The sequence below is a fragment of the Vreelandella vilamensis genome (assembly GCF_031451755.1).
Lineage (GTDB): Bacteria > Pseudomonadota > Gammaproteobacteria > Pseudomonadales > Halomonadaceae > Vreelandella > Vreelandella vilamensis.
In genome coordinates this window covers 1-55910 of sequence record NZ_JARWAN010000024.1, presented here as the reverse complement: position 1 = coordinate 55910, position 55910 = coordinate 1, and the positions used below count along the sequence as shown (strand labels likewise).

The following is a 55910-nucleotide window of genomic DNA, read 5'->3' as shown; positions in this document are numbered from 1 at the left end:
CGCTTTGAACCCTCCGACGATTCATTCACAGAAGTGAATCGCGGATTCCAATCACTCTCACGCACTTTGTGACCAAAGCGTGGACAGCGTTACCGGGGTTCTCGGCGTGCCGGTCGACTTCGGCGAACCGGCACGGGCGGTCGGCTTGCGCTGACGGCCCTGATAATACACATGGCCGCGTGCGGCGATGTTGTAGGCGGCATTAAGATCGGCGTGGTAGCGCTTGCCGCTTTGGAAAGTACATTGACTATAGTTGGCCGCGTCACGTTTTACTGGTCCCGAGCCATCGAAGGCTTGGCGTGACGTACCGCGTGCGTATACTAGTGCACTGCGCAGGCCCACTTCGGCCGCCTTGCTTTCGATCCGCCGCACCAGCATGCGATGAAACCAGCGGTGAAACCGCGCCTTCATCGGCGTGCGCTTTTTGCCTGCTTTGGGGCGCCAGCCTTTCAGGTCTTCCGCCACAATGGCGTGGCAGTGGTGATCTACCGCCAAGTCCACCAGGTGCCGACTGAGTTGGTGGGCCTGATGATCCGCCAGATGGGTCAGGCGTTGGTGATCGCGAGCACAAAAGCCCGGTGGTAACCGGCTGCCGTGGCGGGCCTGCTTCCGTGCCGCTTGGCGGATGCGGTTCATTAGCCGATACTCCCGGTCTTTATCCGTGCGCGAGATAAACCCGCGTGCGTGGACAGTGCCTTGAGCATCGACTACCGCCCAGGTGGCCGCCGTGTTAATGCCAACATCCACGGCTAACACCCGATCCGGTACGTCTTTGGCTGGCTTGGGCGGGTGGTACTGCTCGGGCAGTGAGAGCTTCCACTGCCGTCCGTTGAAGGTTAATAGAGGCGATTTAGCGACCCCTTTCCCCCGAAACCGGCATTTTCCTTTCAGCCGAAATCCCATCCAAATCCAGTCGTTGCGATGGCGCACCTTGACCCACGCATACGTGGCATCGTCGTTGAGCTTAATGCACTGGTTTTTGTAAAGGCTGGGGAAGGTTTGGGTGCTGGCCGTTAGCCGAGGTGGCTTGGCGTGCGGGTGCTTACGCTCACCCCGTTGCCAAGCGTCGTAACGGGTGACAAAGGAGCGTACTTGGCCCACCGCGTCCATGATGGCCACGCGGCGAAGGTACGACGGGAATTTGTAGTAGCGTCGGGGAAAATAATCGTAGCGTACAACAGGTCGATCTTTCGTTGGGTGCATCAAGCCTTCGACGACACTAATGACCTCGTTCTCCTGATAAATGCCCACGGCAGGCCAGTGGGCATAGGCCACTGTCATCAGATCGCGCACGAATCGCCGGTACAGCGCCAGCGTTTCCGCCAACGCCGCCTGTTGTTCGGCGCTTGTCACCTGAAGTGTCAGGGTGTCAGAACGAATAAAAGCCATCACTTAACTATATATTCATCCATAAAAAACAACAAGCAAGGCGATGGCCTTGCCCCGCCTTAACTGACGATTCATTCACAGAATTGAGTCGCAGAATGCGGCGGAACTGTGTTCAAACGGTCGACATGTTACCTTGACCGTCAATGAAGACACGAAACGATGCCATGTGACAGAAGGAGTCTTCTTGAAAACCGAGATTGCTCAATGGCCGTCGCATGGCCATACGCCCTGCCTGGAAAACGTGACCGCGGAGGTGGAATACCCTGCCCTGCGGGATATCGCTTGGCTGCTCCACACTCCCGATATCCTAGTGCTGCCCGGGATTTCCGGCCGACCCAGCTTAAAAGCGCTTGGGTGGGAATACGCGCATGCACTTGCCCACTGGCTAGCACGCCAGCGTCAGGCCGTTGAGACGTTTTCTTGGCATGCACTGCGGCATTCCCGGATGGGGCATTACCATGAGCGGCTATGGCACTACGTGCTCGACCATGCCCCCGATACGCGTCTGCTGGCGACTAACGTGCGTATTTTCCAGCGGCGCAATACACTGGGCGAGCTGGATATTCTCTACCGCACCCGCGTTGACCCCGCGCCCATTCACTTGGAAGTGGCGATCAAGTTCTACCTGGGGCTGCCCGATGGGCCGGGTGAAGAGGCGAGTTTAAGCCGCTGGATCGGGCCGGGCGGGTTAGATAGCTTGGCGCTCAAATGCCAGCACATTGCCCGCCACCAACTGCCCATCGCGCACACACCGCCTGCACAGCAAACGCTGGCGCACTGGCTCGCACCGCGTGACAGCGGCGAAGCACTGCCGCCTATTCGCTCGCAGCTCGCGCTGCCCGGCGTCCTTTTTTACCCTTGGCACGCGAGGCTTTCGCCCCCTAAGGGGGCAACGGCGGCGCATCGGCGTGGCCTTTGGTGCTACGTACATGACTGGCCGGCACTGGCTGTTGGTTTTCCACGCGATACGCTTGCCACGTGGTTGGAAAAGCCGCACTGGCTCGCGCCGCCGCCCTTAGCCAACTTTCAGCCGTTAGATGGCGTCATCACGCCGATTCTCGACCGCGTGATTGCCTACAACGCGCCGCAGCAGGCGATGCTTTACCACCCCCACCTCGGCCAAACCCAGCGCGTTTTCATCGTGCCCAGCGGTTGGCCGCGCCAGATTCCCTTGCCGCCGCGTTAGCGTTAACCAACCGCCTGGTCACACGGCTCATTACACAATGATTGGTTGCGCAATGACCGATGACACAATAACCGATCACACAATGACGAGGTTATCGCGATGGATTAGCTCGGGGGCTTCCATGTAGCCCAGGATGGCTTCGATTTGATGGCTCGGCTGGCCTGCGAGCTGGCGCGCCTCTTCGGCGCCGTAGTTCACCAGCCCCTTCGCTACCAATAAGCCTTGTTCGTCCACGCAGGTAACCATATCGCCACGACGAAAGCCGCCCTGCACCTCACGCACGCCCACCGCCAAAAGGCTTGAGCCTTTATCGCGCAGCACCTTCACCGCCCCGGCATCGAGAATCAGCGTACCGCGCACCTGCAGCTGCCCGGCCAGCCAGCGCTTACGCGCGGCGATGGGCGCCTGTTCAGGCCGCAAGAGTGTGCCCAACCGCTCGCCTGCCATTAGCCGGGTGAGCACCTCGGGTTGGCGGCCGCTGGCGATCACCGTCACCGCCCCGGAGCGCGCAGCTAACTGCGCCGCGCGGACTTTAGTGCTCATGCCGCCACGGCCTAGCGCCCCGCCGCTACCCGCCACTGCGGCCAAGCGCGGGTCATCGGCACGCCCTTCCGCGATCAATTGCGCGCTGGGGTTATGGCGTGGGTCAGCGTCAAACAGCCCTTCCTGGTCGGTCAGCAGAAACAGCGCATCGGCTTCGAGCAGATTGGCCACCAGTGCGCCGAGGGTATCGTTATCGCCAAAGCGAATCTCGTCGGTGACCACGGTATCGTTTTCATTGATCACCGGCACCACGCGCATTTCTACCAACGTACGCAACGCCGAGAGTGCGTTGAGGTAGCGCTTGCGATTGGAAAGGTCATCGTGGGTCAGCAGCACTTGCGCGGTGAGCATGCCGTGGCGAGCAAAATGCAGCTCGTAACACTGGGTCAACCCGTTCTGGCCCACCGCCGCGGCGGCTTGCAGTTCGTGCACAGCGCTCGGGCGAACTTGCCACCCCAAGCGCACCATGCCAGCCGCTACCGCCCCGGAGGAAACCAGCACGACCTCAATACCGCGCTGATGGAGCGCGGCGATCTGATCGACCCAGCGGCCAATGGCGGCGTCATCCAGCCCACGGCCATCGTTGGTTAACAGCGCGCTACCAATTTTCACCACCACACGCCGCGCACCGCTCAGCGTCTCGCGACCGAGTGCCTGCTCGCTCACATTACCTCTCCATCCATCGCTAACGCCGTCATTAAGGGGCGTACTCCACTTCGACGTCGTAATCATCGTCGTCAAAGTCGTCGTCATCTTCATCGCGGGGCTTACGTTTGCGCCCTAGCCGCGCCTCGGTACGCGCCACCGACTCGTCTTCCATGCGTCGGCGCATCTCTTGCTCGTGGGCGTGCGCCTCTTCGTCTTCGTTCTCCAGGCGCTGCTGCTCGGTCAACCAGCGATGGGCTGCCTGCACCAGGGCGTCGGTGCCCTCGTTGCTGATCGCCGAAATACGAAACACCGGGCCTTCCCAGTTCAGCGCGTCGATGATCCTTTGAGCGCGAGCCTCTCGCTCCTCTTCCGGCAGCAGATCGAACTTATTCAGCACCAGCCAGCGCGGGCGCTCGGCAAGCGCGGGCGAAAACTCCCCCAGCTCGTGGACGATAGCTTTGGCCGCTGCCACCGGGTCGGATTCGTCGAAGGGCGCCACATCGACCACGTGAAGCAACAGGCGCGTGCGGGTCAAATGCTTCAAAAAGCGCAGACCCAACCCGGCACCATCGGAGGCGCCTTCGATCAACCCCGGCACATCGGCCATCACGAAGTGCTCGTGCAGGCCGAGTTTCACCACACCGAGGTTGGGCACCAAGGTAGTGAACGGGTAGTTGGCGACCTTAGGCTTGGCCGCCGAGACCGAGCGGATCAGCGTCGACTTGCCCGCATTCGGCATCCCGAGCAGGCCGACATCGGCCATCACCTTCATTTCCAGGCGCAAGTTGCGGCGATCGCCCTCGGTGCCCGGCGTAGTGCGCCGCGGCGCTCGGTTGGTCGACGATTTAAAATGAATATTGCCTAAACCGCGACGACCGCCATCTGCCACGAGCACGACCTGACCAATCTCGGTGACATCGGCGATCACTTCGAGCGTGTCCTCGTCGATCACCGTGGTGCCGACCGGGACTTTCACGTGCAGGTCTTCACCTGCTTTGCCGCTCATCTGGCGTCCCATGCCCCCCTGGCCATTTTCGGCCTTATAGAAGCGCTGGTACTTGAAATCAATCAGCGTATTGAGCGCATCGTCACCAATCAGGTAAACGCTGCCACCGTGCCCGCCGTCGCCGCCATCCGGGCCGCCTTTGGGCACATACTTTTCGCGGCGAAAGCTCAGACAACCGTTGCCGCCTTTGCCGGCTTCAACGATGATGGAAGCTTCATCGACAAACTGCATGGAATCTTCTCCTGGCCGCTTCCGCCGCCAATAACTACAAAACGTCCATGGAGCGCGTTAAAACGGTGTACGCCAAAACACGCCCTACAGACAAAAAAGCCCCGCCATAGCGGGGCTTTTCTTTATTCGCCGCGAGTCTGCTTAGGCAGAAACGATGCTGACGAACTTACGGTTTTTCGGGCCTTTGGTTTCAAACTTCACCAACCCTTCGTCAAGCGCGAAGAGGGTGTGATCTTTACCAATGCCAACGCCAGTGCCCGCGTGAAACTTGGTGCCGCGCTGACGCACGATAATGTTGCCCGGGGTGGCCGCCTGGCCGCCGAACAGTTTCACACCAAGGCGTTTGGATTCGCTGTCGCGACCGTTACGCGTGGAGCCGGCTGCCTTTTTATGTGCCATTGCAAAATCCTCCTACTGGGGAATAAACCGCTTAAGCGGAAATTCCGGTAATTTTGACTTCGGTGAACCACTGACGGTGGCCCTGACGCTTCATGCTGTGCTTACGACGACGGAACTTGATGATGGTCACTTTATCACCACGACCGTGATCGACGATTTCCGCCGATACTTTAGCGCCCTCGACAAGCGGTGCGCCAACGGTGACGTCATCGTCGTTACCGACTAACAGCACTTCATCAAACTCAATCGTTTCGCCGGTAGCGACTTCGATTTTCTCAAGCTTGAGCGTCTGACCTTCTTCAACGCGGTACTGCTTACCACCGCTTTTGATTACTGCGAACATGTCTCTCTCCAGGACGGATCACTGTTGCCATACCACCGCGTTCACGGCAATGACGGCGCTCATCGGCTTGGCTCTTGGTCGACCTGCGGCGAGTGGCGCCCCTTTCGGCAGCCATCTGACAGGGAGCATGATGAGCGGGTCGCGGATTATAGCGAGTTTGTGGCATTACCACAACTATTGCCACACTTGCGCTGCCGTGCCTTGACGCCCAACAGGCGGCCCCATAGCATGACATCAACTTTATCAGGCGGCCTTGCCGTCTCCACCTGCCGCGATGAACGGATTAATGACTGCAAACGCCTCTTCACCCCCACCTGCCAGCACCTCACCTTTACCGCTGCATACCGTGGTGGCGGATGACTTTAACGCCGTTAACCGCACTATTGTCGAGCAACTCGACTCTAGAGTGCCACTGGTAGCCACCATCAGCCAGTACATCATCGAAAGCGGCGGCAAGCGCCTACGCCCGCTTCTTGTGCTCCTTGCCGCGCGCGCGCTCAACTATGACGGTGACAAGCACATCACCTTGGCGACCCTGATCGAGTTCATGCACACCTCAACACTATTACATGATGACGTGGTGGATGAGTCACACCTGCGGCGCGGCAAAAAAACCGCCAACGACAGCTGGGGGAATGCACCGTCTGTATTAGTGGGCGATTTTCTTTACTCGCGCTCCTTTCAAATGATGGTAAATGTGGGCTCTATGCGCATCATGGCGATTCTTTCGGCCGCCACCTGCGTCATTGCCGAAGGCGAAGTGCAACAACTGACCAATATCGGCAACCCGGATATCTCTGAGGCGGACTATTTTGACACCATCCAAGGCAAAACCGCGATGCTGTTTGAGGCGTCTTCCCACAGCGGCGCCGTGCTGGCCGAGGCTTCACCCGAACAGGAGCGCGCCCTGCAATATTACGGGCGCTATCTGGGCCTCGCCTTCCAACTGATTGATGATCTTCTCGACTACCAAGGCGACGCTAACGCCATGGGCAAAAACGTGGGGGATGATCTGACCGAAGGCAAACCCACGCTGCCGCTAATTCACGCCATGGAGAAAGGCACCCCCGAACAGGCCAAGCTGATTCGCCAAGCCATTCGCAAAGGTGGGTTAGAGCAACTGGATGCGGTAATGGAGATCGTTAACGCCACCGGCGCCTTAACCTATACCCGCGCGCGCGCCGAAGAAATGGCCGATAAAGCCCTCGCTCAACTCGACGTTTTGCCAGCAAGCCCCTACCGGGACACCATGGCCAAACTCGCCCGCCTCGCGGTGGAGCGAAATACCTGACACATAGGCAAACCACAGCTAGAATTTTGCCAATAGTTCTTGAAAAGCATTCAACGGGTGCGTATCATCCGCACTCGTTGAATGGTAAAGCCTTCAACTCTCGGAATATAGCTCAGCTTGGTAGAGCGCTGCCTTCGGGAGGCAGAGGTCGTAGGTTCGAATCCTGCTATTCCGACCAAAGAATTCAATAAAAACGGCCACTTAGCTAATACAGCAAGTGGCCGTTTTTTCATTTCAAGACTTTTAGGTAGCAAATAGGTAGCAGTCGTCAGAAAGTCGCTTGCGAGGTTTCAGCCGGAAGGTAAGCGCTCGTCGCCTTACTTGGCGGCTGATCGCTTCTCAAGTAACGCGTTGATCTCCGCGTCTAGTTCTTCCATGGTCATGTGTGAAAATGGGCTTTCTTCCTGAGATGTTTCGCTATCTAGCCCAAAAGCCTGCCTTTCTAGCCGAATGCACTTACCTAGTGAATCTACCCCTGAATTAAGCGTTCGCGCGAAGTCAGCGACGTTGTCTGCCGTCACGTCTATGCTTTCCAGAGTGGTAGCGAGTTTGTTACCGAGGCTTTTCCAGCGGCCGATTGCCTGCCTATGTCCAGTGATAACACGGACGTTGGTATCAGCGGCAGATTCAACCAGTGCCTGGTCATCGTCTGGAAGATGCGTACCATTTTGCGTACTTTCGCTGCGTACTAGTTTGGCGTGGGTGGCGGTTTTAACGTGCTGGCTCAAGTCGCGTTGCCAGCCTTCAGTGCGAGCACGTTTTCGAATCGCGCCTTCGGTAACAGCGTGCTTGGTGGCGAGTGCCCGAACGCTGTGCTGACCGGTGCGGTAATCTGCGTTAATAGTTTCCCAGTCGTACTTGCTCATATGGCGATCCTCACGGATGGCTAAAACCCTATAATACCTTTGTTCTGTTCAGTTATCAGTTACAAGACGGCGCTATCCGGCGTTATGCGCTCTTGTGACGTTACTTCTGACCACTGTATTTCAACAACCTTAGCAACTAGCAAGCACAATACTTTTGAAATTAGAGTGCTAAAGAACACGAAATAGATCCACCAAAAGCAAGGCGAGTCTTCTCAACTTGGCAAAACAAAAGATGGTGGGTCACCACGGAAAATCCCAACGAGTCCGAAATCATAATGCGATTTAGAACTAAAGCATGTTTCAAATGTGATAGCTCAAAAGATGTTCTCTACCGGTGTCGGTACGGGAAACTAACTGATTGGGTATTTCTTTGCAGTAAGTGTCTGGTTGAAGTCAAAACGGTTTATGAGAGTTCTTATCAATATGGTGGGACCTGGAAGAGTAAGAAGAAGTAAATTTAGTCCAACGATCCTATGGAAGGTGTCTGAATCTGCGATGGCGACGCCAATACTTTCCCTGTCACCGCCAACGCGCATTTTTTAAACACTGGGTTAGGATCACAGTACCCATTGGTCAAGCCTTTGGAGAAAATGAAAGTTCAGGGCTGTGCCTCCTGTAGCGCTCCCACCCACGCTTCTAACGTTTGTTCTTCCAGCATTTCCTTAGCTTCCGGGTCCTGCGTTGGCTTGATTGTCGGGTACGACTGAATCATCCAACTAATTTCGTCCACCATCGGCATTGCCTCGGCCATTTCCTGTGGCGTTGTTAGCCCCTGGCTGGCGATTGCGTCCCCTAACCCCGGTGCTCGCTCCAGTATCATTCGCGCGCTGCCCACCCCGGCTTCCTCGTCCTCTGCGAGTGCTAGCTGGTACACCTTGTTGATTAGAAAGTTCATCAGCAGCGGTGCGTCCATTTGGGATTGGGTTGGGCTGACGGCTACCATCAACACTTCCTGAACGGGGGATGGCTCGTTGGGCGGCATCCATATTGCGATTAAATTACTCATCTTGACTTTCTCCTTAGCTGTTAACTGAATACCGATCGGTATCTCGCCCTGCTAGCAGCTTGAGTATCAACAGCGCAAACTGCTTGCCGGTCTCTTCGTTTTCAAGTACCGGCATGGTGAGCTTTTCATGGTCGCTCATAGCATCAATTACCGCATCGGTGACGCGCTTGGGAAATAGCCCATGCATCACCTGATTTTCATCATGGTTCTGAATTTGCGCCATCACCGCGTCATCGCGCTCAATGCGGTCGGCAATGCCGTTAGCAAAGTGCAATTTGTCTTCGTCGCTGATATCGGCGCCATAAAGATCGTTTAAGCGGTCGATGATCTCATTGAGCCGCTGGGTTTCCGGGTCATAGGGCTTGCCAGAGCCAACGTCAGAGATAGGCTTCAACCCGTACTCGCCTTCGCTCTCTTCCAGCGAAAGGCGCTGTTCGGCGCGCTTAGTGAGGCGGTAGCTGTCCAGTTCAAGCTCACTGACGTCGAGGGGGTCTTCCTCCATTAAGCGGTCAACGCGCAGCAGCGGGTGAAGGTGTTTGGCGAATACGCAAAGCTGTTCTAGCTCGGCGTCATCGAAATGAATAATTTGGCTCAGAAACTCGTAGGTACGCACGAAGCTTTGCAAGTTTTTGCGGAAGAGGTCGAGCTCATCGCGGGTCTTACCGGCGTCTTCCAACTCTTGCTCGGCGCGTTTAACGCCCTTCTCATCGCCTTGGCGTTCCGCCTGGCGGCGCTCTTCTTTCCAGGTGTCTTGCTGCTCCAGAATCGCCTCATAGCGCTTTTTGAAGCGTTCCTGGGCGGGCTGGCAATAGTAAGTTAGCCGTGAAGCCGGCGCCTTGGGGTCGAAAAAAGCGGTGGCAAAGGCTTCAACCTCGGGCCAGTGGTAAATGCCGCTGGCGTCCAGGGTGCGCTTGAGGTCATACACCACTTGCGGGTCGGAAACGTCCGCTAGCTCGGCCTTGCGGTAGTACGGCGCGAAGGCGTCGAGAATGTCCTCGGGGTCGTTGTAGAAATCGAGGATAAACGTCTGCTTGCCGGGAAATAGCCGGTTGAGCCGCGAGAGTGTTTGTACGCAGTCCACGCCTTGCAGCTTTTTATCCACGTACATGGCGCACAGCTTGGGCTGGTCAAAGCCGGTCTGGTACTTGTTAGCGGCAATCATCACGTTGAAGTCGTCGGTGTCCAACGCTTGCGCTAAATCGCGCCCCCGCACGCCAGGGTTGAGCAGTTGGCTAGACTCGCTAACCTCTTCGGGAATTACCTCATCGGGCGGCACGGTGCCGGAGAACGCCACAAGCGGGTGAACATCGTCGTAGCCTTTGTCTTCCACATACTCACGCATCGCGAGCTGATAGCGCACCGCCTCTTGGCGGCTGGCGGTGACCACCATGGCTTTGGCCTGCCCATCCAGCAGATACCGCACATTGGCGCGGAAATGCTCGACAATCACTTCGACGCGCTGGGCGATGTTGTAAGGGTGTAGACGCACCCATTTCGCCAGTGTGCGAGACGCCTTTTTGGCATCCACTTCGTGGTCTTCATCGTCCGGGTGGGCGAGCTTCCAGGCGGTGCTGTAAGTCACGTAGTTGCGCAACACATCGAGGATAAAGCCCTCTTCGATCGCTTGGCGCATGGAGTAGAGGTGAAACGGCTCGGGCTTGTTGTCGGCGCTGGGTGGCAGGCTCGGGTCCGGCACGCGGCCAAAGAGTTCCAGCGTTTTGGCTTTGGGCGTGGCGGTAAAGGCGTAGTAGCTGATTTGTTCATTGGGGCGGCGTGACGACACAGCTGCATCCAACATCACTTCGGCACTAATCTCTTCATCGCTATCTGCGTTCTCACCCGCAGCGGCCAACAAGGCTTTTAGCTTGGTAGCGGAACTGCCAGTTTGTGAGGAGTGTGCTTCATCGGCGATCACCGCGTAGCGACCTTGGGCAAGCACTGGGCGCTTGTCCAAGGCATCAAACAGCGCTGGGAAGGTCTGAATGGTGACGATGATAATGCGGGTATTGCTCGCCAACGCTTCGGCCAGCTGTTCGGATTTGCTCTGGTTGCCGACATCACGGGTAATCGGACACACCACGCCGTGGGCGTGCTCGAACTGATAAATGGTGTCTTGGAGCTGGCTATCGAGCACCGTGCGGTCGGTGACCACAATCACCGAGTTGAAGCGCTTTTGCTGGCCGCCTTCGTCGTAAAGATTCGCCAGCTGATGAGCGAGCCACGCAATGGAGTTAGATTTACCCGAGCCCGCACTGTGCTGCACCAAATAGCGCTGCCCGGCCTCTTCCGCCTGGGTGGTCTCGATCAGTTGGTTAACCACTTCCCACTGGTGATAACGGGGAAAGATCAGCGTTTCTTTCGTTTTGCGCCGCCCGTGGAAATCTTCGGTGGTTTTCTGCTCCAAGTGCAAAAAGCGCCCAAGAATTTTCAGCCAAGCATCCAGCGCGAAGACCTGCTCCCACAAGTAAGCCGTGGCGTAACGGTTTTCATCTTCCGGTGGTGGGTTACCGGCACCGCCGCCTTCAGTGCCACGGTTAAACGGCAGAAAGAAGGTGTCTTTTTCAGCAAGCTTGGTAGCCATGGCCACTTCGGCCTGGCTGACGGCGAAATGCACCAGCGCACCGCGCTTGAATGCCAGTAGTGGCTCGACTTTACGGGTAATGGAGTCTTTGAGTGGACGGTCATTGCGGTATTGGCGCTTAGCATTTTCCACCGACTGCTTGAACTCGCTTTTCAGCTCCAGCGTCGCGGTGGGGATGCCGTTAACGAACAGCACCAAGTCCAGACGTGGGTTATAGCTTTGGCTGCCCTGGCCTTTTTCTCGGGCATGGGGCGAGTAGGAGACTTCCGGCACCACGCGCAAGCGGTTCGCGCGATAGCGGGAAAGCGCTTCAGGGTTCATGCCGTGGTCGGGTTTAAAGCTACATAGATCAAACGCCACCCCGGGCACTTTGAAGCCATGGCGCAGCACGTCCAACGTGCCCGCCCGCTCCAGTTCGCGCACCACCTTCTGCACGAATACTTGCTCAGAGGCTTGGGGGTTGGCTTTGCAAAACTTCTCCCAACGCTCGGGCCAGGCCTCTTTTACATAGCCGAGTAAATCTTCGGTATAGAGCGCCGTGGTGCGGTCGTAGCCGCTAGCCGCGCCGGTCTTCCAGCCCCCGGCCACCATAGCGTCGATGATGTCTTGCTGGAACTGAGCTTCCTTGCTGTCGGCCATATAGAATCCTTACATGCTTTGAGAGTCTGCTTGCCTATGACGGTCACAATGGCTTTTCAGTGAATCGCCACCCGTCGTGCGTAATTGGGTATAAGTGCTGACTAATGGCACATGATAACCCGCCGCATCCCGCAACTCTGAAGGACTAACACTGCGCTCAAGCCGATAAAATGGCGATAACGTCACGAAATGCTCTTGATGATGATCCTCAGGTGCGTGTGGCGGTGCCTTTAAAGAAGGCGTTTCTGACTGGCATTTACCGTAAGCAACCACTCCATGCCCACTATAGTAGAGAAATACCCAATCCCCTTTCTCGATATTATCTATCTTGTTTTTCCAGGGGGTATAAAAGGCAGCGGCGCGCCCCTCGTTCAGCATATAGTGATGCGAAATGGGATCATTGCTGTGATTGGTATTGACTAGGTGATAACGCATTGGGCGATCCTCGTGGGGATCGTCTTCTTGTCCAAATGCATTGATATCCAAGAAAGGTTGCCCGTTAATCTCGTAAACCCGATATATCCAGGCACGAATGTTAATTCCTTTGCTATTCCAATATTTAATCGCTTTTCGCGTCGCGTAGTCGAGTCCATTAGTGATGACGACCAACACTTGATCATGGTTCCAGGAAGCTCTTTCTAGAGGATTTGAAAGCCCGAAGACCTCTTGATGAACTTCGCTTAGCTTTCCTTCTGACTTATTCAGCTTTTGATATAGCTTGTTGAGATGCTCGTACCCCCACTGGCTGGAAATTTGGGCATAGCGCATGACCTGTAAAAGGTTTTCAGAGTGTGCCTCCCAGCGCTTCAACTCAAAAATAAAAAGCCGCCCGCTAGCATCTACGGCAGTAATATCAGCTTCTTCACCTCTAGTGGCTTGCTGGATAGGGAGCAACTCATCCGTGCGCAAAACCGAATCTAAATGGTGGAAAATCCACCGCTGCAAGTCAGCTTCTTTGTAATGGGAAGATAACGATTGAAGCGTCGTAGCATTATGACGTTCGAGATATCCGGTCTCGTCATCGTTTTGAATGCGATAGAGCATTTGCTGTCCTTTTGGCTCGTGATCCTTAACTTAGGGCGGCATTCACCTGCTGATCTTGCCATTCACCGTATGTCTTCCGACTGTTTTTTTCTATCCAAACCGTTCGGCCATTGGCAGGGCGGCCAGAAACTACCGCCGCAGCGGCGCTAGGGCTTGAAAATGCGTGATCGCGAGAAAAACTCATGCTCCCTGTCGCATCAGTTACTAACACGCCTTCTTCCGTCAGTTGTTCGTAGAGAGGCTTATAGCTCGCGTAGTCAGTCTTGCTGGCCCAACATTCGCGAGCTTTGCTGCCTGCCAGCACGATAAACTCACCGTCAACTTCCTGTGCCCACGCGGTGATTTTGTACTTGGGTATGTTCATTTCAAAGGTGGTGATGGGCACTGGTGGAGCAGGCTGTGCTTTACTTTGTGTTAATGGGGTTTGACGCTGACGAAGGAAATCCAACCCAAGCACCGGCAGTACAGTGCGGATCTGCTCGACAAAAAACGCCATATCAGCGCGGTCGGATTCCGGCAGGTTGATGTATTCGTGGGCGGTGCCGTTGACCAACTTGCAGCGGCCAAGCTCGCCTGCTGACTGAATCAGTAGGCTTTCCAGGTATTTCACATGGGCTTTGGTGAGGTTCTGGTCCTTGCTGGTGACCAGGCAGACCTTTTCCCAGAAATCCTTTCCGCCTTTGTCTTCTGGCCGGTTGTGCTGTTTGAGGCGGGTGCCCACATCATCGCTTTCACCGATGTACACCTGCGGGCGCGGGCTGCCTTCCAGGTCAGGCCCCACTAGAAAGTAGATACCGGTACGGCCACACTCGGGGCGCTGTACTAGCTCTGTCAGCTTAGTACGCGGACCGGTGAGCACATGGCCTGTCCAGTTCATGATCTCGGCGGTGAGCAAGCCGTTAGGCGTGCCATCTACCAGAAACAACCGGATGCTGCGTCCTTGCGTCATACCGCCTCCTGTTGGCTCACCTCTTGAATTATCGAGTCCTCCGGCGGTTGCCAGCCACGCACGTCAATTTTGCCGGTCACAGCGGCGGATATCAGGGCTGAGCGGCGTTCATACAACAACTCAACTGTAGAATTCGCAGAGTGAATAAGTTCATCGAATGCGGTCGACTCTTCATTCAAAAACTGCGCAATGATGGATTGCTCACTTCTAGCGGGGACGACTATAAAGTAATTCTTTATGGTGGAGACATTAACATGTGGGGAAGTGGCGCCAACAACATCCACACTTCCTTGTCGATATACATTATTGGAATTTAGCTGCCACATAAGAAACTCAGAGCACATCACATGGGAAGGGATAAACTGCATCATCCTTTGCCCAAGGCAATATATACCGCTTTCCGGCACTAGGGCAGCATGCCCCCATCTCTCACCTTCTCTACCATAAACAATATCGCCACAGCCAAGAACAGATCTTCTTGTCCTAACCCTGTATTGTTCTACGTTAAGCCGGTACATGAGGCGCGGGTCCAGAACTCCATGCTCCAGATCCGCTGTTCTTATAACCAAAAAATCACCATCAGGATCATATACTGGCGTTTCATGTGGACAGTCAATTATTTGGTTCGTAACATGCTTCAGCCTTGAAACCTCCCAATGCACCGGCACTTCCCCCAGCCACTCCACCCCGGAATCTTTCATCGGCACATCGGGATCGAGCCCTTTGGTGACGGCATGGGAAATCACCGCCTGGCGTTTTTCCTTGAGAAGCTCGACCAGGCGCTGCTGCTCGTCCACCAAGGCGTCGATGCGAGCCGTTTCGTGGTCGAGAAAAGAAGCAATGGCATCTTGTTCATAACGGGAAGGAATAAGCACAGGAAATGACATCAGGTCATCCCTGCTCATTTGTAGCGAATTTGGGCGTATTCCAGTCAGGTATTTGGTATAGCCTTTGACATAGCTCTCACTTCTCATCAGGTGATGAATGAATCTTTTATTTAGATGGCTATTTATCCAATAGCTACGGTACGCTGGGCTCACGTGACCCTCGTAGTTTGAGACCCCTAGCCCTGCATAATTAAGCCACATAGTGTTTACAACAAGTTGGCTCGGACGAACAATGCGATACCCTGAGAGTTCAGAGTCCGTTCTTTTTTTATTTTCGTCTTCATATTTCTTAACTTCAATACCTCTGTATCCAGATACAGATAGCATCTCTCCGACGACTTCATCTTCGATCTTTTCTCCACTTTCTTGAAATAAGTAGCGGAACTTTTTAAGTCCCCAATGTGCTGGCACTTCAGCAAGCCACTCAACGCCGGAGTCCTTGTATTCGGGATAGGCGGGATAGCTCATGCCGACAGCTCCTCGATCATTTGCTTGATCTTGTCGGTGCAGGCTTTGAGGTCGGCGTCAATTTCCTCCAGCGGGCGCGGCGGTGTGAACTGGTAGAAGTGGCGGTTAAACGGGATCTCGAAACCGACGATGCCGATGCGGCCATCAAGCTCGTCGCGCTTCTCCTCGTCAATCCAGGCATCCGGCACGTGGGGTATTACTTCGCGCTCGAAGTACTCAAACACCGACTCGTCGTAGGGCACGTTCTCGTTATCGCGCAGGCCGGTGTCCGGCTCGGGGTTGCCGTGCTTGTCCAGGCAAATGTCTGCTTCGTCTGATCTCTTGCCAACATATTTTTCAATCAACTTTAAATGTAATGCCGAAAATTCACCTTTTTTCGCATGTTCTCGCATCTTATCTTTGAGCTGACCCCTAAATACTTCTCGGTTTAGGATCGGGCCATGATCGCGGCAGTAGCCAGCCATACCTAAGAGTACGTTCAACACTCCCCATTGGACATGCTCAGGCCAACTGATGAATTTCTTATCTTCTTTAAGTTGCTCTATACCTAGCTCACACGTTTCATCAAACCTGAATCTCAGAGGCCGCTCGACGGTAATCCGCCGATAGCCAAAGGTTTCTATCGGGAAGATTTTGCTCTCATCGTTTTCTTCAAAGGCGCCGTAAAGCCGCACGACATCATCAATATCGCGGTCGGTGATGTACTGGCGCTTGCTGCCCAGCGACTTGCGCATCTTGCTTGCGCGGTCCGTGGCGTTGATCAGCTGCACCTTGCCCTTGCGCTTTGCGGGCTTGTCGTTGGAGAGCACCCACACATAGGTGGCAATGCCGGTGTTGTAGAACATATCCGTGGGCAGGCCGATGATGGCGTCCACCAGGTCATGCTGCAGCAGATAGCGGCGAATCTCGGACTCCCCACTGCCCGCGCCGCCGGTAAACAGCGGCGAGCCGTTGAGGATGATGCCAATGCGAGAGCCCCCGTCCTGGCGAGTGCGCATCTTGGCGACCAGGTGCATCAAAAACAACAGCGAGCCATCGGAGACCCGCGGCAAACCAGGGCCAAAACGGCCATCGTAACCGCGATGTTTGTGTTCATCGGTGACTTGCTTTTGTACCTTCTTCCACTCGACCCCAAACGGCGGATTGGACAGCATGTAATCAAAGCGCTCACCCGCCAGCTGGTCATCGGAGAGCGTGTTGCCTAGCTTAATCTGCTCGACCTCTTGCCCTTTGACCAACATATCGCCCTTACAGATGGCGTAGGACTCGGGGTTAAGTTCCTGCCCGTGCAGCGAGACGGTCACGTTCTGGCTGACCTGCTGAATATACTCGTCGCTCTCGGAAAGAAAGCCGCCCGTACCCGCCGTTGGGTCATACACGGTCACGATGCTATTGGGCTTGAGCTTGGCTTCTTGGCCGGTCAGCACCAGTGAAGTCGTCAGGTGAACGATATCGCGGGGTGTGAAGTGCTCCCCGGCGGTCTCGTTGGAGCTTTCGGCAAACTTACGAATCAACTCTTCAAAGATGCCGCCCATGCCGTGGTTGGTAACACGCGCCGGGCTTAGGTCAATCGCCGCAAACTGCTGCACCACCTTGTAAAGCAAGTCATTGGCGCTGAGCTGCTGAACAAAGCTTTCGAACTCGAAGTGCTCGAAGATCTCGCGGGCACTCTGGCTAAACGACTGCACATAGCTCATCAGGTCGTCGCTGGTCTGGGTATCGGATAGCGAACCCAGCGCCAGCGGTGACGCATTGAAAAACGGCTGATCGGCGGCGCGTAGCAGTAGCTTTTCGCGGACTGCCTCGGGCTTGTTCTGATGGATTTCAGCGGCTTTTATCACCTCGGCCTTGGTGGGCGCCAATACACATTCCAAGCGACGCAGCAGCGTAAACGGCAAGATGATACGGCCGTACTGAGATTGCTTGAAATCGCCGCGCAGAAGGTCCGCGACCGACCAGATAAAGGCAGCAAGCTGCGAGTGACTCTCCGTGTTCACGGTGCATCTCCGGGTCTAAGTGCAATGAGTAATGTATGGAACCATCATACACAGCCTGGCGGACTTGATCAGTGGGGAGAAGATTAAAGGCGATGTTTGGGGTCATGTAAGTAGCACCCCGGCAAGCTACCAGAGCGCTATTTATTCCTGCCATCTGTAGATGAATGGATGGGATGGTTACCCAACGGGCGGTAGTTGGTTATTGTCGAGTAGGCTGTTCACCAGCCATTGCAGTCGTACCAGGCGCACGCGAATCAGCGCGGCAAGCGTGCCCGGTGGTAGTTGCTGCTCGATAGTCTCCAACATCGCAGCGGCGCCCATTAGCGTGTGGTGATTGGGGTTGGATTGCAGCGCCAGCGATACGGTATGTGCGCTCTCTGCCGCGTTGGCGTTGATACTGCGCAGGCTGGCCGATAACCGGCGTGCTTCGATAGTGGCTTCACTTTGCATGGCGGCTCTCCTGGCTAATCCGGGCCTCTGCTACCACACGCTGCCAGTAAAGGCGTTGGTGGGCGCGGTGACACTTGCGGCAGTACAGATCACGCTGATTTACATCGGGGTTCAGGGCGCGATGGTGGCAGGTATCTAGATGGATCATGCCGCAAAGACTGTTACCGCCTCCGAAGTAGTGCGCCTTGCCTCTCAGGTGCGGTGGGCCTGCAAACCAGCCCACTAGCCAAGTGCTTTGATTGCTCATGCGATTACCTCCACGTCTTGATAACGCGGCCAGCGAGCACTGACTGACGCGGCAGTTTCCGCTTTAGTGCGCGCCATCGGGCTTACTACCGTCATGCGCTTATCGCCAATGCGCACCGTCCAGGCGCGGCGCCGTTCATCAAACGTGAAGTGGTGATGATTGGCAGCGCTGAGTTCTGTTAGCAGTTCGGCTTTATGTTGCTTGATCCAGTCGCGTACCGCCGGGGTGATGTTTTCTTTCGGCCAAACGCGAAGGCGGTTCTCCTCCCGGAGTTCCGCTTCGAGTTCATGCTGCTTGAGGTAGTCGATAGCGGCCATGCTCAAAACTCCTCAAACGCATCAGCGGCTAAAGATTTTTCCGGAACTAATGTCCTGCATGTCCTAATGTCCTGCTTGTTTCGGTCATCATCCAGGACTTCAGGACTTGCAGGACTTCGATTCCAAGACTTTCTTTGATGGGGGGTGCCGATTTGCCATTTCACACTGCCACCAATCTTGCCGAGACACTTACACTCAATACCGAGTTGGCGCAGGGCGGGGGCAGCACGACGTAACGCATCGCCCATGCCTTTGTCGGATCGTGGCCAGGTATCACAGCCTTGAGGGCGGTAGTTCTCCATCAGTGCGCGCCACTGCTTGGCGGTCTTTTCCTGCACTTCGCCGGGGTACGTTTCAGCCCAATCACGAATGGCTGTTGCGACGGGTGAGGCGTCTAACGTTCGCTCAAGACCATCTTGGCGGGCTTCCTTGAACTGCTTGGTGAATGTGCTTGGTTCTTCGCCCATCGCTTTGGCAACGGCCATACCGAGGTAGGCAAACTCCACTAGGCGCGGGCGCTCATTGGCAGGAAGTGTCATCTCAGGCAGATAAGTAAGCGCCTTAGCCGCAATGTCGAGTAAAGCACCGAGGATGCTGGCGCGGTCAGTCTCGAAGCGCGTTTCCAGATCATCCTTACTCTGTGCATCCGTTAGCACGGGCAGTTCTACTGTGATCGTGCGACTCACCAAATCTTGCTGGGTAACGCTTGCCACAATGCCGTTAAGCATGACGGGGCGCTTGAGCGTTATCACGGTTTCATCGGCGTCGGAGTACAGCTTGCGCTTGGCGAAACCGCCACCCGTGGCCACCACGCATAAGGCATCCTGTAGCTGGGGCGTTAGGTGACTGACGTTCTCAATCGAAATGATGTGGTTAGCGCCACCGCTGACGAAAACATCTTCCGCTGACTTCGGTACACTGCGGAGGTCGGCGGCGTTTGGGTCGATCAATCGGCGCAGTAGCGTTTGAAGAAGTGATTTTCCGCTGCCCTGTTCCCCGAGTATTTCTGCTATCGGATAAGGCGTATCCGGGCGCAGGCACTCCACCAGCCAGGCCACGGTTAGCAAACGCCACTTTCCCGGCAGCTTGACGATAGCCCAAAGCGGATCAAGGCTTCCGCCTTTTACTGGCTCGGGTAGCGGGTGCGCACTTTCAGAGCGGCAGAACATGACATTACCCGGATGCTCCACTATCTCCCAATGACCAGGGCGCAGTTTTACCGCTTTACTGCTAGTTGATTCTCCCAGGTCAAGCCAATACTCGCCGTCCATTTTGGCCACACGGATATGAACATCGCGCTCCTCCGTCATGGCTAGCCCTTCGAGCGTCATACGGGCCTCGCGTAGCGATTGGTCGCGCACCGCCTTCTCATGCGCCTGATAGAACGCAGCGGTCAGCCAATGCTTAAATGCCTTACCGCCAATACGGCGGACTACGCCACTCTCCCGATGACGGGCATAGGTTTCGTCGTTAGTGTCGTGAAAAAGCTCAGCGTGTTGTTGCACAAACGCCACGATAAGGTCGGTCTGCGCCTGCTTGTCGCCACCGTCGCTATCATCCCCGTTGTTTACGGCATCCTCTCTGCTTTGCAGTCTCCGCTCGGGTATCTCCCGTGGCAATGCTGCCTGCCAGGCGCTAGCCAGTGTGGCGTCAATTTCCCCCTGTGATAAACCGGCACCCGCCCCCGCGCGCTCAAGGCATTGTCGTGCATCAGCCTCTGGCAAATGGCCTGCTTTCACCAAACCAAACACGCCATGCGCCTCTCGGTTAAGCGTATCGTTGCGACTGCCATCAGCGGCACCCACAACAGTACTGGTAGCGCTCTCTAACGCGCGTTGTGCGTAGGGGTGAGCGTCCAACTGCGGCGCTTGTGTGGCGTGCTGGGCGCGCTCGATGGGTATATGCGTCGCTAATGCCTGCTTGATCGCGCCAGCGCTAGTGCGCGCATCGCTGTGAAGGAGGTGCGTGAAAAACGGCGTGCCCTTGCGGTGGATGAAGCCAGGTAGACGCATAACGCGCGGTAAGTCTTTCACCGTCGGATCGGTGCCAAGTGCCGTGATAAGCGCCTTTTGCAGCGTGGTGAAGTCGCTTAGCTTCAGGTCATCCGCCAGCCAATAGGCGTGATGTTTGCCCGGTGACGATTCGACAAACAGCGTGGGCAGCAGACCAAGCGCGCCCTGTATCGCCGCCAGTCGGGTGGTGGCTTTGCCTTCGGTGTCGAAGTCAGCGAATACGCCGCGCGAATCCGTGACGTTTTCCGCCTTGCGGCCTTGGCCATCGGTGGCGTTGATAGTGACGAATACACCAGCACCTTGGCTGTTCAGGCGGTATAGTGCCTGCCAGTGCTGCGCTAGCGTGCCGTGATATTGGCGCACCAGATCGCGGCTTTTGCGCGCTTCGTCATCGTCGAACGTCTGGAAGGTGAAAGTGCCGCCGGGTGCCAGTTGCTCAAGAAACGCGGCGGCCTGCTCGAAGTCAGGTTCCAGCGTGGTAGAATGGTTGCGTTCTGATTTAAGACTGACGACTGCCCGGCTCTGCGCCGGGCTTTTTTGTGCCATTGGAAAGGCCATGGTTTCACTCCTCAGCCTCACGGCTGTGGTTTTTGGTAGGTGCTTTTTTCAGCCGATTAATCGCATTAGCCAACAGAAACGCAATCTCAAACATCATCGCCCTCCTCTGGCGTCTTGCGCAGGAAACCCGCACATTCTTCTAGAGTTCCGAGCACGATGCCGATGACAGTTAGCAGACCGTGGTAACAGTCGGTCGATGTCATGATGCCGCCCTCCGTGCCACGTTGACCTCGGCAGTGCTGCCGTAAGCATCAGCATCAGCCAGCCAGTCAAGCACATCCTTGAGCCGGTATCGCACGTTGCGGCCGCGCTTCACAAAACGCGGGGCGGGGCGACCGAGCAAGGAGCCAGTGGTGCGGGCCTTGCGTGCCGTTGCCGGCTGGGCGGGTATAAGATGGGGGAATACAGCGGCCTCAGGCAGCTCGATAAGCGCCGGATCGAGGCCGTTGCGGTAGCGGGTCAGTGCGTTGGCGAGAATGTCGCCTGGGTCTTGTGTCTTGGTGGGCATTGAAGCGTCTCCGCGTTGCTGGTTGACGCTTCAATAGTGGCAGCCGGAATATCCGTTACGCTTACTACTCGTTCGTTTCGTTTCTCCAATCTAACCTTTTGCGCCATTCCCGTATTGTCTTTGGTGTGACTCCAACACGCTTGGCAACAATGCTGGCCAGTCCGCGCTCAGGCCTTCCTCCTGACCGAAGCTCATCCCATACACGCTTAGCGTATGCGACGCGCTGAGCTGTCTCAGCCTGCTTTATATCAGCACTAGCTTTGCCGCCCTGCTGGCGTTTCAAATTGGCATGCAGCATCTTGATCTCAGCTTCAAGCGCCCGACTATGACGGATGTGGCTCGGCATTGTCAGCTTCCCATAAAGGTAGCCCAGCATAAGAAGAAACTGCCCTTGGCTCATCGGCTCTAGCTGCTCATCAGGTACGTTCTCCCAAAGTTGGCGCACCATGTTTAAGCACATATCGGCGGAGTATTCTGACGCGGTAGAGTCATAGCCATTAGATATTGGTAACTGCCTCAGCTCATAGGCCATTTGCAGCAGCATCTCTTTACCATGAATGACACCACCATCTTCGCTTGTCATAGCCAAGTGATCGGCCATCTCTTTCTTGTTATGGCCATCCTTGATTGCACCTGCAATAAGCCCTCGGCTTTGCTCTTTGCGTTGAACATTAGCAGGAATATCAAGCCCAAAGGGCTGCCTATCATCAGGCATAGCGCTACTCCTCGCACTTACTCCATGAAAGGATGGCTGGCCAGCGCGATGGAACGAGCCGTGCGTTCAGGAGCTACCCTAGGCCAACCAAAAAAAGTCAGGCTCGTAAATCAGCGCCAGTCTTATCGAACCAGGCTCAGATGAACATCGCCCTCGGTTGTGTCAGTTCTGTCAGCACCCTGGCTGGCGGTTTGCCGAGCGAATACCTCGACGGCATCGCGGGAGTGATTCGGCCGCAGGTGGGCATAGTGCTGAATCGTGGTCTGGATGTCGGAGTGCGCCATCAGTTTGGAAACCGTCAGCAAGTCGATACCTGCCATAACAAGCTGAGAAGCGAAGTTGTGCCGGAGGCTGTACAGCACCAGATCATCGGGCAGCCCTGCCAACTTGCGAATGGTCGCCCACGGCTTTTGCATCGCCGTCTGGCTCATGCGCTTGCCGTTGCGCTGCGACGGGAATACCAGCCCCGTTTTCGGCTCGCCCTGCTGTCGATGCCACTCCTTGAGCACGTCCACGGCGGCGGCGGATAACGGAAAGGTCATCGGTTCGGAGTGGTGATGCGCCGTCTTTTCGATCACCTTGCGGATAGTACGGAAGTCCAGGTTGACGTGATCCCAGCGCAGACCGAACAGATCGCCCGGCCGAAAGCCGGTGTAGTACATCGTCAGAGTCCAGGGCGCGACGTGATCGACGTAGGCAACGTCGTCCAGGCTCGGCAGGTACGCCTTGCCGTGAGCCCGGCTGCTGCGACGCTGCTTTCTCTTAGCCTCTTGGTACGCCTCGATACCAGCAAATAGCGCTTCGACCTCCTCGGCCTCAAGATAGCGCCGCTGAGACGCCTGCTCAACCATCGCCTCCTCGGTCATGGCTGGCCGTTGCAGATTGATACGCGCCAGAGGGTTAGTGAGTATCACCTTGCGGTCGGCAGCGTGCGCGAGCATCGTCTTGAGCGCGCCAAGGTGGCGCTTGCTGGTGGTATACGCTTCGCCTTTGGCTTCTCGCTCGCCCTGCCAGCGCTCAATATCAGCGCGGGTGAGATCGCTCATGGGTTTGCTGAGCCAGCCATCAAAAGCATGCTTGATGCGGCGCATGGTGGCGTCGCCGTCTTTCTTTCGCCGCTGAGCCACAGCATAAGGGCCATCCAGATAAGCGAGTATGGTCTGCTGCTGCTGTCGCTCCTCCTCAGCCCTCGCCTGCTCCATCACGGCACGCGGATCGCCGCCTTGGGCAACGATAGCCAGCGCTTCGTTTGCATCCTTGCGCGCCTGGGCGGCCGTAAGGGTGCCGTAGCGGCCGAGAGTGAGAATACGCTGGCGCCCGGTCTTGGTGCGGTAGAAAAGACGGAAGGTCAGTCCGCGCTTACCCGGTCGAACATGAAAACCAGGTAGTTCGGTGTCGAACACATTGTCGGCCGGGGGCGTCTTGGAAAGCTGCTCAAGCACCTTGGTTGTAAGCTTTTGCTTGCTGCTCACTGCCATACCGGACTCCTTTTCTAGGTAGCAAATAGGTAGCAAAAGCAGGATACAACGGGCATAAGCGGGCAACAAGCAGCAAACGGCTTGCATTAAACAAGCTATTGTTTTTGCTGTTATAGTTAGCGTTTTTTGTTTCTTTTAGTTTCTACTGAAATATGGGGGAAACGCCTTCGGGAGGCAGAGGTCGTAGGTTCGAATCCTGCTATTCCGACCAAAGAATTCACTAAAAACGGCCACTTAGCTAACACAGCAAGTGGCCGTTTTTTGTTATGCGATAACCAATTTTTCATCAGTCATCAGCGCTACTTACTGAGCCAGTAGACACTTTATAGATAGACACCCACAAAAAAAGCCGCCCCTTGGGGCGGCTTTTTAATGTTCTTTAACGCTTTTATTTAAAGCGTTTTGTGGTGCCGACACCAGGAGTCGAACCCGGGACCTACTGATTACAAGTCAGTTGCTCTACCAACTGAGCTATGTCGGCGACACAAGACGTTAGCAATGGCTGGGGTACCAGGATTCGAACCTGGGAATGCCGCTACCAAAAAGCGGTGCCTTACCACTTGGCGATACCCCAACAACGTGGTGGCCAGAGACGGAATCGAACCGCCGACACAGGGATTTTCAATCCCTTGCTCTACCAACTGAGCTATCTGGCCGCTGCCAACGGTGCGTATTAAACTAAAAACGCCAGGTTTCGTCAACACCTTTGTGAAACATTCTTTCCTTCACGCCATTTATGGACTATGCGATAGCGCTCAGCCCAGCACTCCCTTTCGCCATGGCGATTATGCCTGGGTCGGCGGCACATACCCTTCCGCTTGGTCGGTGTCTTGGTTGTCCAAGAACCGCTCCATCTGCTCCATCAGGTAGGCGCGCGCATCGGGGTCGAGCATGTTGAGATGCTTTTCGTTAATCAAGCGCGTTTGTAGCGCTTGCCACTCTTCCCAGGCCGGTTTGGAAACCGTGGCTTGGATCTCTTGGCCTTTGGCCCCCGGCAGCGGCGGAAACGGCAGGGCTTCTAGCTCTTTTTGGTACTTACGGCAGAATACCGTGTTGCTCATCGTACTCTCCTTCATAGATGCGAGTCGTAAAGGCCCAGCCTACGCGTGCCCTGGCGCATTCTCCAGGGCAAACGTGCGTGCCTCGGCTTGCGCTTGACTCAGTAAGCGCTTTACCGGCGCGGCCAACCCCAGCTCAGGCGGATCGTTGAGGTCGTACCACACGCCTTTTTCGCACACGCCCGAAAGCGTTGAGCAAACCACCGGCTGCGGCGTGATTTCCAGACGAAAGTGGCTAAACGTGTGGGTGAATACAGGCCGCGCTGGTTCGCGCTTGGGGGCGACGGTATGCGTGTCGATCCAATCATCTAACGCCTGTTGGGTATCGAATTGCGGCAAACTCCATAATCCACCCCACAAACCGCTGGGTGGGCGCTGTTCCAACCAGACGCAGCCCTTGGCATCTTGCAATAAAAGCATAAGCGTTTGCCGCGTGGGGAGCGCTTTTTTGGGTTTGGATTCCGGGTAGCGCTGCACCTCGTCCCGGGAAAGTGCCAGACAGACATCGCTGAATGGGCATACATTACACGCGGGCTGACCGCGTTTGCACAGTGTGGCGCCGAAATCCATCATCGCCTGGGTGTAGTCGGCGAGGCGCGCGTTAGGTGTGTAGTAATCGGCCAGTGCCCAAAGCTTGCGCTCTACAGAAGGCTGACTCGGCCAGCCAGGAACGGCGTGCAAGCGTGTCAACGAGCGCTTGACGTTGCCATCCAGAATGACGGCGCGCTCGCCGCAGCTTTGGGCAATAATCGCCCCAGCGGTGGAGCGACCAATACCCGGCAGCGCCATGAGCGCTTCCACACTTTCTAGCGGCAGCTCGCCGCCGTGTTCAGAGAGGGCAACTTGCGCCGCCTTATGCAAGTTACGCGCCCGGGCGTAATACCCAAGCCCTGTCCACAAGTGCAACACCTCATCCTGCGGGGCATGAGCAAGCGCTTCAAGCGTCGGGAATCGCGACATAAAGCGGTTAAAGTAATCCATGACCGTGGTGACTTGGGTTTGCTGCAACATGATTTCGGATACCCACACACGGTAGGGCGTGCGCGGGGCCTGCCAGGGCAAATTATGGCGACCGTGCTGATCAAACCAAGCGAAAAGCCGCGTTTGAAACTCCCCCGGCGAGAGCCGTGGCGGCGGCATTGGGTCTTTTACGGGATGACCTTTTGCGTCTTCAGGCATACATGGCTGACCTACAAAAAAGCGCCGGCAGAATACCGGCGCCAATGGGCTTTTAAGAAGTCTTAATTAAAGAGACGACGCAACCCGTCACGAAGTTCCCGCGTCGTTTCTTCGCCTAAACGCTCGTCAAGGCGCTCGAACGAGCCTTCTAGTGCGTCTTCTACACGACGCCCCACCTCATCGCTCAAAAGCTCGCTCATATTGGTTTGAAACGCCTCACGATCAAACCGGCACCACTCGCTTCGCGCGTCGCTAACGTGGCCTTCACAGCGCATCGGCAGCGCTACCTTTTCAAGGCGTGGATTGACCTCGCAAGCGGCATCGGCGGTATTGACCACGCGGGCATTCGTCAGGACATCAAAGCGCTGGCTGCCAAGATCAAACGCCCCTTCTCCGCGCACATCAATGCCGGGTAGCGTAATGAGCAGGTCGTCGCTTTCCACTATGCCGTCGCGAAACACCAAGGTAGCGTCAAAACGGTCAAAGCGGGTATCACTGTGCCAGTCACGGCGAGTGGATTCACCTTCAAACGTGGCCGCCATTTCACACATTTCCTTTGAGATGTTGATATCCAAAATGGCGCCATTGTTCAACGCGGCATCCAACTCCCCATTAAGTTGGCGAACAAGCACTTCGCGGGCATTGCCACGCGTTGTCAGCTCACCATCGACATTGAGTTGGCCGCGAATTGGCGAGGTGTCTTCGCTGAATGCCTCCACCAGCGGCGCAACGTCAACGTTAACAACACGTGGCTGAAATGCCCACGCCATCGGCGTTTCGCGGCTATCGAGTCGCCCCGTGGCACTTAGCTCTCCACCATAGAAACCCGATTCAAACGCACTCAACCGATGCTCACCCTCGCTGCCTTCAAGCGTGAGCGTCGGCGCATCGAAGGTAAGACCGGAAAGGATAAACGTCTCTAAACGAAGCGCTGCATCCAGGGTGAGCGTTGAAAGCCACGCCTGCGGCAAGAGCCCGTCTGCATCATCAGCAAGCGCCTTGCGAAAGAAACCTCGGCTGGCTTGCGCCAGCGCCTCGTCAGCCGGCAAGTAGCGATCAAGATTGAGCGTGTCACCTTCAAGATCAAATGCGAGCGCTGAGCCATCCAGAGCCGCGGAAAGTTCGCCAGTGAGCGTAGTGTCATCCACCACCAGTGAGAGGTTAGGCAACGCGACCTGCTGTAAATCCCCTTCGACTGGGCTGGTGAGCGCCACATCGCTCAACGCGTCTTCGTGACGGGTGGTAAGCGCGATTCCCGCACGAGCCAGCCAGGGCCGTAAGTTAAACGACGAAACTGTCAGCTGGCCTTGGTACTGAGGCGCCGCTAGCAGCTTGGAGAGCGTAAGATTGCCTTGCACACGCAACCCATTGGGGCCGCTTAGCTCCAACGCCTTTAACTCAGCCGCCTGAGCGCCCCAGTCACTGTCTAAACCAAACGCTAGGTTTAACGCCAGCCCGCCGTCCCAGTTGTCGGCGTGACGTAGGGTGGCATTGATGGTGCCATCGGTGATCGAAAGCTGCTTGCTTTCCAAACGCGCGCTAAGCTCAGCGGCACTAAAATCAATTTGCTGCGGCTCGCCTTGCGACACAAAGCGGTTTCGCGTCGCAAGCTGCGCGTTTTCTAACACAAAGCGTTGATCGGCGAGCGCGAGTTTCATGCGAGTATCGAGCGTAACATCACTGGTGAAGTCGGGCTCACGCTCGAGCGTTGCCGCGTTTGGGCTCTTGTAGCGTTTAAGGGCAAACGTCGCTTTAAGCGGGAAAGAGCGCAGCGGGTTAACGTTGCTACCCGTGATGTTGAGCTTTTCTAGCAGCCACAGATCACCGACTTGGGCATCTTGGTAATAAATGTTGGCGTTTCTCATCTGCACGTTGGCAATGTTAAGTACCACATTCAAACTACCCGCTTCTGCGTGGGGACCGGCACTTGCCGGGGCTAACACACGCTCGGCTTGCTCGCTGTCTTTCGCTAAGCGGTCAAGCAGTGTCTCCCAGTTACCCTCCCCCTCTTGATTGCGCTTTAAATTCAGCCGCATGCCATCGAGTGTCAGACCATCCACCGCGATTTCCCCACGCAATAAAGGGGCAAACGCCACGCTCACCTCGGCACGGTCAATGGAAGCAAATGCGGGGTTATCGGTACTCTGCTCGGGTAGCCAGGCGCGCGCCTTTTCCACACTCATCCCGATGCGCGGATAAAACGACCAGTTCAATGCGCCATCCAGGGATAAATTCAGCCCGGTTTGCTCTTCGACCACTTCGGTTAGCCGGGGTTTGAAGTCTTCTGGGTCAAGAAACGTCGTGACGTACACCACCGCCGCCACGGCAACGACGGCCAATATTCCCACGGCGGCGAGTAAAATACGTAATAATTGCTTCATGGTGCGTGCCATCCTTGCGGGTCAAGCTCAACAAAATCACTGGTAGGGGGGTTACCTGGCTCCACGGCGGGCGCTGCCACCGGACGATAGCCCAGTTTTGATAGCAACACCCGGTCCGCCAGCGGCAACGAAGCGGTTTCGATGCGTAGCACGCGATTTTGTGTATACGCTTGCTCAACGAGGAGCGCCATCAAGCGCGACCCCACTCCGCGGCGGCGTGTGGTTTTGCGCACGCAAAGATCCGACAGCCACCACGCGCCATCGTCGGCCTCTTTAAGCGCTACCGCTCCCAGCAAGCGTGCATTAAATAACCCACAAGCAAAGGAATGCTGAGCATTTAAATGCCGTTCAATAAAGGGCTCGACGGTGTGAGGAGGCATCCGGTCGTCAGGCGCGTCGTGGTAGATGCGTACCAAATCCAGTCGCGTTTGGGCATCCGCCTCCCAGCGGGCCCGGTCGACATGGTGCAGTGTCACCGGCATGATAAAAATCCTCTTGGCCAACGCAGTTAAGCTGCCGTTTACGCCCTGTGCCATTAACGCGGTATACAGTTAGCGATGTACATTTAACGATGTACCACAGGAGCGACTTTGCCTGCATTGTAGCGGATAGGCGGACCAATTCACTATAATGCCAGCTTTGCTGCAGGCTGGGTGATAAATACGCTTTCCGTTACAAGCGCTGCCTGGTACATAGGCAGTGATAGTTGCAGTGATAGTTCACTCGCCTCGCTCCCCCTTCCACATGCGCCTTAGCGCAGGAGACGCAACATGTCAGCGCGTATCGCCACGGTTAGCCGTGACACGCAAGAAACGCAGATTAAAGTCAGCGTGAACCTAGACGGTGATGGCCATCTCACCTGCGAAACCGGCGTCCCGTTTCTGGATCACATGCTCGACCAAGTCGCGCGTCACGGGATGATCGATCTTGACATCCATGCCAATGGCGACCGGCACATTGACGATCACCACACGGTGGAAGACTTAGGCATTACCCTGGGTCAGGCGTTTTCAAAAGCCATCGGCGATAAGCGCGGCATCTACCGTTACGGCCACGCCTATGTGCCGCTGGATGAAGCCTTGTCGCGCGTCGTCGTGGATTTTTCCGGTCGCCCCGGTTTGTATATGAACGCCGACTTCACCCGCGATACGATTGGCCGCCTAGACACGCAGCTTTTTCAAGAGTTTTTCCAAGGTTTTGTCAATCACGCCGGCGTCACGCTGCATATCGATAACCTTAAAGGGATCAACGCCCACCACCAGGCCGAGACCATCTTTAAAGCCTTTGGCCGCGCGCTGCGCATGGCCGTCGCGGAAGACCCACGTATGGCGGGCCAAATGCCCTCGACCAAAGGCTGTTTATAAGGAGCGCTTTATGACTATTGCCGTCATCGACTACGGGATGGGCAACCTACACTCTGTGGCCAAGGCGCTGGAGCACGTGACCCACGAAAACGTCGTGATTACCCGCGACCCACGCCGCATTCTCGGCGCCACCCGTCTGGTGCTCCCGGGGCAAGGCGCGATTCGCGATTGCGTAGGAGAGCTTGAACGCACCGAGTTACGCGGCCTGGTGGAAGATATACTCGCGCGTCAAGGTAAGCCGCTATTGGGTATCTGCGTGGGCCAGCAGATGTTGTTGGAACACAGTGAAGAAAACGGCGGCGTTGAGTGTCTAGGCGTCTTCAAGGGCGAAGTTCGTCGCTTCCCTGCCGATATGCGCGATGACTTTGACCAGCGCCTGAAAGTGCCTCACATGGGCTGGAACCTGGTCGAGCAGCATCACGAGCACCCCCTATGGGAAGGCATCGACAACCAAGAGCATTTCTACTTCGTACACAGCTTTTATGTCGACGCGACCGATGATGCCGACGTTTTTGGCACCACGCAGTATGGCAAGGTGACCGCGCACGTCGCGATTGGGCGTGAATCGACCTTTGCCGTGCAGTTTCACCCAGAAAAAAGCTCTCGTGCGGGCCTGCGCCTGCTGCAGAACTTCGTCACCTGGACGCCTTGAATCATACGGACGCCTTAAAGGAACACATCATGTTAGTCATTCCCGCGATCGATTTAAAAGACGGCCAGTGCGTACGCTTAAAGCAAGGCCGCATGGAAGACGCCACCTCCTACGGCGATGACCCGGTGGCCATGGCGGCCCGCTGGGTGGACGCCGGTGCCCGCCGCCTGCACCTGGTCGACTTGAACGGCGCCTTTGAAGGCAAGCCGATGAACGGAGACGCCGTGACCGCCATCGCCCGCGCCTACCCTAATCTTCCGATCCAAATCGGCGGCGGCATTCGCAGCGCGGCGACCATCGAGCACTATCTTGAGGCGGGCGTTTCCTACGTGATTATCGGCACCAAAGCGGTGAAGGAGCCCGCGTTCGTGGGTGAGATGTGTCGCGCCTTCCCTGGGCATGTGATCGTGGGGCTAGATGCCAAAGACGGGTTTGTAGCCACCGACGGCTGGGCCGAAGTCTCCACCATCAAAGCCACCGAGCTTGCCAAGCGCTTTGCTGACGACGGCGTCTCGTCCATCGTCTACACCGATATCGCCCGCGACGGCATGATGCAGGGCGTCAATGTCGAGGCGACCGCACAGCTTGCCCGCCACGGCGGCCTGCCGGTCATCGCCTCCGGCGGTGTCACCAATCTCGACGACATCAAAGCGCTCTGCAACGTCGCCGACAGCGGCATTCTCGGCGCCATTACCGGCCGCGCCATCTACGAAGGCACAATTGATGTCGCCGAGGCGCAGCGCTTAAGCGATCAACTAACGGGCGGAGGAAAGCCATCATGAGCCTTGCCAAACGCATCATACCGTGTCTCGACGTCGACGCCGGGCGCGTGGTCAAAGGCGTTAATTTTATCGGCATTCGCGATGCCGGCGACCCGGTGGAAATCGCCCAGCGTTACAACCAGCAAGGCGCCGACGAGATCACCTTTCTGGATATCACGGCGAGCCACGAAGACCGCGACACCACGGTGGAAATGGTCGAACGTATCGCTGGCGAAGTGTTCATCCCGCTGACCGTGGGCGGCGGCATCCGCACCTGCGAGGATATCCGCACCATGCTCAACGCCGGCGCGGATAAAGTCTCGATTAACACCGCCGCGGTCAATAACCCCGCGTTCGTCCATGAGGCCGCTGAGCGTTTTGGCAGCCAATGTATTGTCGTCGCCATCGACGCCAAAAAGGTAAGCCAAGAGGGCGAGCCCGAACGCTGGGAAATTTTCACCCACGGCGGACGCCGCCCCACTGGGCTGGATGCCGTTGAGTGGGCAAAAAAAATGGTCGAGTACGGCGCCGGCGAGCTCCTTTTGACCAGCATGGACCGCGACGGTACGAAAATCGGCTTTGACCTCGGCGTCACCCACGCCATTAGCGAGGCCGTTAGCGTACCGGTGATCGCCTCCGGGGGGGTGGGCAACCTTGATCACTTGGTCGACGGCGTGATCAAAGGGGGCGCCGACGCGGTACTCGCCGCCAGCATCTTTCACTTCGGCGAATACACCATCCCCGAAGCCAAGCGCTACATGGCCGAACGCGGCATCGAAATGCGGCTATAAGCCATGTTACACATGGGACATCTGACCAGAGCCACACTGCTCACCGCGCTACTGCCATCCAGCGCGGCGGCAGAGTGGCGTGAGCGCTTTCAGGAGTCTCTCGACTGGCCTCCCACGCTCACGGTGGACCACGTGCTGGTTCAAACTAGCCTCTACACCCATCACTTTGGCCCTGACCCCGAGCACACCGACCAACAGCAGTTGATCAGCGCTGAAATACATACCCCTGACCGTTGGCTTGCGGGGGGCGCACGCTTTAAAAACTCGTTCAACCAGGAAAGCGTGTATGTGTACGCGGGCAAATCGTTTCCGCTGTGGCAGCCAAACGCCACCTTTATGCTACGCGGCAAGCTGACCGTGGGGCTGCTGCACGGCTATCGCGGCGAATATCGCGATAAAATCCCTTTCAATCGTTATGAAATCGCCCCAGCCGCGCTACTCAGTATCGGCGTGCGCTGGCATCGCGTTGAAAGCGACCTGATAGTGTTTGGCACGGCCGGCATGATGCTGACCGCAGGTGTGCGCTTTTAGTCCTCTAGCGACAAGCCGAGGTTGCTGATGCCGTCGTTGCGGCCGAGCTGGCGAATCGCTTTAATCGCGTTTTTATCCAGCGGCTCGCTAGCCGCATCGAGCACGGCGTCTTGAAAGTTGTTTTCGTCCTCGGTGAGCGGATGATCGCGGATCAAGAGGGCCAATTTTTGCGCGTCCTCTTCGCCTTCAGTGAGTTCGATAAACGCACGCACACCGGCACGCGAGGTGCGGCTGACATCCAGCACTGCCTCCGGCGCTTCTCCCTGCAGCGTATCGAGAATCGACGAGATCGACACCACCGCGTCCAGTGCGCGACGGGCGCCGAAGCTATCGTCGTCTTCGGGCGGCTCGCACTCAGCGAGCTTCTCCGCTTGGCGGGCGAAATCGATAGTCGCGCCGCGCACGCTCAAATGCTCCCATACCAAATCTAAAACGGTGCACAGTGTATGCACATCACCGTGGCCGGTGGTCTGCGCGTAGAGGGCATAGTTGGGCAAAAGTCGCTCACATAGCGCGGCCATAAAAGCCTGCTGGGCGTGTAGCGGCAGCTGCTGAAGTCGCTGATAAAAGCCAAGGGGTTTTGACGCCATGAAGATATCCTGTTGCGGGTAAATATCGGTTGGGGAAAACCTTACCGATACGGTATTGTCTCACTCCCCTGCCGCCGCGCGCGGCAGGTAAGCGTGTTATGTGCGGCCGGCAAGGAGATTACCATGCATATTCATCTGCTACAGCACGGCCCGGACTACGGCCCCGCCCGGTTAACCGATTGGTTGACCAGCATGGGCCACAGCTACACCGTGTTTCACCTCTACGACGGCGAATTACCGCCCCGCCCAGGTGATTGCGATGCGTTAATCGTGCTCGACGGCCCGGAGGTGCTGCTTAACACTCCGCCTGTTTGGTACAAGGCCGAAGACAAGCTGATCAACCGCTTGCTGGATAGCCAAAAGCCGCTGTTAGGCATTGGCTTAGGCGCTCATTATATTGCCGACGCCCTCGGGGCGATCAGCGCCCTCGGCATCTACCCGGAGACCGGCTGGCACAACGTTAGCCTGGCGGACGAAAGCCCCTTCGAGCTGCCCGAAACGTTCGATGCCTTTATGTGGCACCGCTACGTGTTCAGCTTACCCGACGGCGCCCTGCCCCTAGGCGGCAGTGCCGCCGCGCCGCTGCAAGGGTTTTCGTGGGATGGGGGGCGCGTGATGGGGCTGTTATGCCACCTGGAGGCCTCCCAGGCCGGCGTTAAGCAACTGATGGGCAGTCAGCCAGTGCCCGAAGGGCGCGACGACTACACCCAGGCCGATGCCGAGATTTTTGCCGACCCTAAACGCTTTGATCGCTTGGCACCGCTGCTCGACCGGGTGCTAAGCCAATGGCTGGGGCACGCCTGAGCGCGTATGCCCTTGGCGGTTAGCGGCGTGCTCAGCATGCCATTGCTGCGCCGCCTCCCGGCAGCTCTCCCAATCCCCCACGTGTAACTCAACCACGCCGGCATCCTGCTGGCGCTTTAAGTGATAGCGGTAAAGCGGGTCGTAGTATTCGGTCAAAAGCGGCGCCAGCCAGGCTTCGTGAGCCTGACGATCACCGCGCTCATGGGCGGCAAACGCCAGCGCCTGCAGGCGTTGTAGGCGCTGTAATCGCGCGTCGCCCAAGCGTTTTTTCAACCGCGCCAGCGAGTTTGAAAGCTGCGCTTGCATGCGCTGCCAGCCTTCCTCCGGGCCAAATTGCTCAGCATAGCCGCGCTCTAAATCAATAATGTAATCCTGGATCAGTTGCGCTAAACGCCAATCGAGTGGCATCTCGATGCGCAGGCGCGGCGCCTTTTCCATCGCCCGCCAGAATGTTAGCGGCACATTGACGCTGCCGATCTGGCGCGACTCGTCCTCCACCACCAGCGGTCCAGCCAACGTTAAAAGCCGCTTCGCGAGAGTATGCTCGAAATCGATCTGCGACGGCGGCGGTTCGGGCATACGCCCAAACGCCGAGCCTTTATGGCGGGCAAAGCCTTCCAGGTCGACACCACCCTCAAGTTGGTTAATCAGCACCGTTTTCGCGCAGCCGGTCAAGCCGCCAATGATCAGCATCGGCTGCTCGGCGGCGCTGTCGATGCGCGCCATCAGCGCTTGACGCAGTGCTTTCCAGCCGCCGTTGATGCGCGGGCGGCGAGTACCCGCATCAGAGAGCCAGGTTTGCGCAATCTGCGAGCGCAGCCCGCCGCGAAAGCAGTAGATAACGGCATCGGGATGCTGCGCGACGTAATCTTGCCAAGCTTTCACACGGGCGGTTTTTATCTCGCCGCTCACCAGCTTTTCGCCTAGCGCAATCGCTGCGGCTTGGCCGTGTTTTTTGTACGCAATGCCCACCCGGTGGCGCTCGTCATCGTTCATCAGCGGCAAATTCACCGCGCCGGGCAGCGCCCCTTGGGCAAACTCCACCGGTGCGCGCACGTCAATCAGCGGCGTGCCTGCACGAATCAGCGCCAGATCGGCGTCAATGCTGGGCAGGTTCGACCGAGCGATTCGACTCACCCAATCACCTCAATCAGCGCCGGGCCTTCCTGCTTGTGCAGCGTGCCAAAGGGCACCAGGTCCAACCCGTGTGCGCGGCCGATACGCTCAACGTCGTCTTCCCACGCGGGGTCAACGGCAAGGAGCAGCCCGCCGGAGGTTTGTGGGTCGCAAAGCCACTGCCAATGCGCTTCGTCCATCGCGGGTAGGCTTGCGCCCAGCGCTTGGCGATTACGCTCACAGCCGCCCGGCACGGCCCTCTGACGGCGGTACGTTTCTGCCTCGGCGAGCCTCGGCAGACGGCGAAAATCAATCCGCGCCCGCACGCCGCTGGCGGCGCATATTTCGGCTAAATGGCCGGCAAGGCCGAAGCCGGTAACATCGGTCATGGCGTTAACGCCTTTCACCTTGCTAAGCGGCACGCCAATATCGTTGGGCTTGAGCATGGTTTCTCGCGCCAACCCCTCATGGCCGGGCTGGACCAGCCCGCGCTTTTCTGCAGTCGTCAACATGCCCACGCCCAGCGGCTTGGTCAGAAAGAGCAAATCCCCCGGCTTAGCGCCGCTATTCAGCTTGAGGTTTTCCAAATCGACTAGCCCGTTGACGGCGAGACCAAAGATCGGCTCCGGGGCGTCAATCGAGTGGCCACCCGCCAGCGCCACGCCCAGTTCGCGACACACCGCCTGGGCGCCCGCGACCACATCACCGGCGACATCGGCACCGAGCTTATCCAGTGGCCAACCCAGAATGCTCAAGGCCATCACGGGGGTGCCGCCCATGGCGTACACATCACTAATGGCATTGATCGCGGCAATACGGCCAAAATCGAACGGATCGTCGACGATAGGCATGAAAAAATCGGTGGTCGCGATCATCCCGCGCCCATCGCCCAAATCGTACACGGCGGCGTCTTCGCGGCCTTCGTTACCCACAACCAGCCGATGACTGCCCGCTGGCCGACCCGCCTTGGCCAGAATGCCGTCCAGCACGTCGGGAGCAATCTTGCAGCCGCAGCCAGCGCCGTGGCTATATTGCGTCAAGCGAATGCTTTTCATGGCGTTATCTCCTTAACGGGCATTGTGTTTTATAAACGTTTTTTATGAACGTTTTTCACGAATATTTTAACGGACGTTTCTCTCAGTTTAACGCAGTCGGCGACGACCTACAGCGCCTCCAACGCATCCGAGAGTTTGTCCACGGGAATAACCTCCATCCCCGGTAGTGCGTGTTTAGGGGCATTAGCGCGCGGGACGATAGCGCGTTGAAAACCGTGCTTGGCCGCTTCCGCGATGCGCTCTTGACCGCTGGGTACCGGGCGAATCTCGCCGGAAAGCCCCACCTCACCAAACACCACGAGTTCCTTGGGCAGCGCACGGTTTTGCAGGCTCGAAACCACCGCGAGCAACACGGCAAGGTCGGCGCTGGTTTCAAGCACCTTGACGCCGCCAACCACGTTCAAAAACACATCCTGATCGCCGGTAAAAAGCCCGCCGTGGCGGTTGAGTACTGCCAACAGCATCGCCAAGCGATTGGGGTCCAACCCTACCGCCACCCGGCGCGGATTGCCCAACGGGGACTCATCCACCAGCGCTTGCACCTCCACCAGAATCGGTCGCGTGCCTTCCCACACCACCATCACCAGGCTGCCCGGCGCCTGTTCTTCATTGCGGGAGAGAAAAATCGCGCTGGGGTTTTTTACCTCTTTCAGCCCCTGCTCCAGCATGGCGAACACACCTAACTCATTGACCGCGCCAAAGCGGTTTTTCTGCCCGCGCAGGGTGCGAAAGCGCGAATCGGCACCGCCTTCGAGCAACAGCGAGGCGTCGATCATGTGCTCCAACACTTTGGGCCCGGCGAGACTGCCGTCTTTGGTGACGTGTCCCACTAACAGCAGCACCGTGTTGCTTTGCTTGGCAAAACGGGTCAGCGCCGCGGCGGACTCACGCACCTGCGCGACGCCGCCGGGGGCAGAGCTAATGTCTTCCAAGTGCATGGTTTGGATCGAGTCGATCACCAAAATCTCAGGCTTTTCGCGCTCGGCCACGGCGAGAATGGTTTCGACGCTGGTTTCTGCCAGCATTTTAAGCCCCTGGGTCGGGAGCTGCAGGCGGTGCGCGCGCATCGCCACTTGCGACAGCGACTCCTCGCCAGTCACGTAGAGAATGCGCCGCTGCTGGGCGAGTTTGCAGGCGGTTTGGAGTAATAGCGTGGACTTACCCGCGCCAGGGTGGCCGCCAAGCAGTACCGCCGAGCCTGGCACCAGCCCGCCGCCAAGCACGCGATCAAACTCGCCGAAGGTGGAGCTCATGCGCGGCACTTCGCTCAAATCGACGCTGGCAAGGTCCACCACCTCGCGCGAGAGGGCGCCGGAATAGCCCGCACGCCCTGACGGCGAGCCGGAAGCACTGCCCGCGCCAGGGCGTGCCGGCGCTAAGCGCACTTCCGTCAGCGTATTCCATTCCTGGCAGCTGCCACACTGTCCTTGCCACTTGCGGTACTCGGCGCCGCATTCGGTACATACAAAGGCGCTTTTGGCTTTGGACATAGCAAAAAAATGGCCTGGGTTTCCCCAAGCCATACCTATTAAGAATATTGATTAATTAACGGCAAAAGCGATTAATTTCTCTAACTTTATCTTGGTTATCTTCATCGTAGACTAGATCTACACTTCCTGGTATAGACAAGAAATCACTGTAACCAACGTAACCACCAAATGAGTTTTTAGCATTCAACTCACCGCAAATATAAATTCTTTGCTCCTCATCATCTCTAATCACGTCGATGTTACGGAACTGAGCTGAGCCTGGATCTTTGAGGTTGTATGCAACACTTTCCTTAACCTTAGCAATAAGTTCTGCATCATTTACATCCTGATATTTTTGATGTGCAACCTTCATAAGTTTATCTAGCCTATCACCCAACTGAGAACCGCCCACGTATGAAAGGCGTAGATTTCTGCCATTTTCAAAACGACGCCTATTGGGATCGACAAGCTCTAATGTTTGGTCATCAATTCGTAAGAAATAATATACTTGACCATCGCCTTCGGGAATGAGCTCATAGACTGTAGCATCAGAGTCATCTGGTATACCTCTGAGTACTTCCCAGTTACCCGAATACAGCTCGTCTGGCGGATTTTGTGGATGTTCGCGATATGAAGCTTCTAAGTTAAAATCACGATTCTCCAAACTTGCCGATTCGCTACCGGCTAGCTGAACCACTAAGTCAATACCATCACAATTACGACATGGTAAAGTGCCAACATAAGTCTCTTGTGAATCAATCGTTGCTGAGCCTCTAGGCTCAGATGTAGCAGCGCAGCCGGCCAGCAAGGCCAGCATCGCGGAACCGGCAAACAAGCCTTTTAACGGCATCGTCTTCAAATTCATGGCGTCTCTCCTTTCTGGGATGTTGAGCGTATGATCTTGAAAATTTAAGAACATGCAGCGCATTCATCGTGCTTAAGACAGCATACCCCCTACAACGTGCAACGCCCACCCCAATCACCGGGCAGTGCTTGCGCTTTCCCCACGGTCAAGCGACCATGAGGGCTATCGATTCACACGCGTCAGGATACGCCCATGAGCCAATTTTGGAGCCCCGCCGTTCAAGCGCTAACGCCTTATGTGCCGGGCGAGCAGCCTGCTGAACGGGTCATCAAGCTAAACACCAATGAAAACCCCTACCCGCCAGCACCGGGTGTGGGCGAGGTGCTGCGCGAATTTGCGACAGACCATCTGCGCCTTTACCCCGACCCCACCTCACACGCGCTACGCTCAGCGTTGGCCGAGAACTTCGGCGTGGAACCCCACCAGGTATTCGCTGGAAACGGCTCGGATGAAGTGCTGGCCTTCGCTTTTCAGGCATTTTTTTGCCACGGTGCGCCGCTTGATGTGCCGACGATTACCTATAGCTTCTACCCAGTATATGCCAAGCTTTACGGCATTGAGTTGCGCCAGCACCCGCTAAACGAACAGTGGGAAGTCGACCTTGACGCGCTAGTTGAAGCGCCTTCGCGCAGCGGGGTGGTTTTCGCCAACCCCAACGCGCCAACCGGCCACGCACACTCGCTTGCGGCGCTAGAAGCGTTGCTTGAACGCGTCACCGACCACGTGGTGCTGATCGATGAGGCCTACGTCGATTTCGGCGCGGAAAGCGCGGTGGCGCTGACCCAGCGCTACCCCAACCTGCTGGTGACCGGCACGTTTTCCAAATCGCGCAGCCTGGCGGGGATTCGCTTGGGCTACGCGGTGGGCTCGCGCGAGCTGATCGAAGGCCTTGAGCGGGTGAAGGACTCGTTTAACTCTTACCCGGTGGATAGCCTCGCCAGCCGCGTGGGCATCGCCGCGCTGGAAGATTCCGCGCATTTCGAGGCTTGCCGCGAGCGTGTGATCACTACCCGCGAGCAGACCCGCCGCCGGCTGGAAGCACTCGGTTTTGAGGTGCTGCCCTCGAAGGCCAACTTTATCCTTGCGCAACATCCCGCGTTTGACGGCGCGCAGCTTTTCGCCGGCCTGCGCGAGCGCGGCATTCTGGTACGCCACTTCAATAAAGCGGGCCTTGAGAATTTCTTGCGCATCAGCATCGGCACCGACGATGAAATGAATAGCCTGATTGAAGCGCTGGAATCGTTGATCCACTAGACCGGCACCCACTCATTGGCCAGTTGCTCACGAATCAGTTCACCTAAGCGCCGCGCCGGCTCCGAAGGCCGGTGCGGCGCCCAGTGCAGCGCCAGCTCAATTGAGGGCAACGCGGGCAAACCACTGTTTTCATCCAGCGGCTTGAGGGTGGGTTTCAACATGCTGCGCGTGACCACCGCAATGGCCAACCCCGCCATGACCATCGGCGCCAAACCACTCATGGATTGGCTTGTATAGGCGACTCGCCACTGGCGCCCGGCATTTTGCAACGCCTGCTCCGCGACTTCGCGAAACACATCCGCCCCCGGCGTATAGAGCGCCAACGGTAGCGGGTCGCTGAGAAGCGGCTGATGACGCAACCCCACGGCCCAGTAAAGCGGCTCGCGGCGAATCACCTCCCCGCCCGGCGAACGGCGCTGGCGGGTTACCAGCGCTAGGTCCATCTCGGCGTTTTTGACCCGCTCGGCCAAATCCGCGCTGGTGCCGCAAATTACTTCCAAACCCACGCTGGGGTAAAGCTGGTGGAAGTAAGAAAACACCGACGGCAATAGCAGCGCGTAATCTTCGGGTATTCCGAGTGTCAGCTCACCGCTGACCTGACGCGCCTGCATATCGCGCCAAGCCTCTTCGTTCAGGGTTAAAAGCTTGCGGGCGTGGGTGATAAGGCGCTCGCCCTCGGCGGTGAAACGCACGCGCCGCCCTTCCCGCTCGTGTAGCACGAGCCCCAACTGCGCTTCCAAGCGCTTAAGCTGCATGCTCACCGTGGATTGGGTATAAGCAAGCCGTTTAGCCGCCGCGGTCACACTGCCGGTATCCGCGATGGCCACCAGCGTACGCAGCAGCGTAAGGTCAAACGTTGGCGCCCGCATTCATCACGCTCCTTGATGATTATGATCATAAATGATCGTTTTTGTGATGTGTAGAGGCTGAGTATGCTGCCGGCAGGTTGACGCAATCAAGGAGAACACGGATGCAACTTACCCACTTAACCTCAGCGCGCCATCTCGGCATTCCCGCCGCGCTGATCGCGGTTGCACTGTGGAGTTCAGCACCGCTGCTGGCCGAACAAGCGCGCAGCGTTTCACCGCTAATGCTCACAACGCTAACGCTGTTTGCCGGGGCGCTTGCTACCCTGCCGCTAAGCCGTCGCACGTCGACCGCCCCCTTACACCTCGGCTGGTGCTTGAGTATTTGGCTAGGAATGCCGCTGATCATTTTGGGTGCGGTGGGTAGCTATTTCATTGGCATGCGTATCGCCCCTGCCGCTGAAGCGGCACTGATCACCTACACGTGGCCGGTACTGTTTGTGCTGCTCAGCCAGTGGACACGCCTGGGCCGCATTCGGCTAAAAAGCCTAACCGGCGCACTCATCGCCTTTAGCGGGGCCGCCCTTTTGCTCGCCCCACAAGCCGAGATCAGCGTGCCGCTGGCCTCGCTACCCGGCTACGGCTTTGCGCTGCTCGCCGCGCTGTGCTGGGCGCTCTATTCTTGGATCGGCCAGGCAGCCCCCATCGCACTCACCCCGCAGCTGCCTCGCCTTCTGCTGACGGCCGCCTTAATGAGTGGCGCCGCCACGCTGTGGCTTGAAGGGGCTGTCGCTCTACCGCATGAGACCGCGCTAGCGGCAGGGATCGCGCTGGGGCTTGGCCCATTCGGCATGGCCATGGTGGCGTGGGATAAAGCGCTGCGCCACGGGCGCGCCAGTGTCGTCGGTAGCCTTGCCTACGGCGTGCCGTTGCTCGCGGCAGCGCTACTGGTGATCGCTGGCATTAGCCCGCTTGATTGGCGGTTGCCGCTTGCCGCTTTGTTGGTCATCGCCGGCTGCGTACAGGCGAGCCGCTAACGTCAGTGAACTGTGTTCTCGACGGGCACGTGGGTTTTGTGGCAGGTTAGCGTCCTGAACATGCTTGGCATGCTAACCGCCTTACTTCCTAGGAGACACACCGGGTGCCCCGCCAGCGACTGATCTCGTGGTTTTTCACTCTCAACCTTGTCCTCGTTGCCGCTTTGCTGGGCTACAAGGCCTACCTAAATTTTTTCGAGCAAGACTTTCCTGGGGATCATGCAACTCAAGTCAGTGCCATCGAGTCGCTCCTGGCCGAGCGCGATCACTACCGTTTTGCGGTGTTGGGCAACATTAATAATTCGGTCGGCATTTTTGAGCGCAAGATTATTCCGCGACTCAACCAAGAAGGATATGACTTCGTCATCTCGGCGGGTAATGCCGTCGCCAGCGGCGGTGAAGATAAATACCGCGCGTTGTTCGGTACCCTAAATGACCTGGAAATGCCTTACCTATTGACCTTTGGCCCGCACGAAGAGAGCCGCCTGGGCGGCTTTCGCTTTTACAACTACTTTGGCCCTTACCATTTTAGCTTTGCCGCTGGCGACAGCCGTTTTACGTTTCTTGATAGCACCGGCACTACCCGTTTCAGCTGGCAAAAGCGCTGGTTAAAAGAAGTGCTCACCGCGGGGCAGGAGCCGAATCAGTTTTTGTTCAGCGCCCATCCGCTCTACCCGGTGAATCACTCAGGGCTTTTTGGCCGAGACGATGACAACGATTACCTATTCAACGAAACCGCGCGCCACGCGTTCACCCGCCAAATCGAACAGGCCGGCGTAGATGCGGCGTTCTCCTCTCAAGTGCCGCTTTTTGATCGTCAGCGCCATGGCGATACCGACTACATCGTGACCGGCGGCGCCGGTGGGCTCGTGCTTAATGACGATGAAAGCTATCACCACTTTGTTTCGGTCAGCGTTGAGGGCGATGCGATTCAGATCAGCGAGAAGCGTTTAGATATCGGCCAGCACCCGGTTTGGCGTACGCTAGAGAGCCTGTGGTTTTTCATCTATTCGCTGTTTTACGTTGGCTACCTCAACTTCATTTTGATTGTGGCGACGTTCATTGCCATCGCACTGTGGCTATACAGGCGTATTTTCACCGAGCAGGATTACTACCCGGATTTCGATATCGACCCGGATGCCGGCAGCGACACACCGCTAAACGTGGCCATGTTCACCAATAACTACCTGCCCTTTATTGGCGGCGTGCCGATCTCCATTGAGCGCTTAAAACGCGGCCTGACCGAGCTTAAAAACAGCGTGCTGGTCGTCGCTCCGCGCTACCCTCAGCAAGCAGCCGGTGATGAAGCCGATGTGCTGCGCCTGGCCCCGCTGTTGCCGTTGGGTAGCCACAAAGAGTTTCGTTTGGCGAATATTTTCTCTTGGCGCATGCTCACACGCGTACGCGCTTTCGCGCCGCAGGTCATTCACGTTCACCACCCGTTCTGGATCGGCCGCGCTGGCCAGCTGTTGGGTCGGCTATTGCGGGTGCCGGTGGTTTACACCTACCACACCCGTTTGGAACATTACGCCCATTATGTGCCGCTGCCGGGGCCGCTGTTTCGCAATTTGATCTCCCACGCGCTGGTCAAGCGCTTTGCCAACGGCTGCGATGCGGTGATAGTACCCACTAGCTCCGCCGAGGAGTACCTGCGCATTATTGGGGTGAAAAAACCGATTTTTGTCCAACCAACCGGCATTGAGTACGCGCGATTTGCCGCCGCCGACAGCACCACCCTCGATACCCTGCGAAAGCGCTACCAGCTTGAGGGAAAGCGCGTACTGATATCGATTTCACGCTTGAGCAAAGAGAAGAACATCGATTTTATGCTCGATGGGCTGGTGCTTCTGCGTGATAACAGTGTGCATAATTTTCATTTACTCCTGCTAGGCGAAGGCCATGATCGCGACCGGTTGCAGGCACGCATCGACGCGTTAGGGCTTCGCGAGCACGTCACATTAGTGGGCGCTGTTCCGCCCAACGAGGTGGCGCACTACTGCCACCTGGCCGAGCTATTCGTGTTCGCCTCGCGCTCAGAAACCCAAGGCATGGTGGTGCTCGAAGCCATGGCGGCGGGGCTACCGGTGGTAGTCATTCGTTCCAGCGGCATTGAGGACATTGTCGAGCACGGCGTCAACGGCTACAAAACCGGCCCCGACCCGCAAGCCTGGAGCCAGCGTATTGACAATATTCTCAGCGATGACGCGCTGAAAGCGCGCATGAGCGGGCAAGCCTCAGGCTGTGCCGCTGAGCAACGCATCGAGAAGTTTGCCGCGGCGGTGCTGCGCGTTTATCACTACGTTATCGAGGCGCGCCGCAAAAAGCGCGCGGGCTGACCCAGGCGTAGACGTCTTCTCGGTGGTAGTCGATAAACCCCGCCCGCTGGTAAAGGCGACAAGCAGAGAGGTTGGTCGCGTCAACCGACAGCAGCACGCGCTCGACATCGGCCGCTTGCGCTTGGCGAAACGCCGCATTCAGCAGTTGCTCGCCCAGCCGGTAGCCACGCCAGGACGGCAACAGTGCCATCAGCATCAGCTCCCAGGCATTGACCGCCGGCCGCGGGGCCAGCAATAGAACACCGGCGGTTTCTGGCATGTTGTCACGCCACGCCGCGCGCACGACATACCAATGCGCCGCCGCGTACGCATCCTGCTGATAAAACCCGGCAATTAACGCCTCGGTGCCAAGTGCCTCGCGCAGGGCGACACAATCCATCGAATCGACTTGCACGGCGCTTATTAACGCGTGCTGCTCCTCCTGCGTTAGCGTGGCCCACGGCACCAGGGTAATAGCCGCCGTCGATGTCTCGGAAAGGCGCGTTTTGGCCGGCGCGACCAAGTAGCGCAGTGGCGAAATCAGCTGCATGCCGGCAGCGACAAGCGCTGCCGCGCGTGCGTTTTGTTCGGGAACGATCACTGTGTGGCAAAGTGTCAAGCCGCGCTCGGAGACCCACAGCCGCGCCGCTTCAAGTAGCGCTTGCGCGGTTTCATCCTCTTCCGCGGGCTGCCACAGCTGCGCCATATTGCCCGGCAGCCGCTGCACCCAGGTCGCACCGCAGAACTCGCCCTTGGCCTCGGCGATAAAAAGCCCGCCCCACTCCGGCGCTTGCTGCGCAAGCTGGATATCCACGGCTTCCGCCAGCGCCTGCCACCTTGACGCATCATGCGCCGCCGCTAGCTGCTGTAGCGCTTCATGGCGACGGTGCGGCGGGCACGGGCGCACCGCGACTTGACGTGTTTGCATTTCCCTTCTCCTAGCGGTGTTTTTTGCCGCGTTGCCTTGAATCCCGGCGTCGGCGCCTGCATATCCTAGCTAAATTTCCTGTTTCCAGAGTGATCCCATGTCCATTATTGATCCGCGTACCGGTGAGGCGTTAACCGCCCCGATTGAGTCAGGCGACGCTGCCAACGCGCAAGCCTCCCCAGAGAGCACGCCGGCGGGCGGCGGCGACGTACGCCGCGAAGACGTCATTATTGATCTCGATGCCAGCAACATTCAGCAGGTGCTGGAGGCCTCAATGCAAGTCCCGGTGCTGCTGGACTGCTGGGCACCGTGGTGCGAGCCGTGCAAAAACCTGATGCCGGTGCTGGAAAAGCTCGCCGTCGAGTACGGTGGCGCCTTTCTCCTCGCCAAGCTCGACGTAGAAGCCAACCCGGAAATCTCCGGGCAACTCGGCGTGCGCTCGGTACCCGATGTGAAGCTCGTTAGCCAAGGCGGCTTGGTGGATAGCTTCCAAGGCGCGCTGCCAGAGAAAGAGATTCGCGAGTGGCTCGGCCGCTACTTCCAAGCGCCTGACGATGTACCACCCAGCCCCGAAGAACAAGCCGAAGAGGCATTAAAGGCCGGCGATGCCGCCACCGCGCGAGAAATTTATCAGACACTGACCAGCCAATACCCAGATCACTACGCCTACCAAGTCAGCCTGGCCAGCGCCTTGGTGGCCGAAGGGCGCGGCGATGAAGCCCGCAGCGTGCTGGATAACTTGCCACCGGAAGAGCGCGACGCCGCGCCCGCCCGCGGCGTGCGCGCTAGCATCGCGTTTGGCGAACAGGCGCTTTCGCACGAGGAAATTGCTGCCTTGGGTGAGCGCAGCGATAGCGAAGCGCAGTTCCAACGCGCGCTGCGCCACGTCGCCGACGGCGACTACGAAACGGGCCTGGAAGGCTTGCTAGCATTGATGAAAAGCGACCGCGCTTACGGCGACGACGCCGCACGCAAGACGCTGCTGCAAGTCTTTGATGCGCTGGGGGCCGATCACCCGCTGACGGTTGCCTACCGCCGCAAGCTGTTTGCGCTGCTCTACTAAGCTGGCCACAATGCAAGACGCCGAGGACAAGCCGTCGGGGGGTAGAGCGCCCCCTTCTAGGCTTGGCCTTCAGAGGCACAACGCTAACGCTTCAAAAGCGCATCCATCCGCAAAAGCGCTGTATCGAGCTGCGCGGCGGTGGTGCCGAAATTAAGCCGCACAAATCCCGGGTGGCCGAATGCCGCGCCGTCGGAGAGCGCCACCCGCGCTTCTTTTAACAGCGCTTTGTGCGGTGCCTCACCTAGCCCCGCTTCACGCATATCCAGCCACGCCAGGTAAGTCGATTCGGGCGCGTGCAGCGTCACGCCGGGCCATTCGGCCGCCGCCTCGACTAGCCGCGCGCGATGCCCGCGCAACACAGAGAGCAGCGCCTGACGCCACGGCTCACCGTCCCGGTAAGCCGCTTCTGCTGCGACCAACCCCAGCACGTTGCCATCGGGCAGTAGCCCTTTCGTTGCTTGGGCAAAGCGCTCGCGCAATGCGGGATCGGGAATGACCGCGCAGGCGGTGGTCAGCCCCGCCACATTAAATGTTTTCGACGGCGCCCAGAGCGTGAGTGTCCGCGCGGCCAACTCAGGAAACGCCGCCGCCAGCGGGCGGTGCGAGGCGCCTTCGTCGAGTAGCAAATCGCAATGAAGCTCGTCAGAAACCACGTAGAGATCATGGCGCTTCACCACCTCGGCAAGCCCAGCAAGCTCCGATTCGCGCCACACGCGCCCGGTGGGGTTATGCGGCTGGCACCACAACAAAAGGCGCGTTTGGGGCGTAATGGCCGCCTCTAGCGCATCGACATCTAACTGCCATCCCTCGTCGGTCAGCGCCATTGACGCCGTTTGGGGTAACCTCCCGGTGCGCTCGGCCACGGCGAGAAACGGTGGGTAAATCGGCGTGACCGTCAGCACGCCATCCCCCGGCTGGGTTAGCGCCAGGCTTGCCAGATGCAGGGCGGTCACCACGCCGGGCAGCCACTGCTGCCACTCGGGTTGAATGCGCCAGCCGTAGTGCGCGGCACTCCAATCGCACAGGGTCTGTTTCAAACTAGCCGGCACTTCCCCGTAACCATAGACGCCGTGATCGACGCGCCGGCGTAGCGCCTCCACCACCGCCGGTGGCGAATGAAAATCCATATCCGCCACCCACAAGGGCAGCACATCATCACCGTAGCGGTGCCATTTTTGCGACGGCCAGCCGCCTTCGGGGTGTCGCCGATCGATCGGCGTGGCAAAATCAAACGCCATAAGATTGTCCTTCTGTTTACGGGAGTTCTTTTTAGCATGCCGCAACTCGATTTCTATACCCAAGTGCGCCACGGCCTACCAGCGCTGTTGCGCCAGTGGTTAGCCATCGGCCAAGCTGATGAAGACCGCCTAGCGCTATTGCTGGCGGAAACCGCGCGGGTGGCCAAGCTCGGCACACCGGACGCCACGCCCAGCGGTGCCACTCTTAAGGCGTGGAGCGTGGCCGAAACCGCGGAGGAAATCCCGCTCTGGGCGCCGCGCACGGCCGTCTTTCTGCTCAATCAAATGCCGGCGCGCCCGGTGCCGCAGAGCGACGCGGAGGCCTGCGCCTGGGCGTACTGCTGGCTGCGCAATCGCCCCTTTGAGAGTCTCACAAACGCCCGCGAGAGCCTGCCTGAGCATTTACACGCGCCATTACACACTGCTCTCAACGCCGCCTGGCAAGACCAGCAAGGGCTACGACTCGTTTAACGCTTGCGCCGTCGCGCCTTGGGTTTGAAGCCCACCGGCTTGGCCGCCAGCCAAGTAGCAAACGTTGCAATCGCCTCGTCGTGCTGTAACGCCGACAGAGTGTTCAATCGATCGGCCAGCTCGCGCTCGCGATAAAGCCGGTGAATATGCTTATGGCATGGGCGGCATAACCAAACAATGGCAGTCAACCGCTCCTCCCGCGAGTAGCGTTTACGATAGCGCGGCTTGTTGTGCAGCGACCGCGGGATAAGATGGTGCTTCGTCAGCGCCTCAGCGCGCCCGCAAAGCTCGCAGGCGTCAGGTTCCGGTGGCGGCGATAGCAAATAGGTAGATGTCGACATAATGGTATTTTTAGCAGACACAATAAGGATAAATAATGGCAGAAGTTCCGCTGATTTGGCAGCTGGCTAAGCTGCTGGTTTCCATTGGCTTGGTGCTTGGGCTTGGCGCTATCGCCATACGCGTCAGCCCACGGGTAGCGGGGCTGCTGGCCGGGTATCCGCTCGGCACGGCGTTAGCGCTATTTTTCATCGGGCTGGAAATCTCCCCGATGTTTGCCACCCAAAGCGCCGTGCATACGCTAGCGGGCTTTACCGCTACACTGGCGCTAGGCGGTGGCTATTTGTTGTGCGGCCGGCAGAACGGCTTCAAAGGCGTTTTAACGGGGTGTGCGGGCGGCTTAGCGGCTTGGCTTGTAGTGGGTGGGGTGCTCTCGCAGTTTGAGTTTACCCGTGTCAGCGGCACGCTGGTCACACTCGTGGCCATTGTCGTGTTTACCTGGCTTTATCGCCGCGTGCCGGAAGCGCGTGTTAACGCCAGCGGCGTATTTTCGTGGTCGTCGCTCGCCTTTCGCGCTGGGCTTGCCACGCTGATGATCTTTATCATCACAGCACTCGCGCACATGGTGCCCGCTGCCTGGGCGGGCACGCTGGCGGCCTTCCCGGTCACTATGCTGCCCTTTTTGTTGATTTTGCATGCGTCCTACGGCGCTGCCCCTGCGGCGACGGTAATCAAGCACTACCCGATGGGGCTTGGCGCGCTTTTAAGCTATACCCTGTGTGTCTCGTTCACTTATGAACCCTGGGGCTTAGCCGCCGGCACATTGACCGGTTTTGCCGTCGCCACGCTGTGGCTTTTAGGATGGATGCGAGTGCAGCAATGGTGGGTCAGTCGGCGCCTGGCGGCCTAAGCAAAAACTTGACCAAGCGTTTGCTTGGGTGAATGCTAAGTAAGCAGTACTCATTCAATGATAAAAACAGGAGCCGCGATGTTTACTCGTACCATTGAGCCTGCGTTTTACGACACTGACGCTTTAGGGCATATCAACAACACCCGCTTGCCGGCGTGGTTTGAGCTCGCACGCAATGACCTTTTCAAGCTTTTCACACCCAATTTGAACCCCAGCGAGTGGCGGCTGATCATGGCGCGCATGGAAATCGATTACCGCGCCGAACTGTTTTACGGCCACGATATCGAATTACGGACCTACCTAACACGCTTGGGTAATAGCTCCTTTACCGTGACACAAGAGGCACGTCAGCACGGAACACTCGCTAACTTAGGCCACACGGTCTTGGTACAATACGATCATCAGGCAAAATGCGCCATGCCCATTGAGGGTGATTTGCGTAAAGCACTTGAAGCGCACCTTCAAGACGCGCCTGAGTGAAACACGCCCGTACACAGGGCCAACGGAGAGAGCCTTATGGCGATCCGCTACAACCTCTGGTTAGACCCAGATAACATCACGCAGCATAAAGCCGTGGAAGCGGACTTGGAACGCTACTTTATCGAGCGCTTCGCCGACTATCCGCACATTCGATTATCCGGCGCCGATCCCTACGATTATGATGCGCCGTTCAATCGGCTCTATGAAGCCTTGATGGCGCGCGCAGCTGAGTATAGCGAGCGCACGTGGGGCTATGTCGCCACACCCGAGCAACTCAACCGCTGCTTCTTTCGCGCCGTGGGCCGCTCCACTAAATTTGTTCAGGATTAGCACCCACTCCGATGATCATTCGTACCAATCACCCGCCTACCCCACGCGAGCTTGAGATAATTGCCCAACAGCTTGGCCGCGCCCCACGGGGCATCGAAGCCGTCGCCGCCACCGATGGGGAAGGCACACCGCTGGTGCTCCGCATGGCGCCGATTGTCGACGGCAAGCCCTTCCCGACGCTTTACTGGCTCTGCTCCGAGCGTCTCAAGGTGGCCATTTCCCACCTTGAGGCCGCCGGTGTGATCAAAGCGTTAGAACAGCGTCTAGCGGAAGACGCCGACCTTCTCGCCGCGTATCACCAAAGCCACCGCGACTACATCGATGAGCGCTGGCAGCATATGAGCGATGCCCAAAAGGCCGATGTCGTTGAACGCGGCTATGAAAACGTACTCACCGAGCGAGGCGTCGGCGGCATCATCAATTGGAACCAGGTGCGCTGCTTGCATACTCAATATGCCCACCACCTAGGTCGCCATAACGCCATCGGCCAGTGGATGGACGACACCCACCAAATTGACCGCTGTCTGCCGTAATGAGGCAGCGGTAGGACAACCGTTAAAGGATACGTTGCATGGCAAGACTTTGCGTTTACCTCGGCTCGCGCCCCGGCAACAGCCCGGAATTTCGCCATGCCGCCATTGAGCTCGGGACTGGGCTCGCCAAGCGCGGTCACACACTGGTTTACGGCGGCGCCCGGATTGGCCTGATGGGCGAGCTGGCCAATGCGGTATTAAACGCAGGTGGTAAGGCCATCGGCGTCATGCCCGACCACCTTGTGGAGCGCGAACAGGCCCATTTTGGCCTTACCGAACTCATTCGTGTAAGCGATATGCACGAGCGCAAAGCCACCATGGCATCGCAAGCTGATGGGTTTATCGCTCTGCCCGGCGGCATTGGCACCTTTGAAGAGCTATTTGAAATCTGGACTTGGGGCTATCTGGGCCTACACGACAAGCCGCTGGGACTTTTGAACATTAACGACTTCTACTCGCCACTCTTAACGTTTTTAGATAACACAGTGAGTCATGGCTTTCTGGGCGCCGCCACCCGCGAAATGCTACTGGACGCCGAAGTGACCAGCGACTTGCTTGACGCTATGGAAGCTCAACTGTGACCCTGTTTAATATGCGTGATATCAGGAGCGTGCTATGTATGCGGTAGAGTTTGTCAATCACAACGCCTGCTGGCAGGAAACGACCACACCCAGTGGACCAAAGGCCGATGAAGTCCGCCTACGCGTTGCCTGGGCAGGGGTAAATCGTGCCGACATCATGCAGCGTGCAGGGCACTACCCGCCGCCGCCCGGCGTGAGTGATATTCCGGGGCTCGAAGTCAGCGGCACAATTACGCACGTCGGCGATAACGTAACGCGCTTTAAACCCGGCGACGAAGTCTGCGCGCTGCTAGCCGGTGGCGGCTATGCTGAAGAAGTCGTGGTCGATGCCCGCCAAGTGCTGCCGCTGCCGGAAGGAATCAGCTTGCGCGAGGGCGCAGCGCTGCCGGAGGTGTTCGCGACCGCTTGGCTAAACCTTTTTATGGAAGGGGCGTTACGACAAGGTGAGCGCGTACTTCTTCACGCCGGTGCTAGCGGCGTTGGCACGGCGGCTATTCAGCTTTGCCGCGCTTTCGACCACCCCTGCTTTGTCACGGTTGGCAGCCAGGAAAAACTCAACGCCTGCCGCAAACTAGGTGCTAGTGATGGTTGGAATCGCCACGACGGCAGCTTTGTCGAGGCGGTAAAAGCCTGGGGCGGGGCGGATGTCATTCTTGACCCGGTGGGGGCAAGCTATCTTGGCGATAACCAAAAGGTCCTCAACGCCGACGGGCGACTAGTGCTAATTGGGATCATGGGCGGGCGTAACGCCAGCTTAGACATGGGTCGAATGCTAATGAAGCGTCAGCGCTTTATCGGCTCAACCCTGCGCGCAAAATCAGCCGCCGCTAAAGGCGAGATCATGGATGCTCTCTACCAGCACGTTTGGCCGCGTATTGCCAATGGCGAAATTACGTCGCAAATCGACCGCAGCTGGCCGATTCAAGCCGTGGATGAAGCCCATGCTTACATGCAGCAAGACGCCAATACCGGCAAGATTTTGCTCGCCGTAACCGCAGAGGCCGATTGAGACAGAGACAAGCGCTAGGCAAGTTCAGATATTAGGAGGCGTGTGGATTGGTAAGCGCTTTGGTGCGGGCGAAGGTCAGCTGTAATAAGCGTGCATCTTCACTCGCACGGTGACGGTGGATACCTTGTTCGCCAATAATCGCTTCTTTCGTATCACTCCAAAGCGCAAGCTGCGCTTCATTCAGTAAAATACGCAGCGCTTCCAGCCTGAACCCGGGGATAATACCCGCATGATGAAATAGCAGCGACAACCACGTATTGTCATAACCCCAGCTATCGCTATACGCCTTGCCCACCGACCTAAGTTCATCGTTGACCCAAAGCGCGACTTGGCGTACTGGATACCCTTCGTGTTGTAGTCGTTCGCGGGAGATACCGTGCAAAAGCTCCGCCTTAGGGTCCCAGTGCGTCCACTCATCTAGCGGCTGGATCAAAAACGCACAACAACTGCCGTCCGCTCGGGCGATACCTACCTCAATCGGATAGCTGCCACGCCCGAACCCGGACGCTTCAATATCTAGCAGTGTTGGTAGCGTTTCAGGCACAGGCTTCCCCACGTAACACGTCGTCTGATCAACGTCGGTTGAAGGCACACTTCCATGCTAAGCCGTGGCAGGCGTTTGCAGTGTAGCGCGCTGATCGGCAAGATTTTGCCAAAAGGCCGCTTGCTCAGTATCCAGGGCTAAGCCTAACTCACCTTGACGATAAGCGCGCGCAAGCCGTTCGGCAGCGAGATAGTGGCCCGCTTCTGCGGCTCGCGCGTACCACGTGACCGCGTACTCGTCCCGGCGCGGATACTGCGCACAACCGTGCTCGTAAATCTTTGCGACCTGATACTGCGCCTTTAAATCACCCGCATGCGCCGCTTCCACCACGTAGCGGGCGCCACGTGCTTTATCTTGTGGTGATGAACTGCGATGAAACAGCATGTGCCCGTAAACAGAAAGCGCATCGGGATGACCTGCCTCTGCGCAACGTTTAAATAAGCGCAGGGTAAGGCGCTGAGCGCGTGGCGAACGCGGAAGTAGCCAACGGGTATGAAATAACCGGTCAGCAAAACGGTATTCAAGCCGAGTAAACAAAGATGATGCCTCTGGCATGGCAGACCACCTTGGCTGATGAGTTAACCTCGGAAAGGCCGCCAACTACATGATAATTAGCAGCCTAACCCTAAAGTATCCAGCGTATGCAGCCTGGATGGGCTGGCAAGCATACGCCTGCCTTAGCGTTGACTCAACCCCAAGAATTTGCTGCATTGCTGGGGCCTCGCTAATATGCCCATCATCGATGATGTTTTGATCTCAAAAAGGAGAGCATGATGCAGACGCGCCCCCTTGGCAGAACGGGTATGGAAGTCAGCCGGCTCTGTTTAGGCACGATGACGTTTGGCGAGCAAAACAGCGAGGCCGATGCCCATGAGCAACTTGATCGCGCCGTCGCGTTCGGCATTAATTTTATCGACACTGCCGAAATGTACCCAGTGCCACCTAAAGCAGAAACCCAAGGGTTGACCGAGCGCTATATCGGCACATGGCTCAAACAGCGCGGCGCCCGCGACGATGTCATTATTGCCAGCAAAGCGTCGGGGCCAGGCTTAAACCACATTCGCGGCGGCCCCCGCCTGACTCGTAACCATCTTCACCAAGCGATAGATGACAGCCTCAAGCGGCTTCAGACCGATTACATCGATCTTTACCAGTTACACTGGCCAGATCGCAACACCAACTTCTTCGGCAAGCTCGGCTATGTCCATCACGAGGATGAAGACGCCACACCGCTAGAAGAGACACTCTCCGCCCTTAAAGAATTGGTGGAAGCGGGTAAAGTGCGCGCCATTGGCCTTTCCAACGACACGCCATGGGGCGTGATGAAATCGCTTGAGCTCGCGGATCGTCTGAGCTTACCGCGCGTCGCGTCGGTGCAAAATCCGTATAACCTACTCAATCGCAGCTTTGAGATCGGGCTTGCGGAAGTCGCACAGCGTGAAGATGTCGGCTTACTTGCGTATTCGCCGCTTGGTTTTGGCGTGCTTTCGGGCAAATACCTCAACGGTGCCAAACCACCTAAGGGGCGCTTGACTCTTTTTGAGCGCTTTAAGCGTTACACTTCCCCCGAAGCAGAAGCCGCCACCCAAGCTTATGTTGATTTGGCTCATGAACACGACCTTGACCCGGCCCAGATGGCGTTGGCGTTTGTCAATTCACGCCGCTTTTTGACCAGCAACATCATCGGCGCCACCACCATGGAACAGCTGGAGACGAACCTCGCAAGCGAAAGCGTTAAACTTGACGACGACGTGCTTGAGGAAATCGACGCCATCCACCGGCGCATGCCTAACCCTTGCCCATAACATTCGCCCAGCCCTCGGCTATCAACCTCCGACTATCAACCCCATAGCCCCGGCCATCGCCGGGGTTTGGTATGTTGGGCCAATTCAACAGGCGTCTAATACAGACTCAGGAGTACGCCATGCTAAGCGTGATTTCTCCCGCCAAAACACTGGATTTCGAAACACCGGCAACCACCGACCAAGTGACCCAGCCGGATTTTTTGCCTCAAAGCCAAGCGCTCGTCGATATTTTGCGCGATTACTCGCCCCAGCAGCTGAGTGATCTGATGGGCATTAGCGATAAGCTCGCGGGGCTAAACGCAGCGCGTTTTGCCGAGTGGCAACCGCCCTTCACGCTTGAAACGGCCAAACCGGCGGCGCAAGCCTTTCAAGGCGATGTCTATACCGGCTTGGAGGCCGAGACGTTTAGCACCGAGGAAAACCGCTTCGCTCAGCAGCACTTACGTATTCTCTCGGGGCTATACGGACTGCTGCGCCCGCTGGATCTGATTCAGGCCTACCGCTTGGAAATGGGCACCAAGCTGCCCAACCCGGCGGGCAAAGATCTTTACGCCTATTGGAAACCCACGCTGACCGATGCCCTAAACGGGGCCATAATAGCAAGTGGCTCTGACGTGCTCGTCAACCTCGCCTCGAACGAGTATTTCAAAGCGGTAGACGCAAAAAAGCTCAATGCCCGCGTGATCACCCCGGTGTTTAAAGATGAGAAAAATGGCAAGGTGAAGATCATCAGTTTTTATGCCAAAAAAGCGCGCGGCCTCATGAGCGCCTGGATCATTCGTCAAAAGCTCAACGACCCGGATGGGCTGAAAGCATTTGACGTGGCGGGTTACCGTTTTGACCCTGCCGCATCCGAGGGCAACACTCTAGTTTTCACCCGCCGAGAAGCCGACCGTCCCGGGTAAGCGCTAATTAAACGCGACCGGGCGCGCCGAACGGGGTTTCAGAAACTGCCGGTGCGCCTGTTTAAACGTCTCGGTATCGCAGCGGTGCAGCCATTCATACGCGACCATATCCGCCGACACTGCCGCCGCCCCGTTGGCGCAGGCACGCTCACGTGCCAATTGTGCTTCACGTTGCCGTCGACTGGCTGCCGCCTCGGTAAGCCAGTACAGCTCGTATCCTGCTTCGAGCAAGCCAAGCCCTGTCTGCATGACACAGATATGCGCTTCAGTGCCGCATAACACAATTTGCGTTTTCCCAAGGGCCGTTAATACCTCGCGAAACTCGGGCTCTTCCATCACGCTAAAATGTACCTTCTGCCACACACGATGCTCTCCAAGTTGCTCCAGGAGTTGCGGCGACGTACCACCCAGCTTTTCCGGGTTCTGCTCGGTAAGCCATACCGGCACCTCAAGTAATTGTGCGACCCCCCCGAGCCAGCTCGCTTCTGTTATGGCCTGCGCACCGCCTTCAATCACTGGCAGCAACCCAGCTTGAAAATCGACCATCAGCAGTAAACTCTTCTCACGTTGTAAACGCACGTTTACACCTCATTATTGTCTTTATAGGTAGGAGCCCAGTCTCAAATCAACGTTTACTCTTCCGCAGCTTTTTCGATATCTTCTCCCAACTCTTCCATGCTTTCCCCTGCGCTTTCCATGCTTTCATCGACACTCTCCCCCATCTCCTCAGCGGGACCTTGATCATCTCCGCAGGCGGCTAAGCCACCCACTAGCAAGACAACCAAAGCTGCCATCATTAATCGTTTTAGCCGTTGTACGCTCATCTACCCTCTCCAAGTTAGTTATATGTAATTATTACCCTTTTAGCGTAGCGGCTACCTATCCACTTCACCACCACCCATTTCTACAAGCGCACTTCTAAAAAATATCAAGATATGGTGGATATGTTATCCAAGACAAAAAAAATCCCCCCGGGCGTGTGCCCGGGGGGATTTTTCAGATAAGTGCCTGACGATGACCTACTCTCGCATGGGGAGGCCCCACACTA

At 57.3% G+C, this 55910-nt stretch carries 56 protein-coding genes, 4 tRNA genes and 1 pseudogene; 22 read left to right on the top strand and 39 right to left on the bottom strand.

What is annotated here, in order from left to right:
* Window positions 1-57: 57 nt before the first annotated feature.
* Window positions 58-1389, bottom strand: coding sequence for an IS200/IS605 family accessory protein TnpB-related protein (locus QC823_RS13480; RefSeq protein ID WP_309656871.1), 1332 nt, complete (start codon window positions 1387-1389; stop codon window positions 58-60).
* Window positions 1390-1573: 184 nt separating this feature from the next.
* On the opposite strand from QC823_RS13480, the gene QC823_RS13475 reads away from it, so the two are divergent.
* Window positions 1574-2575 (top strand): DUF1853 family protein, encoded by a 1002-nt coding sequence (locus tag QC823_RS13475; RefSeq protein WP_309656870.1) that lies wholly within the window; start codon window positions 1574-1576, stop codon window positions 2573-2575.
* Between the two features lie 75 nt (window positions 2576-2650).
* Here the strand turns inward: QC823_RS13475 and proB are convergent, their stop codons facing one another.
* The 4 genes from proB to rplU all read right to left on the bottom strand — a co-directional run bounded on the left by proB (window position 2651) and on the right by rplU (window position 5745).
* Window positions 2651-3784, bottom strand: coding sequence for a glutamate 5-kinase (gene proB / locus QC823_RS13470; RefSeq protein WP_309656869.1), 1134 nt, complete (start codon window positions 3782-3784; stop codon window positions 2651-2653).
* Window positions 3785-3815: 31 nt separating this feature from the next.
* On the bottom strand, window positions 3816-5003 hold the full coding sequence (gene cgtA, locus QC823_RS13465; RefSeq protein ID WP_309656868.1) for an Obg family GTPase CgtA: 1188 nt from the start codon (window positions 5001-5003) through the stop codon (window positions 3816-3818).
* A 141-nt stretch (window positions 5004-5144) separates the two neighbouring features.
* Window positions 5145-5402 carry a 50S ribosomal protein L27 gene (gene rpmA, locus QC823_RS13460; protein WP_179929827.1) on the bottom strand — a complete coding sequence of 86 codons (258 nt, stop codon included), beginning with the start codon at window positions 5400-5402 and terminating at the stop codon, window positions 5145-5147.
* A 31-nt stretch (window positions 5403-5433) separates the two neighbouring features.
* Window positions 5434-5745: a 50S ribosomal protein L21 gene (gene rplU, locus QC823_RS13455; RefSeq protein WP_309656867.1), complete on the bottom strand. Its 312-nt coding sequence runs from the start codon at window positions 5743-5745 to the stop codon at window positions 5434-5436.
* 286 nt (window positions 5746-6031) lie between these two features.
* Here rplU and ispB point away from each other — a divergent pair, with 286 nt between their 5' ends.
* Window positions 6032-7036, top strand: coding sequence for an octaprenyl diphosphate synthase (ispB, locus tag QC823_RS13450; RefSeq protein WP_309656866.1), 1005 nt, complete (start codon window positions 6032-6034; stop codon window positions 7034-7036).
* 101 nt (window positions 7037-7137) lie between these two features.
* A tRNA-Pro gene (locus QC823_RS13445) sits at window positions 7138-7214 on the top strand.
* Window positions 7215-7353: 139 nt separating this feature from the next.
* On the opposite strand, the gene QC823_RS13440 is transcribed toward QC823_RS13445, so the two are convergent.
* From QC823_RS13440 to QC823_RS13340, 21 genes are all read right to left on the bottom strand, one after another.
* Window positions 7354-7902 carry a hypothetical protein gene (locus QC823_RS13440; RefSeq protein WP_309656865.1) on the bottom strand — a complete coding sequence of 183 codons (549 nt, stop codon included), beginning with the start codon at window positions 7900-7902 and terminating at the stop codon, window positions 7354-7356.
* Between the two features lie 598 nt (window positions 7903-8500).
* Entirely contained in the window at window positions 8501-8908 is a 408-nt protein-coding gene (locus QC823_RS13435) for a hypothetical protein (RefSeq protein ID WP_309656864.1), read from the bottom strand.
* Window positions 8909-8921: 13 nt separating this feature from the next.
* The gene (locus QC823_RS13430; protein ID WP_309656863.1) at window positions 8922-12128 is read right to left on the bottom strand and encodes a type I restriction endonuclease subunit R; all 3207 of its coding nucleotides are present in this window, start codon (window positions 12126-12128) and stop codon (window positions 8922-8924) included.
* Window positions 12129-12137: 9 nt separating this feature from the next.
* Window positions 12138-13172, bottom strand: a complete 1035-nt coding sequence (locus tag QC823_RS13425) for a hypothetical protein (protein WP_309656862.1) — start codon at window positions 13170-13172, stop codon at window positions 12138-12140.
* Window positions 13173-13197: 25 nt separating this feature from the next.
* Window positions 13198-14121, bottom strand: coding sequence for a GIY-YIG nuclease family protein (locus tag QC823_RS13420; RefSeq protein ID WP_309656861.1), 924 nt, complete (start codon window positions 14119-14121; stop codon window positions 13198-13200).
* On the bottom strand, window positions 14118-15476 hold the full coding sequence (locus QC823_RS13415) for a restriction endonuclease subunit S (RefSeq protein ID WP_309656860.1): 1359 nt from the start codon (window positions 15474-15476) through the stop codon (window positions 14118-14120). Before QC823_RS13415 ends, QC823_RS13420 begins: the two co-directional genes overlap by 4 nt.
* Complete coding sequence (locus QC823_RS13410) at window positions 15473-17473, bottom strand: type I restriction-modification system subunit M (protein ID WP_309656859.1); 2001 nt, start codon at window positions 17471-17473, stop codon at window positions 15473-15475. The genes QC823_RS13415 and QC823_RS13410 overlap by 4 nt, the downstream gene beginning before the upstream one ends.
* 177 nt (window positions 17474-17650) lie before the next feature.
* The gene (locus QC823_RS13405; RefSeq protein ID WP_309656858.1) at window positions 17651-17923 is read right to left on the bottom strand and encodes a hypothetical protein; all 273 of its coding nucleotides are present in this window, start codon (window positions 17921-17923) and stop codon (window positions 17651-17653) included.
* Window positions 17913-18170, bottom strand: a complete 258-nt coding sequence (locus QC823_RS13400; RefSeq protein ID WP_309656857.1) for a hypothetical protein — start codon at window positions 18168-18170, stop codon at window positions 17913-17915. The genes QC823_RS13405 and QC823_RS13400 overlap by 11 nt, the downstream gene beginning before the upstream one ends.
* Window positions 18167-18487, bottom strand: a complete 321-nt coding sequence (locus QC823_RS13395; protein ID WP_309656856.1) for a hypothetical protein — start codon at window positions 18485-18487, stop codon at window positions 18167-18169. The genes QC823_RS13400 and QC823_RS13395 overlap by 4 nt, the downstream gene beginning before the upstream one ends.
* A gap of 2 nt (window positions 18488-18489) precedes the next feature.
* Entirely contained in the window at window positions 18490-21057 is a 2568-nt protein-coding gene (locus tag QC823_RS13390; protein WP_309656855.1) for a DNA-primase RepB domain-containing protein, read from the bottom strand.
* A gap of 199 nt (window positions 21058-21256) precedes the next feature.
* Entirely contained in the window at window positions 21257-21565 is a 309-nt protein-coding gene (locus tag QC823_RS13385) for a hypothetical protein (protein ID WP_309656854.1), read from the bottom strand.
* Between the two features lie 64 nt (window positions 21566-21629).
* On the bottom strand, window positions 21630-22280 hold the full coding sequence (locus QC823_RS13380; protein ID WP_309656853.1) for a hypothetical protein: 651 nt from the start codon (window positions 22278-22280) through the stop codon (window positions 21630-21632).
* Between the two features lie 122 nt (window positions 22281-22402).
* Entirely contained in the window at window positions 22403-23758 is a 1356-nt protein-coding gene (locus tag QC823_RS13375; RefSeq protein WP_309656852.1) for a tyrosine-type recombinase/integrase, read from the bottom strand.
* Window positions 23759-24163: 405 nt separating this feature from the next.
* Window positions 24164-24239, bottom strand: a tRNA-Thr gene (locus QC823_RS13370).
* Between the two features lie 18 nt (window positions 24240-24257).
* Window positions 24258-24332, bottom strand: a tRNA-Gln gene (locus tag QC823_RS13365).
* Between the two features lie 6 nt (window positions 24333-24338).
* A tRNA-Phe gene (locus QC823_RS13360) sits at window positions 24339-24414 on the bottom strand.
* A 129-nt stretch (window positions 24415-24543) separates the two neighbouring features.
* Window positions 24544-24819 (bottom strand): oxidative damage protection protein, encoded by a 276-nt coding sequence (locus QC823_RS13355; protein WP_309656851.1) that lies wholly within the window; start codon window positions 24817-24819, stop codon window positions 24544-24546.
* 39 nt (window positions 24820-24858) lie between these two features.
* A complete protein-coding gene (mutY, locus tag QC823_RS13350) occupies window positions 24859-25956 on the bottom strand; it encodes an A/G-specific adenine glycosylase (protein WP_309656874.1) in 1098 nt (365 codons plus the stop codon).
* Window positions 25957-26057: 101 nt separating this feature from the next.
* Window positions 26058-28376, bottom strand: a complete 2319-nt coding sequence (locus QC823_RS13345; RefSeq protein ID WP_309656850.1) for an AsmA family protein — start codon at window positions 28374-28376, stop codon at window positions 26058-26060.
* Entirely contained in the window at window positions 28373-28858 is a 486-nt protein-coding gene (locus QC823_RS13340; RefSeq protein WP_309656849.1) for an acetyl-CoA sensor PanZ family protein, read from the bottom strand. The genes QC823_RS13345 and QC823_RS13340 overlap by 4 nt, the downstream gene beginning before the upstream one ends.
* 288 nt (window positions 28859-29146) lie before the next feature.
* Between QC823_RS13340 and hisB the strand changes: the two genes are divergently transcribed.
* The 5 genes from hisB to QC823_RS13315 are packed head-to-tail and all read left to right on the top strand — an operon-like array spanning window position 29147 to window position 32475.
* Window positions 29147-29740 (top strand): imidazoleglycerol-phosphate dehydratase HisB, encoded by a 594-nt coding sequence (hisB, locus tag QC823_RS13335; RefSeq protein WP_309656848.1) that lies wholly within the window; start codon window positions 29147-29149, stop codon window positions 29738-29740.
* 10 nt (window positions 29741-29750) lie between these two features.
* Window positions 29751-30392 carry an imidazole glycerol phosphate synthase subunit HisH gene (gene hisH / locus QC823_RS13330; RefSeq protein ID WP_309656847.1) on the top strand — a complete coding sequence of 214 codons (642 nt, stop codon included), beginning with the start codon at window positions 29751-29753 and terminating at the stop codon, window positions 30390-30392.
* A gap of 29 nt (window positions 30393-30421) precedes the next feature.
* Window positions 30422-31174 carry a 1-(5-phosphoribosyl)-5-[(5-phosphoribosylamino)methylideneamino]imidazole-4-carboxamide isomerase gene (gene hisA / locus QC823_RS13325; protein WP_309656846.1) on the top strand — a complete coding sequence of 251 codons (753 nt, stop codon included), beginning with the start codon at window positions 30422-30424 and terminating at the stop codon, window positions 31172-31174.
* Complete coding sequence (hisF, locus tag QC823_RS13320; RefSeq protein ID WP_309656845.1) at window positions 31171-31944, top strand: imidazole glycerol phosphate synthase subunit HisF; 774 nt, start codon at window positions 31171-31173, stop codon at window positions 31942-31944. Before hisA ends, hisF begins: the two co-directional genes overlap by 4 nt.
* Before the next feature lie 12 nt (window positions 31945-31956).
* The gene (locus tag QC823_RS13315) at window positions 31957-32475 is read left to right on the top strand and encodes a hypothetical protein (protein WP_309656844.1); all 519 of its coding nucleotides are present in this window, start codon (window positions 31957-31959) and stop codon (window positions 32473-32475) included.
* Here the strand turns inward: QC823_RS13315 and QC823_RS13310 are convergent.
* Entirely contained in the window at window positions 32472-33065 is a 594-nt protein-coding gene (locus QC823_RS13310; protein ID WP_309656843.1) for a YjaG family protein, read from the bottom strand. The genes QC823_RS13315 and QC823_RS13310 overlap by 4 nt on opposite strands.
* Before the next feature lie 123 nt (window positions 33066-33188).
* Here QC823_RS13310 and QC823_RS13305 point away from each other — a divergent pair, with 123 nt between their 5' ends.
* Entirely contained in the window at window positions 33189-33869 is a 681-nt protein-coding gene (locus QC823_RS13305) for a type 1 glutamine amidotransferase (RefSeq protein WP_309656842.1), read from the top strand.
* On the opposite strand, the gene mnmH is transcribed toward QC823_RS13305, so the two are convergent.
* From mnmH to QC823_RS13285, 4 genes and pseudogenes are all read right to left on the bottom strand, one after another.
* The gene (mnmH, locus tag QC823_RS13300) at window positions 33843-35006 is read right to left on the bottom strand and encodes a tRNA 2-selenouridine(34) synthase MnmH (RefSeq protein ID WP_422823664.1); all 1164 of its coding nucleotides are present in this window, start codon (window positions 35004-35006) and stop codon (window positions 33843-33845) included. The genes QC823_RS13305 and mnmH overlap by 27 nt on opposite strands.
* Entirely contained in the window at window positions 35003-36040 is a 1038-nt protein-coding gene (gene selD, locus QC823_RS13295) for a selenide, water dikinase SelD (RefSeq protein WP_309656841.1), read from the bottom strand. The genes mnmH and selD overlap by 4 nt, the downstream gene beginning before the upstream one ends.
* 107 nt (window positions 36041-36147) lie before the next feature.
* Complete coding sequence (gene radA / locus QC823_RS13290) at window positions 36148-37530, bottom strand: DNA repair protein RadA (RefSeq protein WP_309656840.1); 1383 nt, start codon at window positions 37528-37530, stop codon at window positions 36148-36150.
* Window positions 37531-37927: 397 nt separating this feature from the next.
* Window positions 37928-38359, bottom strand: a pseudogene (locus QC823_RS13285) (copper resistance protein NlpE N-terminal domain-containing protein); the annotation flags it as partial.
* Window positions 38360-38566: 207 nt separating this feature from the next.
* On the opposite strand from QC823_RS13285, the gene hisC reads away from it, so the two are divergent.
* Window positions 38567-39628, top strand: a complete 1062-nt coding sequence (hisC, locus tag QC823_RS13280; RefSeq protein ID WP_309656839.1) for a histidinol-phosphate transaminase — start codon at window positions 38567-38569, stop codon at window positions 39626-39628.
* Here the strand turns inward: hisC and QC823_RS13275 are convergent.
* Window positions 39625-40497 carry a LysR substrate-binding domain-containing protein gene (locus QC823_RS13275; RefSeq protein WP_309656838.1) on the bottom strand — a complete coding sequence of 291 codons (873 nt, stop codon included), beginning with the start codon at window positions 40495-40497 and terminating at the stop codon, window positions 39625-39627. The genes hisC and QC823_RS13275 overlap by 4 nt on opposite strands.
* A 101-nt stretch (window positions 40498-40598) precedes the next feature.
* On the opposite strand from QC823_RS13275, the gene QC823_RS13270 reads away from it, so the two are divergent.
* Both QC823_RS13270 and QC823_RS13265 read left to right on the top strand, forming a co-directional pair.
* Window positions 40599-41471, top strand: a complete 873-nt coding sequence (locus QC823_RS13270; protein WP_309656837.1) for an EamA family transporter — start codon at window positions 40599-40601, stop codon at window positions 41469-41471.
* 104 nt (window positions 41472-41575) lie between these two features.
* Window positions 41576-43807: a glycosyltransferase gene (locus QC823_RS13265; protein WP_309656836.1), complete on the top strand. Its 2232-nt coding sequence runs from the start codon at window positions 41576-41578 to the stop codon at window positions 43805-43807.
* Here QC823_RS13265 and QC823_RS13260 read toward each other — a convergent pair.
* Window positions 43773-44714 carry a GNAT family N-acetyltransferase gene (locus tag QC823_RS13260; protein WP_309656835.1) on the bottom strand — a complete coding sequence of 314 codons (942 nt, stop codon included), beginning with the start codon at window positions 44712-44714 and terminating at the stop codon, window positions 43773-43775. The two genes, QC823_RS13265 and QC823_RS13260, sit on opposite strands and share 35 nt — an antisense overlap.
* 97 nt (window positions 44715-44811) lie before the next feature.
* Between QC823_RS13260 and QC823_RS13255 the strand changes: the two genes are divergently transcribed.
* Complete coding sequence (locus QC823_RS13255; RefSeq protein ID WP_309656834.1) at window positions 44812-45777, top strand: tetratricopeptide repeat protein; 966 nt, start codon at window positions 44812-44814, stop codon at window positions 45775-45777.
* An 83-nt stretch (window positions 45778-45860) separates the two neighbouring features.
* Here the strand turns inward: QC823_RS13255 and QC823_RS13250 are convergent, their stop codons facing one another.
* On the bottom strand, window positions 45861-47015 hold the full coding sequence (locus tag QC823_RS13250) for a MalY/PatB family protein (protein WP_309656833.1): 1155 nt from the start codon (window positions 47013-47015) through the stop codon (window positions 45861-45863).
* A gap of 36 nt (window positions 47016-47051) precedes the next feature.
* Between QC823_RS13250 and QC823_RS13245 the strand changes: the two genes are divergently transcribed.
* Complete coding sequence (locus QC823_RS13245; RefSeq protein ID WP_309656832.1) at window positions 47052-47486, top strand: hypothetical protein; 435 nt, start codon at window positions 47052-47054, stop codon at window positions 47484-47486.
* On the opposite strand, the gene QC823_RS13240 is transcribed toward QC823_RS13245, so the two are convergent.
* On the bottom strand, window positions 47483-47827 hold the full coding sequence (locus QC823_RS13240; protein WP_309656831.1) for a hypothetical protein: 345 nt from the start codon (window positions 47825-47827) through the stop codon (window positions 47483-47485). The two genes, QC823_RS13245 and QC823_RS13240, sit on opposite strands and share 4 nt — an antisense overlap.
* 35 nt (window positions 47828-47862) lie before the next feature.
* Here QC823_RS13240 and QC823_RS13235 point away from each other — a divergent pair, with 35 nt between their 5' ends.
* The 6 genes from QC823_RS13235 (at window position 47863) to QC823_RS13210 (ending at window position 51608) form a co-directional block, all read left to right on the top strand.
* Window positions 47863-48675, top strand: a complete 813-nt coding sequence (locus QC823_RS13235) for a hypothetical protein (RefSeq protein ID WP_309656830.1) — start codon at window positions 47863-47865, stop codon at window positions 48673-48675.
* Window positions 48676-48753: 78 nt separating this feature from the next.
* Window positions 48754-49155: an acyl-CoA thioesterase gene (locus QC823_RS13230; RefSeq protein WP_309656829.1), complete on the top strand. Its 402-nt coding sequence runs from the start codon at window positions 48754-48756 to the stop codon at window positions 49153-49155.
* A gap of 36 nt (window positions 49156-49191) precedes the next feature.
* Window positions 49192-49485, top strand: coding sequence for a hypothetical protein (locus QC823_RS13225; protein WP_309656828.1), 294 nt, complete (start codon window positions 49192-49194; stop codon window positions 49483-49485).
* 11 nt (window positions 49486-49496) lie between these two features.
* Complete coding sequence (locus tag QC823_RS13220; RefSeq protein WP_309656827.1) at window positions 49497-50018, top strand: DUF501 domain-containing protein; 522 nt, start codon at window positions 49497-49499, stop codon at window positions 50016-50018.
* A gap of 38 nt (window positions 50019-50056) precedes the next feature.
* The gene (locus QC823_RS13215) at window positions 50057-50599 is read left to right on the top strand and encodes an LOG family protein (protein WP_309656826.1); all 543 of its coding nucleotides are present in this window, start codon (window positions 50057-50059) and stop codon (window positions 50597-50599) included.
* Window positions 50600-50633: 34 nt separating this feature from the next.
* Entirely contained in the window at window positions 50634-51608 is a 975-nt protein-coding gene (locus QC823_RS13210; protein WP_309656825.1) for an NAD(P)H-quinone oxidoreductase, read from the top strand.
* A 31-nt stretch (window positions 51609-51639) separates the two neighbouring features.
* On the opposite strand, the gene QC823_RS13205 is transcribed toward QC823_RS13210, so the two are convergent.
* Window positions 51640-52152, bottom strand: a complete 513-nt coding sequence (locus tag QC823_RS13205) for a hypothetical protein (RefSeq protein ID WP_309656824.1) — start codon at window positions 52150-52152, stop codon at window positions 51640-51642.
* Window positions 52153-52209: 57 nt separating this feature from the next.
* Window positions 52210-52707, bottom strand: a complete 498-nt coding sequence (locus QC823_RS13200; protein WP_309656823.1) for a tetratricopeptide repeat protein — start codon at window positions 52705-52707, stop codon at window positions 52210-52212.
* Between the two features lie 218 nt (window positions 52708-52925).
* On the opposite strand from QC823_RS13200, the gene QC823_RS13195 reads away from it, so the two are divergent.
* On the top strand, window positions 52926-53957 hold the full coding sequence (locus QC823_RS13195; protein WP_309656822.1) for an NADP(H)-dependent aldo-keto reductase: 1032 nt from the start codon (window positions 52926-52928) through the stop codon (window positions 53955-53957).
* A 119-nt stretch (window positions 53958-54076) separates the two neighbouring features.
* Entirely contained in the window at window positions 54077-54862 is a 786-nt protein-coding gene (gene yaaA, locus QC823_RS13190; protein WP_309656821.1) for a peroxide stress protein YaaA, read from the top strand.
* A 3-nt stretch (window positions 54863-54865) separates the two neighbouring features.
* Here yaaA and QC823_RS13185 read toward each other — a convergent pair whose 3' ends face one another.
* Both QC823_RS13185 and QC823_RS13180 read right to left on the bottom strand, forming a co-directional pair.
* Window positions 54866-55441 carry an isochorismatase family protein gene (locus QC823_RS13185; protein ID WP_309656820.1) on the bottom strand — a complete coding sequence of 192 codons (576 nt, stop codon included), beginning with the start codon at window positions 55439-55441 and terminating at the stop codon, window positions 54866-54868.
* Between the two features lie 53 nt (window positions 55442-55494).
* Window positions 55495-55686 (bottom strand): hypothetical protein, encoded by a 192-nt coding sequence (locus QC823_RS13180; protein ID WP_309656819.1) that lies wholly within the window; start codon window positions 55684-55686, stop codon window positions 55495-55497.
* Window positions 55687-55910 lie beyond the last annotated feature (224 nt).

Coding starts and splice junctions, on each gene's coding strand:
- selD (WP_309656841.1), bottom strand. CDS start 36,040: ATGAAAAGCATTCGCTTGACGCAATATAGCCACGGCGCTGGCTGCGGC.
- QC823_RS13305 (WP_309656842.1), top strand. CDS start 33,189: ATGCATATTCATCTGCTACAGCACGGCCCGGACTACGGCCCCGCCCGG.
- QC823_RS13245 (WP_309656832.1), top strand. CDS start 47,052: ATGCCGCAACTCGATTTCTATACCCAAGTGCGCCACGGCCTACCAGCG.
- QC823_RS13210 (WP_309656825.1), top strand. CDS start 50,634: ATGTATGCGGTAGAGTTTGTCAATCACAACGCCTGCTGGCAGGAAACG.
- QC823_RS13400 (WP_309656857.1), bottom strand. CDS start 18,170: ATGAGCAATCAAAGCACTTGGCTAGTGGGCTGGTTTGCAGGCCCACCG.
- QC823_RS13395 (WP_309656856.1), bottom strand. CDS start 18,487: ATGGCCGCTATCGACTACCTCAAGCAGCATGAACTCGAAGCGGAACTC.
- QC823_RS13340 (WP_309656849.1), bottom strand. CDS start 28,858: ATGCCGGTGACACTGCACCATGTCGACCGGGCCCGCTGGGAGGCGGAT.
- QC823_RS13220 (WP_309656827.1), top strand. CDS start 49,497: ATGATCATTCGTACCAATCACCCGCCTACCCCACGCGAGCTTGAGATA.
- QC823_RS13250 (WP_309656833.1), bottom strand. CDS start 47,015: ATGGCGTTTGATTTTGCCACGCCGATCGATCGGCGACACCCCGAAGGC.
- QC823_RS13405 (WP_309656858.1), bottom strand. CDS start 17,923: ATGCAAAGTGAAGCCACTATCGAAGCACGCCGGTTATCGGCCAGCCTG.
- QC823_RS13200 (WP_309656823.1), bottom strand. CDS start 52,707: ATGCCAGAGGCATCATCTTTGTTTACTCGGCTTGAATACCGTTTTGCT.
- hisH (WP_309656847.1), top strand. CDS start 29,751: ATGACTATTGCCGTCATCGACTACGGGATGGGCAACCTACACTCTGTG.
- QC823_RS13270 (WP_309656837.1), top strand. CDS start 40,599: ATGCAACTTACCCACTTAACCTCAGCGCGCCATCTCGGCATTCCCGCC.
- hisF (WP_309656845.1), top strand. CDS start 31,171: ATGAGCCTTGCCAAACGCATCATACCGTGTCTCGACGTCGACGCCGGG.
- QC823_RS13315 (WP_309656844.1), top strand. CDS start 31,957: ATGGGACATCTGACCAGAGCCACACTGCTCACCGCGCTACTGCCATCC.
- QC823_RS13440 (WP_309656865.1), bottom strand. CDS start 7,902: ATGAGCAAGTACGACTGGGAAACTATTAACGCAGATTACCGCACCGGT.
- QC823_RS13435 (WP_309656864.1), bottom strand. CDS start 8,908: ATGAGTAATTTAATCGCAATATGGATGCCGCCCAACGAGCCATCCCCC.
- QC823_RS13230 (WP_309656829.1), top strand. CDS start 48,754: ATGTTTACTCGTACCATTGAGCCTGCGTTTTACGACACTGACGCTTTA.
- QC823_RS13240 (WP_309656831.1), bottom strand. CDS start 47,827: ATGTCGACATCTACCTATTTGCTATCGCCGCCACCGGAACCTGACGCC.
- QC823_RS13425 (WP_309656862.1), bottom strand. CDS start 13,172: ATGCTCTATCGCATTCAAAACGATGACGAGACCGGATATCTCGAACGT.
- QC823_RS13215 (WP_309656826.1), top strand. CDS start 50,057: ATGGCAAGACTTTGCGTTTACCTCGGCTCGCGCCCCGGCAACAGCCCG.
- hisC (WP_309656839.1), top strand. CDS start 38,567: ATGAGCCAATTTTGGAGCCCCGCCGTTCAAGCGCTAACGCCTTATGTG.
- QC823_RS13480 (WP_309656871.1), bottom strand. CDS start 1,389: ATGGCTTTTATTCGTTCTGACACCCTGACACTTCAGGTGACAAGCGCC.
- radA (WP_309656840.1), bottom strand. CDS start 37,530: ATGTCCAAAGCCAAAAGCGCCTTTGTATGTACCGAATGCGGCGCCGAG.
- QC823_RS13415 (WP_309656860.1), bottom strand. CDS start 15,476: ATGAGCTATCCCGCCTATCCCGAATACAAGGACTCCGGCGTTGAGTGG.
- QC823_RS13225 (WP_309656828.1), top strand. CDS start 49,192: ATGGCGATCCGCTACAACCTCTGGTTAGACCCAGATAACATCACGCAG.
- hisB (WP_309656848.1), top strand. CDS start 29,147: ATGTCAGCGCGTATCGCCACGGTTAGCCGTGACACGCAAGAAACGCAG.
- QC823_RS13345 (WP_309656850.1), bottom strand. CDS start 28,376: ATGAAGCAATTATTACGTATTTTACTCGCCGCCGTGGGAATATTGGCC.
- QC823_RS13385 (WP_309656854.1), bottom strand. CDS start 21,565: ATGCCCACCAAGACACAAGACCCAGGCGACATTCTCGCCAACGCACTG.
- hisA (WP_309656846.1), top strand. CDS start 30,422: ATGTTAGTCATTCCCGCGATCGATTTAAAAGACGGCCAGTGCGTACGC.
- QC823_RS13380 (WP_309656853.1), bottom strand. CDS start 22,280: ATGCCTGATGATAGGCAGCCCTTTGGGCTTGATATTCCTGCTAATGTT.
- rplU (WP_309656867.1), bottom strand. CDS start 5,745: ATGTTCGCAGTAATCAAAAGCGGTGGTAAGCAGTACCGCGTTGAAGAA.
- QC823_RS13390 (WP_309656855.1), bottom strand. CDS start 21,057: ATGGCCTTTCCAATGGCACAAAAAAGCCCGGCGCAGAGCCGGGCAGTC.
- cgtA (WP_309656868.1), bottom strand. CDS start 5,003: ATGCAGTTTGTCGATGAAGCTTCCATCATCGTTGAAGCCGGCAAAGGC.
- QC823_RS13355 (WP_309656851.1), bottom strand. CDS start 24,819: ATGAGCAACACGGTATTCTGCCGTAAGTACCAAAAAGAGCTAGAAGCC.
- QC823_RS13375 (WP_309656852.1), bottom strand. CDS start 23,758: ATGGCAGTGAGCAGCAAGCAAAAGCTTACAACCAAGGTGCTTGAGCAG.
- QC823_RS13310 (WP_309656843.1), bottom strand. CDS start 33,065: ATGGCGTCAAAACCCCTTGGCTTTTATCAGCGACTTCAGCAGCTGCCG.
- QC823_RS13420 (WP_309656861.1), bottom strand. CDS start 14,121: ATGACGCAAGGACGCAGCATCCGGTTGTTTCTGGTAGATGGCACGCCT.
- yaaA (WP_309656821.1), top strand. CDS start 54,077: ATGCTAAGCGTGATTTCTCCCGCCAAAACACTGGATTTCGAAACACCG.
- QC823_RS13180 (WP_309656819.1), bottom strand. CDS start 55,686: ATGAGCGTACAACGGCTAAAACGATTAATGATGGCAGCTTTGGTTGTC.
- QC823_RS13430 (WP_309656863.1), bottom strand. CDS start 12,128: ATGGCCGACAGCAAGGAAGCTCAGTTCCAGCAAGACATCATCGACGCT.
- QC823_RS13235 (WP_309656830.1), top strand. CDS start 47,863: ATGGCAGAAGTTCCGCTGATTTGGCAGCTGGCTAAGCTGCTGGTTTCC.
- QC823_RS13255 (WP_309656834.1), top strand. CDS start 44,812: ATGTCCATTATTGATCCGCGTACCGGTGAGGCGTTAACCGCCCCGATT.
- QC823_RS13195 (WP_309656822.1), top strand. CDS start 52,926: ATGCAGACGCGCCCCCTTGGCAGAACGGGTATGGAAGTCAGCCGGCTC.
- ispB (WP_309656866.1), top strand. CDS start 6,032: ATGACTGCAAACGCCTCTTCACCCCCACCTGCCAGCACCTCACCTTTA.
- mutY (WP_309656874.1), bottom strand. CDS start 25,956: ATGCCGCCGCCACGGCTCTCGCCGGGGGAGTTTCAAACGCGGCTTTTC.
- rpmA (WP_179929827.1), bottom strand. CDS start 5,402: ATGGCACATAAAAAGGCAGCCGGCTCCACGCGTAACGGTCGCGACAGC.
- QC823_RS13260 (WP_309656835.1), bottom strand. CDS start 44,714: ATGCAAACACGTCAAGTCGCGGTGCGCCCGTGCCCGCCGCACCGTCGC.
- QC823_RS13275 (WP_309656838.1), bottom strand. CDS start 40,497: ATGCGGGCGCCAACGTTTGACCTTACGCTGCTGCGTACGCTGGTGGCC.